The following is a 54,911-nucleotide window of genomic DNA, read 5'->3' as shown; positions in this document are numbered from 1 at the left end:
GCCGTTCTGCCGCAGACTCTGCTGGTTCTGCGCCTGCCGCACGCAAGGCGTCAATTCCGACGACCCCGTTCTGGCCTATGTCGCCACCCTGAAACAGGAGATCGCCCAGGTCGGCGCGCTCCTGCCCGAGGGCGTCGAGGTCGCGCGCCTGCATTGGGGTGGCGGCACGCCCACCCTCCTCGGCCCCGAGGCCACCACCGACCTCGCCAATGCCGTCCGCCAGCATTTCACCATGAGCGATGACGCCGAGTTCTCGGTCGAGATCGACCCGAACGAGATCGACGAGGCACGGCTCGACGCGCTCGCCGCCGCCGGCATGACCCGTGCCTCGATCGGGGTGCAGGATTTCGACCCGATGATCCAGGAAGTGATCGGCCGCCCGCAGAGCTACGAGATCACCAAGGACGCGGTGGACGGGCTGCGCGAACGCGGCATCACCTCGCTGAACGCGGACATCCTTTACGGGTTGCCGCACCAGACCAGGGCGCGCATGTCCGATTCGGTGCAGAAGCTCCTGTCGCTGGGCCCGGACCGCGTGGCGCTGTTCGGCTATGCCCATGTGCCGTGGATGGCCAAGCGCCAGACCCTGATCCCGACCGAAGCGCTGCCCTCGCCCGAGGGTCGGCTGGAGCTGTTCAACACCGCCCGCGACCTGTTCCTCGCCGACGGGTTCGCCGAGATTGGCATCGACCATTTCGCCCTGCCCTCCGACGGGCTCGAAATCGCCCATCAGAACGGCACCATGCGCCGCAACTTTCAGGGCTATACCGAGGACAAGTCAGAAGTGCTGATCGGTGTCGGCGCCAGTTCGATCAGCCGCTACCCGCAAGGCTTTGCGCAGAACGAACCGGCCACCGGCAAGTACCAGGGCCGCGTGCGCGCGGGGGAACTGGCCTCGGCCCGGGGGCACGTGTTCGACCGCGACGACCACCTGCGCGGCCGTATCATCGAACTGATCCTCTGCGACTTCCGCGCCGACCTGAACCAGGTTGCCCGTGAGCTGGATGCCAGCCTCGACGAGCTTGTGGCGATGTGCGCGGGCCTCGAAGAGGCGCTGCCGGACACCACCACCCTGAAAGACGGCGTCCTGACCATCAAGGAGCATGCAAAGCCGCTGGCCCGCATCATCGCACGCCATTTCGACGCCTACGAGATGAACGCCTCGGGACATAGCCAGGCGGTCTGATCCCGCTCACAAGGATAATCGAGCAGAAACGGATACGCCCCCGCAGCCTGGCTTCGGGGGCGTTTCTTCGTGTCGCCCCTGTGCTGCCCGGCGTGCGGGGAATGACACCCGCCGGGCGGGGCGCACCGGGTTCAGCGATACCCGGCTTCGCGCGCGATCCGGTCCAGCACCGTGGCCAGGGTCAGCCCTTGTTCGAACTTGCCGTTTTCCAGAAAACCGATCACCTGGGCGATGACCAGCGGGTTCACCATCATGAACGTATGGGTGACAGGCAGCACGATATGGTCGGTCATTCCAGCGATCCGTGTGCTTTCCACGCTGACCTTGCCATCATCCTCGCCCTCGATCATCGCCGAATAGATCGGGTTCATCGACCGGTTCCCGGCGATCACGCCCAGCTCGAACGCAGGCAGACCGGTGGCCTTCGGTACGGAGTCATCCCCCGTTCCCAATTGCAATCCGGCAGGTCCATTCAGCCATTCGAACGGCTCCATGTCGCCGAACGCATCCACCAGCTCGCTGCCCTGGTTCGGCGGCGCCATCATCACCACGCGCCCCATCTTGGCCGGGCGATTGTCCTGCAACCAGACCCGGGCCAGGATGCCGCCCATCGAGTGGGTGACGAAATGCACCTTCTGGTCGCCGCACATCATCAGCGCGGGGGGGATCGCGGCCTGGACCAGCACCTCGATCGGCGCCTCGGTCGAGGGATAGCCAAGGTTCACCACATCATACCCCTCCTGGCGCAGAGCTTCCTCCATCACCAGCAGGGACGTCGGGCTGCGTGCCAGCCCGTGCAGCAGGATCACGCAATCGGCCAGCGCCGGGACAGGCAGGAGGCTCAGGATCAGGGCTCCCAGGATACGTTTCATGCCACCAAGATAGGGGCGCGGCCCGGATTTGGGGAGTGGCAGGGCGTCACAGGCTGGAAAAACCTTCCCGTTCCTGCGGGTGACGTCCGGTGAGCGACCATGCCCGCGAGGCCTCTGCCCCGGTGCATGACGCAGGGCGGCTGCCTCATCGCCCGGGTCGCAACGACAGGCCGACCCCGCCCAGAACCAGCACCGCCGCCACGACTAACCGCCCGCTCAGGGCCTCGCCCAGGGCCAGCCCGCCCGCTGCCGCGATCAGCGGTACGCTCAGCTGCGCAACCGCCGCCCGGGTGGCGCCGAGCCCGGGCAGGACCGTGTACCATAGCGCATAGCCCAGCCCCGAGGTCATCGCACCGGAGGTCACGGCCAGGGCCGCGCCCACCGGGGACATGCCGTCGGGCAGCAGCAGAAAGACCAGCAAACCGGCAGGCACCGCCAGAAGGAAACTCGCCGCCGTGGTGGCCAGCGGGTCCGCCCCGCCCCGCCCGCGCAGGGAATAAAGGCCCCAGCCCACCGCCGCGGCCAGCATCAGGGCCACGCCGGACAGGGGCAGCGAAACCCCGGTTCCCGGCCAGACCAGCACGCCCAGCCCCGCCAGGGCAACGCCCGCGCCCAGCCAGCGCGCGCGCGGCACAGGTTCACCGCCGATCAGCGCCCCCGCGAACATCGTCACCTGCACGCCACCGAACAGGATCAACGCCCCCACGCCCGCGTCCAGGCTCACATAGGCAAAGGAAAACCCCAGCACATAAAGGGCCAGCGCCCCCGCATTGCCCGCGTCAAGCGCCCGCCGCACCCGCCCGGGATCCCTGAGGGCCACCAACAGGCACAGCACCACCGCCCCCGACACCAGCCGCAGGGCCGCAAAGCTCGCAGGCCCCGCCTCGCCCCCGGCCAGGGCCGCGCGGTTCAGGATCGAGTTGGCTGCAAAGGCCAGCATGGTGAGGGCGGTCAGCAGGATCAGGCGCATGGGTGACGCTAGCCTGCCGGGCCGCCCGGGGGAAGTCATGATACCGCCCGGCCCGAACGCAACAAAGGCGCCCCGGGGGACGCCTTTGCGTTTTTGTCAGGCGATGACCCTTTCGGCAGATTGGGCCAAGAGGCCCAATCGCCTGTCGCCGGGCAGCTTTCGTGACAAAGGCGCCCGTAGGCGCCTTTGCACTATCGCATCACAAGTCCTGCGGACTTGGGATTACATCATGCCGCCCATGCCGCCCATGTCGGGCATGCCGCCACCAGCAGCCGCGCCGCCTTCGGAAGGCTTGTCGGCAACCATGGCTTCGGTGGTGATCAGCAGACCGGCCACGCTCGCCGCGTCTTCCAGAGCGGTCCGGGCCACTTTGGCCGGATCGATCACGCCGAACGAGAACATGTCGCCATATTCTTCGGTCTGAGCGTTGAAGCCGAACGCATCCTCATCGCTTTCGCGAACCTTGCCAGCCACCACGGCACCGTCAACACCGGCGTTCTCGGCGATCTGACGCAGCGGCGCTTCCAGAGCCTTGCGCACGATCGAAATGCCGGCGTCCTGATCCGAGTTGGCACCGGTCACGTCACGCAGAGCCTTGGCGGCCTGAACCAGAGCGACACCGCCACCGACGATCACACCTTCCTGAACGGCAGCGCGGGTGGCGTTCAGAGCATCGTCCACACGGTCCTTGCGCTCTTTCACTTCCACTTCGGTCATGCCGCCGACGCGGATGACAGCCACGCCGCCGGCCAGCTTGGCCACGCGTTCCTGCAGCTTCTCGCGGTCGTAATCCGACGAGGTCTCTTCGGCCTGGGTGCGGATCTGGGCCACGCGGGCTTCGATCTCGGCCTTTTCACCGGCGCCGTCCACGATGGTGGTTTCGTCCTTGGTGATTTCGATCTTCTTGGCGGTGCCCAGCATGTCCATGGTGACATTCTCGAGCTTCATGCCCAGATCTTCCGAGATCACCTGGCCGCCGGTCAGGATCGCGATGTCCTGCAGCATGGCCTTGCGGCGATCGCCGAAGCCCGGTGCCTTGACAGCGGCGATCTTCAGACCACCGCGCAGCTTGTTCACCACCAGGGTGGCCAGGGCTTCGCCCTCGACGTCCTCGGCGATGATCAGCAGCGGCTTCTGCGACTGAATCACCTGCTCCAGCAGCGGAACCATCGCCTGCAGCGACGAGAGCTTCTTCTCGTGCAGCAGGATCATGCAGTCTTCCAGGTCCGCGATCATCTTGTCGGCGTTGGTCACGAAGTAGGGCGACAGGTAGCCGCGGTCGAACTGCATGCCTTCGACGACAGTGGTCTCGGTTTCCAGACCCTTGTTCTCTTCGACGGTGATGACACCTTCGTTGCCGACTTTCTGCATCGCGTCAGCGATCTGCTGGCCGATTTCGGTTTCGCCGTTGGCCGAGATGGTGCCGACCTGGGCGACTTCCGCCGAGTCCTTCACTTCACGGGCCATCTCTTTGATGCTGGCGACAACCTTGGCGGTGGCCAGGTCGATGCCGCGCTTCAGGTCCATCGGGTTCATGCCGGCAGCAACGCGCTTCAGGCCTTCGGAAACGATCGACTGGGCCAGCACGGTGGCGGTGGTGGTGCCGTCGCCGGCTTCATCATTGGTGCGCGAGGCGACTTCTTTCACCATCTGCGCGCCCATGTTCTCGAACTTGTCTTCCAGCTCGATTTCCTTGGCAACGGAAACGCCGTCCTTGGTGATGCGCGGGGCACCGAACGACTTGTCCAGAACCACGTTGCGGCCTTTCGGGCCCAGAGTCACCTTGACCGCATCGGCCAGAATGTTGACGCCACGCAGCATCGCGTTGCGGGCATCGGTATCGAACTTCACGTCCTTGGCAGCCATTATGCTGTCTCCTACGAATTCTTTGGATATTCAGGTTTGAAGGGGCAGGCGATCAGGACAGAACGCCCATGATGTCGCTTTCCTTCATGATCAGCAGCTCTTCGCCGTCGATCGTGATCTCGGTCCCCGACCATTTGCCGAACAGGATCTTGTCGCCTTCCTTGACGTCCAGGGCGATGCGGTCGCCATCGTCGTCACGGGCACCGGCGCCCACGGCCACAACCAGGCCCTCGGCCGGCTTTTCCTTGGCGCTGTCGGGGATGATCAGCCCACCAGCGGTTTTTTCGTCGCTTTCCACACGGCGGACCAGCACGCGGTCATGCAGCGGAGTGAATGCCATTGTCTGAGACTCCCTAAGCTCAGTTACGTTAATTCGGTGTTAGCACTCATTCAGCGCGAGTGCTAACGGCGCATAGTTAGGGGGGCGATTTGGGCCTGTCAACAAATCGGCCAAAACTTTTTCCGCCGCAGTGCAGCAACCGATCCCGACGGTCAGGTCACAGAAGAAACGACACGGCGACGCAACGAAGGTCTCTGCTCCCCGAACGCCCGGATCAACCGCGCGCGCCTCCACCTGAACCTCGTGGCGCGCGACCGTCAGCCCCCGAATATCGCGCGCATATCTGGCGCAACCCGGTTCATGAGCGCACCCTTGCGAATCCCGCCCGTCCACACCGGGGAAAGGACCGGATACCGGTCCCGATCAATTCTCCCGGAGCCTCACTCCGAGACATCGAACAGGCGATAGACGCCCGTCTCCACCTTTTCGAACCAGCCGTAATGATTGTCCCGCATGATCGTCGTGGCCTTCTCGACCCCGGTCGCCCTGGCCACGTCCCGCCCGCGGGCGGCCCCATGTTCGGCCAGATAGTCCCGGCAGCGCTCTGCATCCTGCCGATAGGCCGTCACCACCCTGCCCCGCGTGCCGCCTTGGTTCGGGTCGCCGGCGCGTTTGGCAAATTCGCCCAGCAAACGGGACTTTCGCAGCGCCGACTTGCGCGGCTGGTACGGGCCGGGATCCGCGTGGACTTGCACAAATCCATCCTTCAGCCGCACGGAGAGTACGCCCAGCCCCAATCTCTTGCACAATCCCGTGTTTCCCTTGAAGGCGCGCCATCCCGCCTTGCCCGTCCAGCGCGGCACCGCGACATAGACCGCATCCGTCACCGCCTGGCGCGCGCAGGCCTGTTGCAGCAGGGTCAGCGAGAAGCCGGTCTTCAACTCCACCACCAGCGGCTCCGCACCCTCGCGCAGGGCGACGACATCCGCCGCGCCGACCTCGCCCTTGACCTCATAGCCCATCCCCTCCAGCCAGGCTTTCACGGGGGCGTAAAGCTCGGTTTCCTTGATCCCTGCCATGGGCGGACATTAGCCCGTTTCTGCGAGCGCGAACACCCGTGACAAGCCCCCTCCCCGCGCCTATAAGACGCGCAAAATCGACCAGATACGGATGGACCCCATGACCACGCTTGTTTTCGGCCACAAATCTCCCGACACCGACTCGACCGGCTCGCCGCTGATCTGGTCCTGGTACCTGAACGAGGTGAAAGGCATCCCCGCCAAGCCCGTCCTGCTGGGCCAGCCCAACACCGAAGCCGCCTTCATGCTCGAACGCTGGGGCTTCGACATGCTGGAGATCATCGCCGACGTGGCCGACGACCAGCCCTGCGTCGTCGTCGACACCAACAACCCGGCCGAGTTGCCCGCCAATATCAACGGCGCCGACGTGAGCCAGATCATCGACCACCACAAGCTGGTCGGCGGGTTGGAGACCAAGGGCCCGATCGACATCACCATCCGTCCGGTGGCCTGCACCGCGACCATCATGTTCGACCTGATGGGCGACGATGCCGCGAAGATGCCTGAGAACATCAAATGCGCGATGCTGACCTGCATCCTGTCCGACACGCTGGAGTTCCGCTCGCCCACCACCACCGACCGTGACCGCGAAGTGGCCACCCACCTGGCCACCGAGCTGGGCATCTCGATCCCGGACTATGCCGCCGAGATGTTCGCGGCCAAGTCGGACGTGTCCTCCTTCTCGGATGCCGAGCTTCTGCGCATGGACTCGAAGGAATACGAAGTCGACGGCACCAAGTTCCGCGTCTCGGTCCTGGAAACCACCTCGCCCGCGACCGTGCTGGATCGCAAGGCCAGCCTGATGGAGAGCATGGTGTCCGTGGCCGCCGAGGATGGCGTCGACCAGGTGCTGCTCTTCGTCGTCGACATCCTGAACGAGGAATCCACCCTGCTGGTCCCGAACGACCTGGTGAAAACCGTGGCCTCGAAAAGCTTCGCCATCGAGGCCACAGGCGACGCCGTGATCCTGCCGGGCGTGGTGAGCCGCAAAAAGCAGATCATCCCCAACCTGAAGGTCTGATCGGGATACCCTCGATACGAAGGCCCCGTCGGAGCGATCCGGCGGGGTCTTTTTCTGTGAGTGGCCTGACGGAAGCGGGCTGCGCAAGGCCCGTCTTCGCATTCGCCCGATGGGTGCGGCGCGCCTAGCTCACCGCCACCGGCCTGTACCCTTCCAGCATCAGCCGCTTCATGCCGCCCGCGACCGAGATCACCTTGTTCGGGATCCGTCCGGCCAGCGCCCCCGCTGCGGTCTGGCTCCGGTTGCCGGACCGGCAGATCAGCACCACATCACGCCCGTCCGCGATCTTGTCGCCCAGCGCCGCCATGAATGAGCCGGCAAAGCTGCTCGCCCCTTGGAACGTCACCAGTTCCGCCCCTTCGATCACCCCGGTCAGCGCCCATTCGGACGGGGTGCGGATATCGACGATCAGGGCACCGCGTGCACGCATCTCGTCCACCGACAGGGGCACATGGGAAAACCCCACCTCGGCAAACCCCTGCGCGGTCTTCAGCAACACCGCCCCGAAGCCGGCCACCCCTGCGGCCCCGCCCAGTATCAGAAATCCACGTCTGTACATCACAGCCTCCATTCTTCCCCCCAACAGATAGGGGCGCGCCCGCGCCGGTGCACTGGTCAATTCTGTCGCAGCCCCTATAGATGGGGCACCGACCCAACCCCGCCGCAGTTCCCGAGGCCCCCAATGACCCGCATCATCCAGTCCCTTGCCGAGATTTCCGAACCCTATGACGCGCTGTTCTGCGATCTCTGGGGCTGCGTGCACAACGGGCTCGAACCCTTTGCCGAGGCGGTCGCCGCCCTGCGTGCCTTCCGCGCCGGAGGCGGCGTTGTCGTTCTGGTAACAAATGCCCCGCGCCACCGCGCCTCGGTCGAGCAGCAGCTCGCCCAGATTGGCCTGCCCGAAGATTGCTGGGACACGGTCGCCACCTCCGGCGATTCGGCCCGCGCCGCCATGTTCACCGGTGCCATCGGCTCGAAAGTCTGGTTCATGGGCGAGTCGCATGACCGCAGCTTCTTCGACCCGCTGGCCCTTATCGAAGATCCCGTGGACATCCGCGAAACCCCACTGGACGAGGCCGAGGGCATCGTCTGTTGCGGCCCGTTCGACCCCCATGCCGACCCCGCCGAACTGCGCCCGCAACTGCTCTATGCCAAGCAGAAGGGCCTGCCCCTGCTCTGCGCCAACCCGGACATCGTGGTGGACCGGGGCGAAAGCCGCGAATGGTGCGCCGGCGCCATTGCCGCGCTCTATACAGAGATGGGCGGGCAGAGCCTTTATTTCGGCAAGCCCCATCCGCCGATCTACGACCTGTCGCACCGCCGGCTGGCTGCGCTTGGCCGCGATCTGAACAATGCCCGCATCCTGGCTGTCGGCGACGGGATACACACCGATATCCGCGGTGCGCTGGGGGAGGATATTGATTCTCTTCTTATTACCGGTGGCCTGGCCGCCGCCGAGACGAAAACCGTGACCCAACCGGAGCCCGAAGCGCTAAACGCCTATATCGAAAAGGAAATGGTCACGCCCACTTATGCGATCGGCTTCCTGAGGTAGGGAAAATCAGGGCTTGATTTTCTGCAACTGCAAAGTAATAATGTTGCCAATTCACGCACCTCAGGGTGCTTTTGTTACCCGGAGGATCAGATGTTGGACAATCACGCCCGTGGCACGATCTGTATCGAGGATCTCGAGATCGGCATGATGCGCTCGCTTACCAAACAGGTGACTGACCGTGATATCGAACTGTTTGCGGAGGTGTCGACCGACCACAATCCGGTGCACCTGGATGACGACTACGCCCGCGATACGATTTTCCAGGGCCGCATTGCGCACGGCATGCTGACCGCCGGTCTGATCTCGGCTGTCATCGGCGAGCAACTGCCCGGCCACGGCACGATCTACATGGGACAGCAGCTGACCTTCATGGCCCCGGTGCGCCCGGGCGATATTGTCACCGCCGAAGTCACAGTGATGGAGATCGACCACCCGAAACGCCGCGTGACGCTGAAAACCGAATGCAAGATCGACGGCAAGCCGGTGCTGAAAGGCGAGGCCAAGGTGCTCGCACCCTCGCGCAAGTTCGACTGATCCGCGCTGATTTCGACCCTTAACACCCTTAAACCCCGCCCCGAGCGGGGTTTAACAGTTTGCCAATTCCCCCCCGCGACCCTTTAAAGACTTGCAAGTTTCGGCTCGGCGGGGCAAAGCCCTGACCATGCAGATCGTTCGAGACTTCCAGTTCGTTCAAGCCCGGGACCGTGGCGCCTCCGCCGCGATCGGAAATTTCGATGGCCTTCACCTCGGCCATCAATACGTGATCGACCTCGCCCGCAAAAAAGCCAATGAAATCAACACGCAACTTGGGGTAATGTGTTTCGAACCCCACCCGCGCCAGTATTTCGCCCCCAAGGCCCCGGCCTTTCGCCTGATGAATGCGGAAACCCGCGCGCACCGGATGGAGAAACTGGGCATCGACACGCTCTACGAACTCAGCTTCAACGACACACTTTCCGCCCTCTCCCCGCGCGAATTCGCCCAGCAGGTGATCGTCGAAGGGCTGGGTCTGAAACATGTGGTCGTCGGGGCGGACTTTCATTTCGGCAAGGGCCGCGCCGGCACGCCTGAAGACCTGCAAGTGCTTGGAAACGAACTAGGATTCGGCGTGACGGTTGCTCCGTTGATGAAGCTTGACGTGGGCGAAGTCAGCTCTACCGCGATCCGCGGGGCGCTCACCGAAGGTCGCCCCCGCGACGCCGCACGCATGCTGGGCCACCTGCACCGGATTGACGGCAAGGTGATCCGCGGCGACCAGCGCGGCCGCGATCTGGGCTTTCCGACGGCCAACATGTCTCTGATGGGACTGCACCTGCCCAAGTTCGGCGTCTACGCGGTCAAGGTCGAGGTTCTGACCGGGCCTCATGCGGGCGAATATGGCGGCGCGGCCAGTCTTGGCACACGTCCGATGTTTGGCGAAAACCAGCCGAATATCGAAAGCTATATCTTTGATTTCATAGGTGATATCTACGGAGAGCACCTGTCAGTCGCGCTGGTGGATTACCTGCGGCCCGAACAGGTTTTCGACAGTCTGGACGGGCTGATCGCCCAGATGGATGCCGACTGTACCAAGGCACGCGAAATCCTCGCCGCGCTGTAACCCCTTCCCTTTCCAGCCGCCAGGCGTAATCTGCCCCGATGAAAAAGCCGCACCGCCCCAAGTTCTGGGAACTTCCCCTGGACCAGCTCACCCGCCCCGAATGGGAGGCGCTCTGTGACGGCTGCGGCAAGTGCTGCCTGAACAAGCTCGAGGATGAGGAGACCGGCCAGGTCATCTTTACCCGCCTGTCCTGCCGCCTGCTGGATGGGGAAACCTGCCAATGTTCTCAATATGATATCCGGCTCTCCCTGGTGCCGGACTGTGTCGTTTTCACCCCTGAGAACATCGAGACCAGCTCCTATTTCATGCCCGCCTCCTGCGCCTACCGGCTGCGTTACGAAGGCAAGCCCCTGTCCGATTGGCACCCGCTGGTCTGCGGCGATCCTGATCGGATTCACCGTGAGGGACGCTCGGCCCAGGGCTGGACCATCCCCGAATACGAAGTCCCGGAAGAGGACTGGGAAGACCATTTGATCGAGGAAGACCACTGATGTATTTCGCCTCCGACAACGCCGGCCCCGTGCATCCGAAGATCCTGCAGGCGCTGGTCGATGCCAATGACGGCTATGCCATGCCCTATGGCGACGATGACCTAATGACACGGGTGCGCGACCAGATCCGCGAGACCTTCGAGGCGCCCGAGGCGGTAGTCTATCTGGTTGCGACCGGCACCGCGGCCAACGTGCTGTCGCTGGCCACCCTGACCCAGCCCTGGCAGACCGTTTTCTGCACCCCCCAGGCACACATTAACGAAGATGAATGCAACGGGCCGGAGTTCTACATGGGCGGGGCGAAATTGACCCTCGTCGAGGCGCCGGATGCCAAGATGACGCCGGATGCGCTGTGCGCACGGATCGAAGGCGAAGAGACGCGCGGCGTGCATGGGCCGCAGCGCGGACCGGTATCGATCACCAATGTGACGGAACGGGGAACGGTCTATTCCATCAGTGAAATCAAAGCATTGTCCGACATCGCGAAGATCTTTGACCTGCCCGTGCATCTGGACGGCGCACGCTTTGCCAACGCTCTGGCCGCAGCCAATGCCAGCCCGGCGGAAATGACCTGGAAGGCCGGTGTCGACGTGCTGAGTTTCGGCGGCACCAAGAACGGCTGCATGGGGGTCGAGGCGGTGGTGCTGTTCGACCCGAAACACGCCTGGGAGTTCGAACTGCGCCGCAAGCGCGGAGCCCATCTGTTTTCGAAACACCGGTTCCTGTCGGCGCAGATGGCGGCCTATCTCGAGGGTGGCCTGTGGCTGGATCTGGCCAGCCGGGCGAATGCGGCCAATGCGCGGCTGTGTGACGGGTTGCGCGGAACGGGCGGGGCGCGCTTCCTGCATGCGCCCGAGGCGAACATGAGCTTCGCCGGCTGGACCCGGGCGGGCCATCAGCGGCTGCACGACGCGGGCGCGAAATATCACATCTGGGACGGCCAGCTTGAGGGCGACAACCCGCAGGAGGAGCTGACCGCGCGTATGGTCTGCGACTGGTCAGCGACGAATGAGAATATCGACCGGTTCGTGGAACTGGTGCACGGCTGAACACCGGCGGGCGGCGGCGTTATGCCTGAGCCCGCGTCAGCCCCATGAAATCGGAAATGGCCTCCGCCACCTGTCGCGGATGGGTGATCGGCACCATGTGGGTGGCCCCCTGGACCACCACACGGCGCACATCCGGCAGCCGGGCCGCCAGCACGTCGTGAATGGCCGCAATGATTGGCGGCGATTTCGCCCCCTCGATCAGAAGCACCGGACAGGAGACCGCCTCAAGCGCCCCCGGCGCGGCCTGACCGTTCACGTCCCCTTCAGTCACCGGATTATTCGCTGCAATCAGGTGCATGCGGTCGGCCATGGCCTGCCGATGCGCCGCCGGCACCTCGTCCCATGGCGCCCCTGCCCCCCATACGCGGTTGAACCGGCGCGCCGCCAGCAGGGTGTCGCCGTCACGCAAGGCCTTGAAACAGGGCGCGATTTCCGTGCGATAGGCGTCATGGACCGGCTGCCCCCCGGTGACATGGAACATCACCGGTTCGATCAGGGTCAGGCTGCGCACCCTTTCGGGGTGCATCTGCGCCACGCGCAGGGCGATGGTGGCGCCGTAGCTGTGTCCGATCAGGTCGGCCTTGCCATCGTTGGGGCCGCCGATCAGGCTCTCGGCAACCTCGGCGCCCACATCCTGGTATTCCGTCACACCATCCCAGGGGCCGCTTTCACCATGTCCGGGCAGGTCGAAGGCCCGCATGGACAGGTGGTCCTGCAATTGCCGCTGCACACCGCGCCAGGCACCGCGATGGGCCAGGGCGCAATGGATCATCACCGCAGGGCGCGCGCCTTGTGTGCCCTCGTGGGTCCAGCAGATCCGATGCCCGGCCCGCGCCTCGGTCCCCGCCATCAGGCGCCGGCCAGAAAGCTGTCGAGCATGTCCAGCCGGTCCTGGCCCCAGAACACTTCGGCGCCGTCCACCACATAGGTTGGCGAGCCAAAGACCCCGGCCTCCACCGCGTCTTCGAGGTTGCGCGGATAGGTCTCGGCACCGGCAAGAAGGCTGGTGTCGGCGATCGCGGGATCGAAACCGGCGCTTTCGAGGCAGGACTTGATCACCGCATCCTCGGCAATGTCCCTGTCCTCGGCCCAGGAGGCCCGCAGGATGGCCCGCACCAGTGCACCCACGTCGCCCCCGCCCGCAGATTGCGCTCCGATGATCGCATAGGACGCGGGCGCGGCATTGGTCGGCCAATGGGCGGGCTTGGCGTTCAGCGGCAGACCGGTGGCCTTCTGCCAGCGGGCCAGTTCCTGCAGCCGGTAGTTCTGGCGCGCGGGCGGACGTTCGCCCAGCGGCTGCCCCCCGGTACGCGGAAACAGCGCCATGATGTCGAGCGGCTTGTAGGTCACGGTCGCACCGTGTTTCGCCGCGATCTTCTCCATCCGGTCCCCGGCCAGATAGGCCCAGGGCGATAGCACCGTGAAATAATAGTCGATATGGGCCAATTTTGCCTCCCCGTTTGCGCGTGAGCGGTTCCCCGAAACCTATCCCGATGGTATGGGGTGTCAACGTCACGATTCTGTCATGTGGACCAGCCCGGGGACTCTGCTGCCATGCCTTCCATCACTGAACCGAAACTCATTTCCGGCAACGCCAACCAGCCGCTGGCGCGCAGTGTCGCCAAACGCATGTCGATGCATCGCGGCACGGCAATGGGTCTTGTCGACGCGCGGGTCGAACGTTTCAACGACGGCGAGATTTTCGTCGAGGTCTATGAAAACGTTCGCGGCGAGGACATGTTCATCATCCAGCCGACCTCGAACCCGGCCAATGACAACCTGATGGAGCTGCTGATCATTTCGGACACGCTGCGCCGGTCGTCGGCGGCCCGTGTTACCGCGGTGATCCCCTACTTCGGCTATGCCCGTCAGGACCGCCGCACCAAGGCCCGCACGCCGATCAGCGCCAAGCTGGTGGCGAACATGATCTCGGGCTCCGGGATCGAGCGGGTCCTGACCATGGATCTGCACGCCGCCCAGATCCAGGGTTTCTTCGATATTCCCGTCGACAACCTTTATGCCAGCCCGATCTTCGCTCTGGACGTGAAACACCACTTCAAGGACTGCCTGTCGGACGTCATGGTGATCAGCCCGGACGTGGGCGGCGTGGCCCGGGCCCGCGAGCTGGCCAAGCGCATCGGCGCCCCGCTGGCGATTGTCGACAAGCGTCGCGAGAAGCCCGGCGAAGTTGCCGAGATGACCGTGATCGGCAATGTCGAGGGCAAGAAATGCATCATCGTCGATGACATCTGCGACACCGCCGGCACCCTGTGCAAGGCCGCCGAGGTGCTGATGGAGCATGGCGCCACCGAGGTGCATTCCTATATCACCCACGGCGTCATGTCCGGACCCGCTGTCGAACGCGTGTCCAAGTCGGTCATGAAGAGCCTGGTGATCACCGACTCGATCGAGGCCACCGATGAGGTCAGGAATGCGCCGAACATCCGCATCGTGCCCACCGCGCCGATGTTCGCCCAGGCAATCCTGAACATCTGGGGCGGCACTTCGGTCTCGTCGCTGTTTGATCACGGCACGCTGGAACCGCTTTACGAAGGCATGTACTCGTAAGCGCCTGCGGACAGACGAAAACCCAAACGCCCGTGCTGACCCGCGCGGGCGTTTTTCTTGAGAGGTGACGGGTAGGCTGCTCAGTCCAGCGACCAGTCATCCTCGTCCTCGACCTCGCCCATGGCTATCCAGTCGGCCCGCACACGGGCCACGCGGGTATCGCCCCAGGTGCGAAAGACGATTTCGAACCCTTTCACCGTGATGTTTTCCGCGGCGATATCCACACGCTGATTGGTCTTTTGGTCAAGATCCCACATCGACATGCCGACCTGCACCATGGGTGCATCGGTAAACCCTTCGTCGGAAAACTGCACCGCCATACGAAACTCGCGCGGGCCTTCGCCAGTCCACATTTCACCGTCATGTTCGAAATCTGAAAAAAGGACCTGGCTTCCCTGGTCCACACCCAGCCTGTGTGTTCGAATCCTGCGCATGGTGCGGTCTCTCCAATTCCGGTCCGGCCCAGAATGGCCCGAACCCCATCCGGCTTCAACCCTGGGGCCTCACGTACTGGCCGGGCGCAATCGCCAGAAGAACGGCAGCGTGGCCAGCACGATCAGCCCGGCCATCAGGAACGGGGCTCCGGGCAGGTAGACCGCTGTGTCCGGGGCCGCGAAGCGCTGGAACACACCGGTGACGATCATCGGGGCGATGACGGCTGCGACCGAGCCAAGCGAGGCGATCACCCCCTGCAAGAGGCCCTGACGGTCCTCTGCGACCATGTTGGACATCATCGCAGTCACCGTCGGAGGCGCCATGTCAGCCAATGCTGCCACCAGGATGAAGGTGAACATGACCCAGGCCGAGGCGGTCAGCCCGAAAACAACGAAGGCCAGGACCGCACAGACGAGCGCAAACATCAGGGTGCGCCATTCACCCAGGCGGGCAATGAGATGGCGCAGCACCACGCCCTGGGTAAAGGCGACGCTGGCGCCATAGGCGGCGAGGGTGAGGCCGATGAAGGCCGCGCTCCAACCGAACAGCTCGCGGGTCCAGAAGGACCAGAGCACCGGGTAGACCATGTTGGCGAATTCGACCAGGAACAGCAGCACGAGAGGCAGCGCCAGCCCGGGCAGTTTCAGCGCGTCCAGAATTGAGCCGAACGGATTCAGATCGCGACGGCGAAAGGCACGGCGTTTCCCGGGTGCGAGGCTTTCGGGAAGCACGAACAGTCCGAAGGCCACGTTGATCCCAGCAAGCGCTGCGGCAAGCCAGAAAGGCGCGGTAATATGCCAGCCTGCGGCCAGGCCACCGATTGCCGGGCCAAGGACAAACCCCACCCCGAAGGCGGCGCCGACAAGGCCGAAATTCGCGGCACGGTCCTGTTTCGAGGAGATATCCGCGATATAGGCGGTCGCGGTGATATAGGTCGCTCCGGCGATCCCTGCCAGAACCCGGCCGATGAGCAGCCACCAGAAGGTGGTCGCCAGAGCCATGATCACATAGTCCACGGTCAGCGCGACCAGCGCCAGAAGCAGCACCGGCCGCCGCCCGACGCTGTCCGAGATGCCACCGATAATCGGCGAGAACAGGAACTGCATCGCCGCATAGGCGGCCATCAGGATACCACCCCAGATCGCCCCGTCCGCAGTGCTGTCGGCGCCAACACGCTCCATCAGATCGGGCATGATCGGAAAGACGATGCCGATGCCGACCGCATCCAGGAACAGGGTCGCCAGGATGAACCGCGTGGCCAGTTTGTTGTGCATCAGTCCCTCCGGCGCTCAGCCACCCATCGCCCCTATGTGAGGGTTCCAGACAGGTCCGGCAAGGGCAAGTCCAGGAGATCGCCCGCGCCCCGAGGGGAGGCATCATGTTCGGGCAAAGAAAAAGCCCCACCGGGTGGCGGGGCTTTCCAAAGTCTTCGGCGCTATGCTCAGGCGTTGGCGTTGAGGCCAAGCTCGGCCGCAACACCGGCCAGTTCGGTCGCCCGCTTGGCCAGGTCGTCCAGCATCTCCGGCGTGGCATTGTCGCGGGCGTTGACGGCGTCGGTCATGAACTCGTCCAGGATGTCCTGGGTGAATTCCGACACCGGCACGGCGCGTTCGGCCAGAACCGATGTGCCCACCGCGTTGATCTCGGCAAACCCGCCAGTAACCACGTATTCCGCATCGCCTTCCGGCGACTGGACGCGCACGACGCCCGGCCGCAGGGTGGTGATGGTCGGCGCGTGAGCGGGCATTGCCGTCATGTCGCCTTCGGCCCCGGGCAGCTGCACCGCGCTCGCCTGGACGGAAGACAGCTTCCGCTCGGGCGAGACCAGGTCGAATTGCATCGTGTCAGCCATGATGGGCCTCCTTCAACTTAGGCGGCGTCAGCGGCCATCTTCTCGGCTTTGGCGATCACTTCGTCGATACCGCCGACCATGTAGAAGGCAGCTTCGGGCAGGTGGTCGTATTCGCCGGCCACAACCGCCTTGAACGAGGCGATGGTCACGTCGAGCGGAACCTGCACACCGTCCGAGCCGGTGAACACTTTCGCCACGTCGAAGGGCTGCGACAGGAAGCGCTGGATCTTACGCGCACGGGCCACGGTCAGTTTGTCTTCTTCCGACAGTTCGTCCATGCCCAGAATGGCGATGATGTCCTGCAGCGACTTGTAGCGCTGGAGGATCTCCTGCACTTCCGAAGCCACGGCGTAGTGCTCTTCACCGACGATGGCCGGGTCCAGCAGACGCGAGGTGGAGTCGAGCGGGTCAACAGCCGGGTAGATGCCCAGCTCCGAGATCGCACGCGACAGAACGGTGGTGGCGTCCAGGTGGGCGAACGAGGTGGCCGGCGCGGGGTCGGTAAGGTCGTCCGCAGGCACGTAGATCGCCTGCACCGAGGTGATCGAGCCGGCTTTGGTCGAGGTGATGCGTTCCTGCAGGGCGCCCATGTCGGTGGCCAGGGTGGGCTGATAGCCCACGGCCGAGGGGATACGGCCCAGCAGCGCCGAAACTTCCGAACCCGCCTGGGTAAAGCGGAAGATGTTGTCGACGAAGAACAGAACGTCGGTCCCGGACTGGTCGCGGAACTGCTCGGCCAGGGTCAGGCCGGTCAGAGCAACACGCGCACGGGCCCCCGGAGGCTCGTTCATCTGTCCGTAAACCATGGCCACCTGCGAGTTTTCCAGGTTTTCGGGGTCAATAACGTTGGATTCGATCATCTCGTGGTAGAGGTCGTTGCCCTCACGGGTCCGTTCACCCACACCAGCGAAGACCGAGAAGCCCGAGTGCACCTTGGCGATGTTGTTGATCAGTTCCATGATCAGAACCGTCTTGCCCACGCCGGCGCCGCCGAACAGGCCGATCTTGCCGCCCTTGGCGTAGGGGGCCAGCAGGTCGACGACCTTGATGCCAGTAACCAGAACTTCCGATTCCGTCGACTGTTCGGCGAATTCCGGGGCTTCCTGGTGGATGGCGCGGGTTTCTTTCGCGACAACCGGGCCCTTTTCGTCGATCGGGTCGCCGGTGACGTTCAGGATGCGGCCCAGGGTGGCGTTGCCGACGGGAACCGAGATCGGTTCGCCGGTGTCGACCACTTCCTGACCACGAACGAGACCTTCGGTCGCGTCCATGGCGATGGTGCGAACGGTGTTTTCGCCCAGGTGCTGAGCAACTTCCAGCACCAGGTTGTTGCCGTTGTTGTCGGTGGTCAGGGCGTTCAGGATTTCGGGCAGCGCGTCTTCGAACTGCACGTCCACAACGGCGCCAATGACCTGGGTCACCTTGCCTTTTGCGTTTGCCATGTTGTTACTCCGGTTCGGTTAGAGCGCCTCGGCGCCCGAAATGATTTCGATAAGCTCGTTGGTGATGACGGCCTGACGCGAGCGGTTGAACTCGATGGTCAGCTTGTCGATCATGTCGCCCGCGTTGCGCGTCGCGTTGTCCATGGCGGACATGCGCGCGCCCTGCTCGGACGCAGCGTTCTCCAGCAGCGCCGAGAAGATGGCCGTGGCAACACCGCTGGGCAGCAGCGTTTCCAGGATGCCTTCTTCCGAGGGCTCGTAGTCATAGACGGTCGAGCCTTCGTCAGCGCCTTCTTCCGCCTCGAAGCTGGCCGGGATGACCTGCTTTTCGGTCGGGATCTGGCTCACGACATTTTCGAACGTGTTGTAGAAGATCGTCGCCACGTCGAACTCGCCACCGTTGAAACGGAGGATGAGGTCCGTCGCGATGCCTTGAGCGTTGTTGTAGCCGATGCGCTTCACTTCGGTCAGATCGACATGCTCGATCATGATGTCTTCGTATTCACGCTTCAGCTGCTCGCGGCCCTTCTTGCCAACGGTCAGCATTTTCACTGTCTTGCCCTGGGCGAGCAGCTGTTCAGCTTTCGCACGGGCCATCTTGACGATCGAGCTGTTGAAGCCACCGCAGAGGCCGCGTTCAGCGGTCATGACCACCAGGAGGTGGACCTGATCGCTGCCGGTGCCGGCCAGAAGCTTGGGGGCGTCTTCGCCACCTGCCGATGCCGCCAGCCCCGCCATCACGGCATTGAACCGTTCGGCATAGGGGCGCGAGGCCTCGGCCGCTTCCTGTGCCCGCCGCAGTTTCGCGGCGGCCACCATCTGCATGGCCTTGGTGATCTTCCGCGTCGACTTGACGCTTTCGATCCTGTTTTTAAGGTCCTTGAGACTCGGCATTGCGCTCAGTCCCCCTTAAGCGAAGTCAGCGGCGAAGGCGTCCAGTGCGGCCTTGATCTTGTCTTCCAGCTCACCTTTGACCTTGCGGTCGTTGTTGGTGATGTCCGCCAGAAGGTCGGCGCAGTTCGAACGCAGGTGGTTCAGCAGGCCCTGCTCGAAGCGGCCAACTTCCTTGACGCCGATGCCGTCCAGGTAGCCCTTGGTACCGGCGTAGATAACGCAGACGATTTCGGCGTTGGTCAGCGGCGAGTACTGCGGCTGCTTCATCAGTTCGGTCAGGCGGGCACCACGGTTCAGCAGCGCTTGGGTGGCGGCATCCAGGTCCGAGCCGAACTGCGCAAAGGCAGCCATCTCGCGGTACTGGGCCAGTTCCAGTTTCACCGGACCGGCAACCGCCTTCATGGCGTCGGTCTGGGCCGACGAGCCAACACGCGACACCGACAGACCGGTGTTCACGGCGGGGCGGATGCCCTGGTAGAACAGTTCGGTTTCAAGGAAGATCTGGCCGTCGGTAATCGAGATCACGTTGGTCGGAATAAAGGCCGAGACGTCGCCGCCCTGGGTTTCGATGATCGGCAGAGCGGTCAGCGAACCTGCGCCGAAGTCTTCGTTCAGCTTGGCCGAACGCTCCAGCAGGCGCGAGTGGAGGTAGAAAACGTCACCCGGGTAGGCCTCGCGCCCCGGCGGGCGGCGCAGCAGCAGCGACATCTGACGGTACGAAACGGCCTGTTTCGACAGGTCATCGTAGATGATCAGCGCGTGGCGGCCGTTGTCACGGAAGTGCTCGGCCATGGCGGTGGCGGCGTAGGGGGCCAGGAACTGCATCGGAGCCGGGTCCGAAGCGGTGGCGGCCACGACGATCGAGTATTCGATCGCGCCGGTTTCTTCCAGTTTCTTCACCAGCTGGGCAACGGTCGAACGCTTCTGGCCGACGGCGACGTAGACGCAGTACAGCTTTTTCGATTCATCGTCGCCGGCGGCATCGTTGTAGGATTTCTGGTTCAGGATCGTGTCCAGCGCCACGGCGGTCTTGCCGGTCTGACGGTCCCCAATAATCAGCTCGCGCTGGCCACGGCCGATCGGGATCATCGCGTCGACCGATTTCAGGCCGGTCGCCATCGGTTCATGCACCGATTTGCGCGGGATGATGCCCGGCGCTTTCTGGTCGGCAATGGCGCGGTCCTTGGTTTCGATCGGACCCTTGCCGTCGATCGGGTTGCCCAGACCGTCGACAACGCGACCCAGCAGGGCGTCGCCGGCGGGCACGTCCACGATCGCGTTGGTACGCTTGACGGTGTCGCCTTCCTTGATGTCACGGTCCGACCCGAAGATAACCACACCGACGTTGTCGGCTTCCAGGTTCAGGGCCATCCCGCGGATACCACCGGGGAATTCGACCATCTCACCGGCCTGCACGTTGTCCAGGCCATGGACACGGGCAATACCGTCGCCCACGCTCAACACGCGGCCAACTTCGGCCACTTCGGCCTCTTGGCCAAAGTTCTTGATCTGCTCCTTAAGGATCGCAGAGATTTCGGCTGCTTGGATACCCATTATCCGACCTCTTTCATGGAATTCTGCAGTGCGTTGAGTTTCGAGGCGATCGAGCTGTCGATCATCTTCGAACCCACCTTGACGACAAGACCGCCGATGAGAGCTTCATCGACGGCCACATTAACTTTCACATCCTTGCCGACGGCGGCCTTCAGCGCCTTGGCGAGTTTGTCCTGTTGTGCCTTGGTCATCGCCTTTGCGGCGCTCACTTCGGCTGTCACCTCGCCCTTGTCCTCGGCGATCGCGGCGCGCAGCGCGGCGGTCAGCTGAGGCAGCACGAACAGACGACGCTTTTCGGCCATCAGGCCCAGCGTATTCGTCATGGTCGACGAGAGGTTCATCTTCTTGGAGATCGCGGCGATGGCGGCGGCCTGTTCTTCGCGGGTCACGACCGGCGAGTTGATCAGGTCAACGAATTCGCTGCTTTCGGCAAGAGCGGCATCCAGGGCGTCAACGTCGCCCTCCACCGCTTTGAGGTCTTTGCCTTCTTTCGCCAGGTCGAAAATCGCCGTGGCGTAACGTTGGGCAATACCCTGTGAAATCGAGACTGGTTCGGACACGTCCACCCTTCCATGTCTTTGAGCCCCATCGTGACCTACCGGGCGGGCAGGTCGGGGCGGCCTACGATGCCGCGCGGCTGCACGGTTTCATCAAAATCGCGTGGGGTGTAACAGAGCAATGCTATTGAGGCAACGGGCTTGGCGCAGTTTAACGCCAACATTCTCGCCCTGTTTTCAAGGCAATCCGCACCGCCCGGTCGCGAAGCCCTTTACCCATGGGAATTAATTGTTCTGAACAGGTGCAGAATCGATTGTGATCTTTTTGCATGCAATCGCATACCGCACATGAAATGTTCCCCTTTCGACCCTCCCCGACCAGGGAAATCGTCGCCCCGAACCTCGCTGTGCACAGGCTTGGCGCGCGAAAATCACAGTTGATTCTGACTATCGGCGCCGAGGCGGACGTCACCCGAGCCGCCCGGCAGGCTTCGGAACCGGCCGTCCCAGCCCCTCCAGGGCTTTCAGAGGTTGGCGGACCCGTTGCGCAAGCCCCGGACGACGCGGTGCAGGTATCTGTTTCGAGGCCTCGACCATCAGCACCCCGCCCGCCATCAAAACCGGAGCGCGGGTGCCCAGACGCTCCCACATCGGGCCGGTTTTCAGCCAGAACCGTTTCGCCGAGGGCGGCTGGTACAGCGCGGTCATGTGCCATTCCGGGATCAGCCCGTGATAGCGCAACTGGCTTTCCAGCTGCGAACTCGAATAGGGACGGCCATAGCCGAAGGGCGTCTTGTCGGACCGCGACCAGAGCCCGCTGCGGTTCGGCACGATGAACAGCGCCCGCCCGCCGGGACCCAACACGCGATAGGATTCCTCGAGCAGCAGCGCGGGGTCGGTCGCGGTCTCCAGCCCATGCATCAGCACCAGCTTGTCCGCCACCCCGGTGTCGACTGGCCAGAGACTTTCCTCGACCAGCAAAGAGACGTTTGCCATGCCCGCGGGCCAGGGCATCACGCCCTGCGGTGCGGGCATCAGCCCCATGACCCGCCGCGCGTGTTGCAGATAGGGGCGCAGAAGCGGCACGGCAAAGCCGTAGCCCACCACCGTTTCACCACGCGCCCGCGCGGGATCCCACAGCGCCTTGACCTGGTCGCGCACGGCCTTCTGCGCCGCCCGCCCCAGAGTGCTGCGGTAATAGAAGTTGCGCAGATCCTGTACGTCCAGATGCATGGGGCCTCTTGCCGGTTTCTCCCGCGAGATTAGCGGATTGATGCAAAAGGTCCATGGCCCTCTGGACCCTGTCCTGCATCCGCCGGGATCAGCTGCGTTCGGTGATCAGCATGAGGTTGTTGGCAGGCATCTCGACCAGTTCGCGGCGGACCAACCCCGCGTCGCGGGCCAGCTCCTCGACCCATTCCAGGTCCTTGTAGCCGATCGCCGGGTCATGGGCGGTGAGGGTCTCGTGGAAACTCAAATCGCCCTCGCTGCGAAAGCCGCCGCCGGTACAGAACGGGCCGTAGAGCGCCCAGCGCCCGCCCGGGGCCAGGCTGCGTGCGACGCCGAGAATGAGGTTCCGCACCGCGTCCTCGGGGATCAGGTGCAGCAGGTTCACGGTCAGGAAGAGATCGAATCCCGGCGCGCACCAGTCCGGCACCGAGGCATCCAGATACTGCGCAAGCCGCATGTTGCGATGCCCTTTCACCGCGCGCCAGCAGTCGATCGACACCAGACGCTCGGGTTCGATATCGGTGGGCTGCCAGACCACAGCCGGGAAAGCCCCGGCACAGGCCACCGCATGTTCCCCGGTACCCGAGGCGATCTCGATTGCATAGCCGGCCCGGGGCACGTGACGGGTCAAGACCTCCAGGATCGGCGCCGCGTTGCGGGCTGCCGACGGGGCCGAAAGCCGACCATCCTCGCAGGCATTGGCCGTCGAATGTGGACGCTCGCCAGCCTGGGATCGCACCTGAGTCTCGGATCCTATCATACCCTCAGTATTGTCCCTGCCGCGCAAATGAGCAACAGTTGGCGCTAACGAATGGAGATCACAATGACCCTCAACCTCGTCACCATCCCCTGCCGCGAGGACAATTACGCCTTCCTGCTGCATGACACCGAGACCGGGATGACCGCGTTGGCAGATGCGCCCGAGGCCGCCCCGATCCGCGCCGAACTGGACATGCGGGGCTGGAACCTGACCCATATCCTGATCACCCATCACCATTATGATCACGTGGACGGGATCGAGGAATTGCGCGATGCCTATGCGCCGCAGGTGATCGGGGCCGAAGCCGATGCCCATCGGCTGCCGCAGCTGGATCTGGCGGTCTCGGATGGCGACACGTTCACGCTCGGGCGCCACGCGGCCCGGGTCATGGATGTCTCCGGTCACACGGTGGGGCATATCGCCTTCTACATCCCCGAAGCACGGGTGGTGTTCACCGGGGACAGCCTGATGGCCCTGGGCTGCGGCCGCCTGTTCGAGGGCTCCGCGCCGCAGATGTGGGACAGCCTGTCGAAACTGGCCGCCCTGCCCCCGGAAACGCAGGTCTGCTCCGGTCATGAGTATTCCGCCGCCAACGCCGCATTCGCGGTGACGATCGAGCCGGACAACACGGCCCTGGCCGACCGCGCCGCCGATATCGGCGAGGCGCGCGAGATGGGCATTCCCACCGTGCCGTCCGCCCTGTCGCTGGAGCTTGCCACCAACCCCTTCCTGCGCGCGCACCTGCCCGAGGTCAAAGCAGGCCTGGGCATGGAGGGGGCCACGGATGCCGAGGTATTCGCCGAAATCCGCGCCCGCAAGGATCGTTTCTGATCCGCACGGATAGCGCCCCCCGGCCAAGGCAAACCAAGCCGACTTGCCCGGTTGCGCGAAATGCGCGACGATTGGGGGGAACAGCTGCGTGGGACCATGCGCCCGACCTCTTCGGCGTCGGGGCAATGAAGGATTTCCCCGCGCCCGCCCAATTTCCCAGGGAAAATTACCACATCAGCCGGATGTGAGCGGTTTTTGGGGGAATAGGGGTTGAAGTACCGGTCGGAAAACCGAACCTTAACCATATGAGGCCACGGTTGATCCCGAGGGACACGGGCAACCAAACGGACGAGGAGCAAAAACAAGTGCCATCCTTTTCGACCACGCTGGAAACGGCAATCCACCAGGCGCTGGCCCTGGCGAACGATCGCAAGCACGAACTTGCGACGCTCGAACACCTTCTGCTGGCGCTGATCGACGAGCCCGATGCGGCCCGGGTCATGCAGGCCTGCTCGGTCGATTTGGAGGATCTGCGCAAGACACTTGTCACCTTCGTCGACGAGGAACTGACGACGCTCATCACCGATATAGACGGATCCGAAGCGGTGCCCACCGCCGCCTTCCAACGGGTGATCCAACGCGCGGCGATTCACGTGCAAAGCTCCGGTCGCACCGAAGTCACCGGCGCCAATGTGCTGGTTGCGATCTTTGCCGAACGCGAAAGCAATGCCGCCTTCTTCCTGCAGGAACAGGACATGACCCGCTATGACGCGGTGAACTACATTGCCCATGGCGTGGCCAAGGACACCGCATTCGGCGAGGCGCGGCCGGTCTCCGGCACGCCCGAATTCGGCGAGACGGTTGATGAACCGGAGGCCGAGGAAAAGGACAGCGCGCTGGGGAAATACTGTATCGACCTGAACGCAAAGGCGCGCGAGGGCGACATCGACCCGCTGATCGGCCGCGAGCACGAGGTCGAACGCTGTATCCAGGTTCTCTGCCGCCGCCGCAAGAACAACCCGCTTCTGGTGGGGGATCCCGGCGTGGGCAAGACAGCCATCGCCGAAGGGCTGGCCAACAAGATCGTGCAGGCCGAAACGCCCGAGGTCCTGGCGAATACCACCATCTTCTCGCTTGACATGGGCGCGCTTCTGGCGGGCACCCGTTACCGCGGCGACTTCGAAGAGCGGTTGAAGGCGGTGATGAAAGAACTGGAAGATCACCCCGACGCGGTGCTGTTCATTGACGAGATACATACGGTGATCGGCGCCGGCGCCACCTCCGGCGGGGCGATGGATGCCTCGAACCTGCTGAAACCGGCGCTGCAGGGTGGCAAGCTGCGCTGCATGGGCTCGACCACCTACAAGGAGTTCCGCCAGCATTTCGAAAAGGACCGCGCGCTGTCCCGCCGGTTCCAGAAGATCGACGTGAACGAACCCACGGTGGAAGACACGGTAAAGATCCTGAAGGGGCTGAAACCCTATTTCGAGGAGCATCACGGCGTGAAATACACCCAGGATGCGATCAAGTCCGCCGTCGAACTGTCGGACCGCTACATCAACGACCGAAAACTGCCCGACAAGGCGATCGACGTGATCGACGAAGCCGGCGCGGCACAACACCTGATCATCCCGTCCAAGCGTCGCAAGAACATCGGCGCCAAGGAGATCGAGGCGGTCGTCGCCAAGATCGCCCGCATCCCGCCGAAGTCCGTGTCGAAGGACGATGCCGAAACCCTGCGCGACCTGGAAAAGTCGCTCAAACGGGTGGTGTTCGGTCAGGACAGCGCGATCGAAGCCCTGTCCTCGGCGATCAAACTGGCCCGCGCGGGCCTGCGCGAACCGGAAAAGCCGATCGGCAACTACCTGTTCGCGGGCCCCACCGGGGTCGGCAAGACCGAAGTTGCCCGCCAGCTGGCCGACAATCTGGGCGTGGAGCTTCTGCGCTTCGATATGTCGGAATACATGGAGAAACACGCGGTCTCGCGCCTGATCGGTGCGCCGCCGGGCTACGTCGGATTCGACCAGGGCGGGCTTCTGACCGACGGGGTCGACCAGCATCCGCATTGTGTGCTGCTCCTGGATGAGATCGAGAAGGCCCACCCGGATGTCTACAACATCCTGCTTCAGGTAATGGACCACGGCCGCCTGACCGACCACAACGGCCGCACCGTCAGCTTCCGCAACGTGGTGCTAATCATGACCTCCAACGCGGGCGCGGCCGAACAGGCCAAGGCCGCTGTTGGCTTCGGCCGTGATCGCCGCGAGGGCGAGGATACCGCGGCGATCGAACGCACGTTCAGCCCGGAATTCCGCAACCGCCTGGACGCGGTGATCTCCTTCGCGCCGCTCGGCAAGGAGGTGATCCTGCAGGTGGTCGAGAAATTCGTGCTTCAGCTCGAAGTGCAGCTCCTGGACCGTGGCGTGCACATCGAACTGACACGCGCGGCGGCCGAATGGATTGCCGAACGCGGCTATGACGACCGCATGGGCGCCCGCCCGCTGGGCCGGGTAATTCAGGAGCATATCAAGAAGCCCCTGGCCGAGGAGCTGCTGTTCGGCAAGCTCGCCAAGGGCGGGCTGGTCAAGGTCGGCGTGAAGGCTGGCCAGCTCGACCTGCGCATCGAGGAGCCGGAAAACGCCCGGATCGAATCGAAGAAGAAGCCACCACTGCTGACCGCCGACTGATGTGGCTCTTGCGGGGCCCTCTCCGGGCCCTTGTCCCTGCCGCCGCGTCGCTCGCGGCGGCGTGAGAGCCCATGTCGGCTCTGCCGATTGACTGCGCCCCGGACGGGGGCTGGTTTCATCCAGACCCTCACTAACGAACTTGCGGGTCGGGCGCGGCTGTATTACGCGCCCGGACGCAATTTGCCTGGCGGCAATCATGCGCCAGGCCCCTATCGGGCACCGTGACCCTGTTGCGCGACGGGGGCGTGACCGACTGGATGGATACCCATATCATCCCGGGCGGCCGAGCATCGCTCCGGCACCCGGGCCTCAGCGTTCGGTCAGCTTCAGTTCGATACGCCGGTTCTGCGCCCGTGCCTCGGGCGTATCGTCCGTGTTCACCGGTTGGAATTCCCCGAACCCCGTGGCCGCAAGACGTTCGGGCGGGAATCCCAGCTCGTCAATCATGTAGCTGACCACCGACAGGGCGCGGCCCTGCGACAGTTCCCAGTTGTTGGCATATTCGCCGGTACCCGCCAACGGCACGTTGTCGGTGTGCCCGTCCACGCGAATGATCCAGTCGATCTCCGGCGGGATCTGGTCGGCCACTTCGGACAGCAGGGTGGCAACCCGCGCGATCTGGGCACGACCGGCATGCGCAAGATGCACCTCGCCGGGTTCGAACAGCACTTCGGAGGAGAAGACGAAGCGGTCGCCGACGATCCGCACCCCCTCGCGATCGCCGAGGATCTGGCGGAGTTTGCCGAAAAATTCCGACCGGTAGCTTTCCAGCTCCCTGGATTCCGCTTCAAGCCGGCGGCGTTCGGCCTCTTCCAGTTCGGCGCGGCGACGCTGCTCGCTTGCCGCCTGGGCCAGCGCGGCGTTCAAACGGTCGCCCAGTGACTGGATCTGGGTCTGGCTTTCCACGTCGCGGGCCTCGGAGGCATCCAGGACGGCCTGCAGCGAACCCAGCTGGACCCGCAACTCGGCAATCTGAGCGTTGAGCAGGGCCAGGGTGCGCTGATCCTCGGCGCTTGCCGCTTCCTGTTCGGCGAGGACCGCGTTTGCCGTGGCCAACAGGACGGCCTGAGTTTCGGAGCGGTCCAGCGCGTCCTTCGCCGTCTGTTCGGCGGCCAGGCGCGCGGCCAGAGCCTCGGCGAGCGCGTCGCGCAGCGAGTCATCGGCAGCCGCCGCGCCCTGCAGCCCTTCGAGCTCCAGCAGCGCCGCGGCGAGCTTTGCATCCAGATCGCCCTGCGCCGCTTCGGCGGCGGCCAGCAGGGTCAACGTGTCCTCTGCCCGTCTGCGCTGCTCCTCCAGGGCCAGGGTCATGGCGGTCAGCTCGTCCTGCGAATTGGCCAGTTGTTCACGCAGCGCCTCGGCGGCAGCAAGATCGGCAAGCCGCTCGGCTTCCGCCTCGGTCAGGGCGCCTTCCGCCTCGGCCAGGCGGGCCCGCAGTTCCTCGGCAGCGGCCAGTTCGGCCAACCGCGTGGCTTCAGCCGTGCTCAGATCCTGTTCGACCCCGGCCAGGCGCGCGCGCAGGGCTTCGGCGGCGGCAAGGTCGGCAAGGCGGGCGGCCTCGGCTTCCGACAGGGCCTGTTCGGTGCTTTCGCGGGTCGTGCGTTCGGCAAGCGTGGCGGCTTCGGCGGCATCCAGCGCGGTAAGGGCGGCGACCAGATCACTGCGCAGCCCTTCAGCCTCGGCACTGCTGCTTTCAATGCGGGCCAGGGCTGCGGCCAGAGATGTATCGCGTTCGCTGACATCCGTTTCCAGCTTGGTGATCAGCGCCTCCAGGGCCTCGCGGCGCGCGGCGGCCAGGCGGGCGGCCTCGGTCTGGGCATCGATCTCGTCGCGGGCCCTGGCCAGAGCCAGGTTCAGCGCCTCCTGTTCAGTGATCAGCCGGGCCTGGGCCGCTTCGAGATCGGCCAGGGAAGCTGCCAGGGCGGCCCCTTCGGCGCGCGCCTCGTCGCGTTCGCCCAACAACGTCACGCCCTCGGCCAGCGCAGTGTCGCGTTCGGCGATCAGCGAGGCGACCTGCGCTTCGAAAGAGGCAATCGCGGCGGCCCGTGCGGCGAGTTCATCCTGCTGCCCCGAAATGGTGGTATTGAGGGTTGCGATCAGCGCCTGCTGCGCAGCGGAGGTATCTCGTGCCTCGGTCAGGGTGGCGGAGAGGCTGACGACACGGTTTTCCAACGCATCCGCCCGGCCCTTCTCAAGCCCCAGCGCATCCGCCAGCGAAGCCACCTGCGCCGACAGTTCGTCCAGTTCATCCGCCTGTCCTGAAATCGTCTCGCGCAGGACGAATTGCACCACCATGAAGATGGTCAGCACGAACATCAGCACCAACAGCAACCCGGTCATCGCGTCCACGAATCCCGGCCAGATCGAACCCGCCATGCGGTTGACCGATCTGCGTGTCAGGGCCATGGATCAGGCCCGCCCGCTTTGGCGAATTGCCTTGGTCAGCTGCGCAAGGTCCATGCGCAGTTCGGCCAGGCTTTCCTGCCGGCCCGCCGCCATTTCCTCGAGGATGCGCAGAAGCTGCACGTCGATCGAACGCAGGCGCATGCGGCTTTCCGCATCGGTGCCGGCGCCGCCGCTTTCTTCCACCTGGGCTTCCATCAGGGCCAGCATGCGTTCCTGCCCCTCTGCCATGCGGACGAGGATCGGGGTGGAGACACCTTCGGCCTCGATCCGATGGCTCAGGCGATCCACGGCCACAGCCAGGGTGCCCAGCCGTTCGTCAACCAGAGAGCGCGACACGTCCGACTGGGTGAACAGGTTCTGAAGGGCCTCCATCTGGTCGGACATATGCGCGGCCATCGCCGCCACAAGGCCAGCATCGCCAGCAGCATCCTCTCCCTCGCCCGAGGTGAAACCGACAGTGGTGATGGTGGACAGCCATTCCTCGAGTTCGCGGTAGAACCGGTTCTGCCCGTGGCCCGCGAACAGCTCCAGCAGGCCAACGACCAACGATCCGGCCAGACCAAGCAGCGATGACGAAAAGGCCGTGCCCATGCCGCCCAGCTGCTCTTCGAGCCCGGTCATCAGGCGGTTGAAGATCTCGACCCCTGCCTCGCCTTCGCCGGGCGCAAGCGAACGGATGGTATCCACAACCGCGGGAACGGTGGTCGCAAGTCCGAAGAACGTGCCCAGAAGTCCCAGGAAAATCAGCAGGTTGGTAATGTAACGGGTAATGTCACGCGCTTCGTCGATCCGGGTGGCCGCCGAATCGAGGATCGACCGCGACGAGGCCGCACCGATCTGCATGCGCGCCCCGCGCGAGCCCAGAAGAGCCGCCAGGGGCGCCAGGATGCGCGGCGCACGTGCCGCGTCGAATCCCTCGCGTTCGCCGGTAAATCCCTTGATCCATCTGACCGAGGTCAGGATTTGCCAGACCTGCCAGAAACAGGCGAGCAGACCGATGAAAAAGACGAACAGGATGAACCCGTTCAGATACAGGTTCGCCTCGATGACCGGCCGGACCCTCGGCAGCGCAAAGAACACGCCGAACCCGACCAGCCCCAGCACGGACAGCATCAGGACGATCTGCGTCACCGGGCGTGTGAAAGTCAATTCAGCCCTCATGTGAGGAGCCTGATCCGGCTGCTCCATCCCGGACCCCCTGTCGATGTTATCCTTGCGCGAAGGATAGGCCGGGCAGAGGCCGCTGCCAAGCGGCGATTACGCGGTCAGTTCGCGTACCCGGCCGGCCAGCCAGGTCAGGTCGGCATCTTCGATGCCCAGCTCTTCCAGGTGGTCGGCGGTGTTGTAGAGATATTCCGTATTCGGCCCACGCCCGCCCACGGCGGTCGAGATGATCTGCGCCTGTTCTTCGAGCCCCAGCGAGCAATACTGCACATGGTCGGGGTCGATTACGTAAGTCACGGCGTCCACCCGGCGCCCGTCGTGTAACAGGATCTCGAGTTCCCGTTCCAGGTAGGCCGAGGAGATCAGCTCGCGTTCACGCAGGGCGGCCAGGGTTTCATCATGGCTTTCCGGGCAGACACGGAAGGCCAGCCCGTCGCATTCCGCGCCACCATGTTCGTCCAGCGCCAGCACCAGACCGGGATGGTCCGAGGTGCCGCGATGGTGGATCGAGCGCATGCAGAAGCTGCGCCAGTAGCCCGGCAGGGTGGCGGTCAGTTTTTCCACATAGACAAAACCCGGGTGCCACATCAGCGATCCGTAGCCAAACACCCACAGTTCCGTATTGCTCATCGGTCTGGTCCTCGTTGCCCGGGGCCTATAAACACGGGATCAGATCGAAGGGGAAGAGGCGAAATGCGCAAACTTCTGGTGATAGCAGCCCTGTTGGGTGCCCTGTGGGGCGGGTACTGGTTCATTGGCTCCTCGGCAATGGAACGGGGGCTGGTGGCCTGGATCGGCGACCGGCAGACGGATGGCTGGGTCGCGGAATATGCCACGTTGGACACGCGCGGCTTTCCCAGCCGCTTCGATACAACGATAACCGATCTGGAGCTGGCAGACCCCCGCACCGGCATCGCCTGGTCGGCACCCTGGTTCCAGATCCTGTCCCTGTCCTACCGCCCGTATCATGTGATCGCGGTCTGGCCGGACAAGCAGGTGCTGGCCACGCCCCATGAACGGATCGAGATCTCGGCGGCGGGCATGCGTGGCTCCATCGTGCTGGAGCCCCAGACCTCGCTTCCGCTGGATCGCTCGTCGATCGTGGCAGAGCGGGTGGAACTCGGGTCGAGCGCGGGCTGGGCCGCGTCGATGGAACAGGCGCAACTGGCCACGCGGCGCACGCCGGCCGTGCTGAACTCCTACGATTTCAGCCTGGACGCACGTGGCGTGAGACCGGCGTCGGGCTTCGTGGAGCTGATATCACGCGGGGTGCTGTTGCCCGAGGTCTTCGGCGGGCTGGAAATCCGGGCAACGGTTGAATTCGACGCGCCCTGGGATCGCTTCGCCATAGAACGGGCGCGACCGCAGCCCCGGCGCATTCAGCTGGATATCCTCAAGGCGCAATGGGGTGAGCTGGACCTGTGGATGGCGGGCGAACTCACGGTGGATCGCGCGGGTCTTGCGACTGGCGAGATCACCGTCAAGGCGAAGAACTGGCGCGACATGGTGACGATTGCCGTGGGCGCGGGCGTGCTGTCCGCGGAATTCGAGGGTACGGTGACGTCTGTACTGGAGTTCCTGTCGGGCCTGTCCGGCGACAAGGAGACGCTGGACACGCCACTGAAATTCGACCGGGGCCGGGTTTGGTTCGGCCCGGTGCCGCTGGGTCAGGCGCCGCGTTTCGTGATCCGCTGAGCGTTACCGGCAGTAGGATCCGTTGCGATACCGCGCGGTATCCACATGCAGGTGATCCTGGTGGTAGCGGTCGGCATCCGGGCCCAGCACCGTGCCGAAGGGTCCGCAGGCAGCGGCATGGGACGCTTTCAGAACCTTGCCCTGAACCGGGTCACGCCAACCGTTCAGCACGTTGATGGACACCCCGTTCTTCAGCACGAGGCCGGAAATGTCGATCGCACGGCCCTTGCCATGTTCGCTGATCTCGGCCCCCGGCTGGTTGTTGCGGGTCCGGCAGGAATAATGCGCGGCAACCTGCAAGCTGGAAAGCCCGCCGCCCAGGCGCCCGACCGCCGGTTTCACCCCGGTCTTGACCCAGTCGTTCAGCACCTCGGCCGTATTGCAATCCATGACCGACGGCTGGCTGAGCGCCACACCCGCAACCTCGGTCACGCGCACGGCATCCGGGATGCCGCAGCCGGGCAGACGGCCCGGAATCGAATCAATCTTCTGGCCCCGGATTTCCCGCACGCCACAGACCGAGCCGCGCCGGCTCTGCCGGGTGCTGCGGGCCGCGCTGACGGGAGCGGGCGCTGACGTCGCCATATAGGCGGAGCGCGTGGCCGGGCGCCGCTTCGGGCGTGGCGAGCGCGTGACGGCTGAACCGGTCATGGGGGCGGACAGGCTGGCCACCGCGGCATCTATGGCAGCGGAAACCACCTCGTGGCTCCCCGGTCTGCGCTGCGGAGTCGGCGAGCGGCGCGGCGCCTGTTCGGTGGCCGTCGCGACCGACCCCACGACAGGCGGCACAACGGTGCCCGATTCCGGCCGCTTGATCGGTCGCGGCGAAGTCGCGGGCGCATAGGCGATAGCCTGCCCCGCCACCGCCAAGCCCAGGATCAGCGTCAAAACCAGTGCCGTCGGCGATTTCACGTATGCTGCCCTCCGCGCCCGAAATCCGGGGCATCCGTATCCTGCCCCGCCTCGATGATACCACGACGGATCGCGCGCGTGTGGGTGAAATAATCATGCAGCAGCTCGCCATTGCCGGTGCGGATGGCGCGTTGCAGGGCGAAAAGCTCCTCGGTGAAACGGCCGAGGATCTCCAGCGTCGCTTCCTTGTTGGTCAGGAATACATCGCGCCACATGGTCGGGTCAGAGGCCGCGATACGGGTGAAGTCGCGGAACCCGGCGGCGGAATACTTGATGACCTCGCTGTCAGTCACCCGGCGCAGGTCGTCGGCCACACCCACCATCGTATAGGCGATCAGGTGCGGCGTGTGGCTGGTCACGGCCAGCACCAGATCGTGGTGATCCGCATCCATCACATCGACATTCGAGCCCATGCCCTTCCACAGGTCCACCAACCGGTCGGTCGCGGCTTTCTCGGTCCCTTCGACCGGCACGATCAGGCACCAGCGGTTATCGAAGAGTTCGGCAAAGCCGGAGGTCGGCCCGCTGTGCTCGGTCCCCGCCAGCGGGTGGCCGGGGATGAAATGCACGCCTCCCGGGATATGCGGCTGCACCGCGTCGATCACGGCGCGTTTCACCGAGCCCACATCGGTTACGGTCGCGCCCGGCTTCAGATGCGGTGCAATCTCGGTGGCAACCCCCCCCATGGCACCCACGGGCACGGCCAGCACGATCAGATCGGCGTCTTTCACGGCTTCGGCTGCGGTTTCGGTCACACGGTCGACCAGGTTGATCCCGGCGGCGACCTTGCGAGTTTCGGCGGACCGCGCAGTGCCGACGATCTCGCCCGCCAGCCCGCCTCGGCGCATGGCATGGGCCATCGACCCGGCGATCAGCCCCAGCCCGATCAGGGCAACACGTTGATAGATCACGCTCATTCCACCGCTCCCCTGAACCGTCCGATCACATGGGCCACGCGGCGGCAGGCGGATTCGTCGCCCACGGTGATGCGCAGCGCCTCGGGAAAGCCGTAGCCGCCGACCCGGCGCACGATCAGCCCCTCGGCCTTCAGCGCCTCGTCGCAGGCCACGGCCTCGGTCTCGTCGGCAAATCGCACCAGCAGGAAGTTGGCGTGACTTTCGTCCACGTCCAGCCCGTGGCCGGTCAGCGATTCACGCAGCCAGACACGCAGGCGGTCGTTTTCGCGAATGCAGCGTTCGACATGATCGCGATCGCGCAGGGCGGCCTCGGCGGTGGCGAGTTGCGGTTCGGACAGGTTGAAAGGCCCGCGAATGCGGTTCAGCACATCGATCACTTTTGCCGGGCCATAGCCCCAGCCGACCCGCAAGCCCCCCAGCCCATAGGCCTTGGAGAAGGTGCGCGTCATGACCACGTTGTCATGGCTGTCCACCAGCGAGGCGCCGCCGTCATACCCGTCCTCGAACTCGGCATAGGCACCGTCCAGAACCAGGAGCACCTTCCCGGGCAGGCTGTCGGCCAGGCGTTTCAACTCGGATGCATTGACCATCGTTCCGGTCGGATTGCCCGGGTTGGCTATGAACACCAACCGCGTACGCCGGGTGCAGCCCGCCAGGATCTTGTCCACATCCACAACGCGATCTGTCTCGCCAACCATGACCGGCGTCGCCCCGGCGGCCAACGCCGAGATCCTGTACATGGAAAACCCGTGTTCGGTATAGATCACCTCGTCCCCCACGCCCGCATAGGCCTGACAGAGGAAGGCGATGATCTCGTCCGAGCCGACGCCGCAGATGATGCGATCGACATCCAGCCCGTGCTGATCCGCGATGGCCGTGCGCAGCGATGTGTGATGGGTGTTGGGATAGCGATGCAGGTCGTGGCTGGCGCGGCGAAAGGCGTCCATCGCCTTGTCGCTGGGCCCGAACGGGTTTTCGTTCGAGCTGAGTTTGACCACGTCACTCACACCCTCGATCTTCGAGGCCCCGCCCTGGTAAGGCGCGATCTCCAGAATTCCTGGCTGCGGCTTGATATCGCTCATGTCCCGGCTCCTTGATTGCGCTTCTCTTAACGTCGGGCCGGGGTGGCGAAAAGGGGCAATGGGGCGCGCATGCAGATTGCGCGCCCCTGTGGCGCTTAGGCCGCTTTGGCCCGGCGCGTCCATTGGCCAGTGGCCGGGTCGAAGGCATATCTGGACCGGTGCCGGTCGATATTGGCGGCAAGCTCCGTGACCGCGTCCAGAATACGCGCCACTTTCTCCGTGTCGTCCAGATAGGTGAAATTGAGCCGCGTCCAGCCCGGCTTTTCGACCATGTCTCCTGCGGCAAGAGCATCATGAATGGCCTGGGATTGCGCCTGTTCGATACCCAGCAGCCGGTGGCCATACGGCCCCGCACAGGCACACCCGCCCCGCGCCTGGATACCGTAAAGGTCCGACAGCATCCGGGCAAACAGCTGGGGCGAGACCGGTTCCCCTGCCCCGTCCCGGATGATCAGCGAAAAGATCGGCAGGCGATGCGGCTTGTCCGCGCCCAGGATTGTGATCTGCGGGTTGGCGCCCCAGGCGGCCTCGGCCATGGCGCGAAAACGGGCCTCGCGGGCGGCAATGATGCCTTCGCCCACCGCCTCCTTGACCAGAAAGGCAAGCCCCGCGCGGATATCGCCGACGATGTTGGGCGTGCCTGCCTCTTCGCGGGCCGCAAGGTCGTCGACATAGTCATGCCGCCAGGGCGAAACGAAACTGACCGTGCCGCCGCCGGGCCACGAGGGGCACCGCGCCCGCACTGCGTCCTTGCGCAGGATCAGCACGCCCGACGCCCCCGGTCCGCCCGGGAACTTGTGCGGGGAAACGGCGATGCCGTCCATACGCGTCGCGTCGATCCGCAGATAGGGGCCGGCGCCGGCATAGTCCCAGACCGAAAGCGCGTCATGCGCCCGCAGGAGGTCGATCACCGGATCCGGGTCGGTGACAATGCCGGTCACGTTGGAGGCCGCGGAAAAGGCGCCGATCTTCAGGTCCGCCTGGCTGTGTTCATGTAGCGCCCGGGCCAGTGCCTCCAGATCCGGGCCACCCTCAGGCGCCTCGGGAATTTCCACCACCTCGGCCCGGCTTTCGCGCCAGGGCAGGATGTTGGAGTGGTGTTCATAGGGCCCGATGAAGACCACCGGCCGTTCGGCGCGATTGACCCCCAACAGATGCACCAGCCGATTGAGCCCGGCGGTGGCGCCGGAGCCGGTAAAGATCACCTCATGCGCCTCACCCGACCCGGTGATGCGGGCAATCTCGGCCCGCGCGGCCTCCCGCAGTGCGGTGGTGTGGGCGCCGCAGAAGGAGGCGTCCGTATGGGTGTTGGCATAGAAGGGCAGCACCTCGTCGCGGATGAAATCCTCGACCTGGGTCAGCGCGCGACCCGAGGCAACATTGTCGGCATAGACCAGCGGCACGTCGCCCTCGCCCCCCGGGATCAGGCGCCCCTCGCCAATGAGCCCGGCCGACAGATCGCGCACGGCGTGAGTGGTGGTGATGTGGCGGCGAAATTCAGCAAGGTTCATGGCGGGGACTCCTGTGTTTCAGACAGGATGATCCGAATTGCCCGTGGAATTGCTACCTTTTTCTGCGTTGAAAGATCAAAACTTGGGTCATATGATCTGTTTATGAGCGATAATATAGATCATATTGACCGCGCCCTTCTGGCGGAACTGCAAAGGGACGCCTCCTTGTCGCAGCGGGAGCTGGCGGAACGGGTGGGCATGTCGCAGAATGCCTGCTGGCGGCGCTTGCAGGCGCTGACGTCAAAGGGGGTTCTGGACGGATCGCGCGCGCGGATCAGCCGCGAGGCGCTGGGACTGGACCTGGTGGTTTTCGTCATGCTGCGCACCCGGCACCATTCGGCCGACTGGCTGGCCACGTTCCGCCGCCATGTGCTGACCATACCGGAGGTGGTGGATTTTCACCGTATCGGAGGGGATTACGACTATCAACTCAAGGTCGTGACCCAGGACATGGCAAGCTATGACCGGGTCTATCAGCGGCTGATCGAAGGGGTCGAACTGGATTCAGTCACCAGCTATTTCGCAATGGAGGCGATTGCCGAAAACCGCCCCCTGCCGTTGTAATCCGGATCACCCGGCGAATTCATAGGCGGTTTTGACCACCGTGTAGAACTCGGCGGCATAGCGCCCCTGCTCGCGCGACCCGTGCGAGGACCCTTTGCGCCCGCCAAACGGCACGTGGTAATCCACGCCCGCCGTGGGCAGGTTCACCATCACCATGCCGGCCTTGGACCGACGCCTGAAATCGCGCGCATGTTTCAGGGACGAGGTGCAGATGCCGGAGGAGAGGCCGAACTCGGTGTCGTTCGCCACCGCCAGCGCCTCGTCGTAATCCGCGACCTTGATGATCGAGGCACAGGGGCCGAAGATCTCTTCGCGCGACGACCGCATGCTGTTGGTTGCGTTCACGAACATGGCCGGGGCCTGGAAATAGCCTTCGGTGTCGCGGTTCAGCCGTTCGCCGCCGATCACCTCGGCGCCCTCTTTGCCGGCGATCTCGACATAGGACAGGTTGTTCGCCAACTGTTTTTCCGACACCACCGGGCCCACCTGCGTGGCGGCGTCCAGCGGGTTGCCGACGGTCAGCGCCTGCATCTCGGAGGACAGCCGCTCAACGAAAATGTCGTGAATCCCCGCTTCGACCACGATGCGCGACGAGGCCGTGCAGCGCTGCCCGGTCGAGAAGAAGGCTCCATTCAGGATCGCAGGAACAGCCACGTCCAGATCGGCGTCATCCAGCACGACCATCGGGTTCTTGCCCCCCATCTCCAGCTGAATCTTCTTCATGCCCCGGGCGGCCTCGGCGGCCAGGTTCCGGCCAACCGGCACCGAGCCGGTAAAGGAAATCGCATCGACCTTCGGGTGGTTCACGATCGCGTCGCCCACGACCGAGCCACGCCCCATCACCAGGTTGAACACGCCCGCCGGGCAGCCCGCCGCGTCTATGATTTCGGCCAGCGCATGGGCCGAAGCCAGGGTCAGGTCCGCAGGTTTGAACACCACGGTGTTGCCATAGGCCAGCGCAGGGGCAATCTTCCAGGCCGGGATGGCGATCGGAAAATTCCACGGCGTGATCAGGCCGACCACGCCGACCGGTTCGCGGGTGACTTCCACAGCCACATCCGGGCGAACCGAGGCGACGGCATCGCCGGTGACGCGGATCGCCTCGCCGGCGAAGAAGCGGAAAATCTGGGCGGCACGAAAGGTCTCGCCCTTGGCCTCGGCCAGGGTCTTGCCCTCTTCGCGTGCCAGCAGCGTGCCGATCTCATCGGCGCGGGCGAAGAGTTGCAGCGCCACGCGCTCCAGCAGGTCGGACCGCACCTGAGGCGAGGCCATGGCCCAGCCGTCCAGCGCCGCATTGGCGGCGTCGACGGCCGCGTTCACCTGGTCCACATCGGCGCGGGCATAGGTACCGACCAGGTCGGACAGGTCCGCCGGGTTGCGGTTTTCCGATGCGTCGGACGCACCGATCCATTCCCCGGCAACGAGGTTCTTTTTCATCGTCATGTCTCCGAAAGGAAAGCGGGCGGCCCGCAAAATTACCTTGGGGCCGCCCGGTGTAGATCAGGCAAACGCCTGCAGCCCGGTCTGGGCGCGGCCGAGGATCAGGGCGTGCACGTCATGGGTGCCTTCGTAGGTGTTGACCGTTTCCAGATTCACCATGTGGCGCATCACGTGGAAGTCCTGGGAAATGCCGTTGCCGCCGTGCATGTCCCGGGCGTGGCGGGCGATCTCCAGCGCCTTGCCGCAATTGTTGCGCTTGATCAGGCTGACCATCTCGGGCGCGGCCTTGGCCTCGTCCATCAGCCGGCCGACACGCAGCGCGGCCTGCAGGCCAAGAGCGATCTCGGTCTGCATGTTGGCCAGTTTCAGCTGGAACAGCTGCGTCTGCGCCAGCGGCTTGCCGAACTGCTTGCGGTCCAGCCCGTATTGCCGCGCGCCGTGCCAGCAGGCCTCCGCCGCGCCCATCGCGCCCCAGGCAATGCCGTAACGCGCCCGGTTCAGGCAGCCGAACGGGCCTTTCAGACCTTCCACGTCGGGCAGCAGAGCCTCCTCACCGACTTCGACATTGTTCATCACGATCTCGCCCGTAATGGATGCGCGCAGGCTGAGTTTTCCTTCGATTTTCGGAGCCGAGAGCCCCTTCATGCCCTTTTCAAGCACGAAACCCTTGATTTTCCCTTCATGGGCGTCGGATTTCGCCCAGACCACGAAAACATCGGCGATTGGCGCGTTGGAAATCCACATCTTGGACCCGTTCAGCACATAGCCGCCTTCGGTCTTCTTGGCGGTGGTTTTCATCCCGCCCGGATCCGAGCCCGCGTCAGGTTCGGTCAGGCCGAAACAGCCAATATACTCACCGGAGGCCAGCTTGGGCAGGTATTTTTCCCTTTGTTCTTCCGTGCCATAGGCATAGATCGGGTACATCACCAGCGACGACTGCACGGACATCATCGAGCGGTAGCCACTGTCCACGCGCTCCACCTCGCGGGCGACCAGACCATAGGTCACATAACCCGCGCCAATGCCGCCGAACTTCTCGGGGATAGTGGTGCCGAGCAGGCCCATCTCGCCCATCTCGCGGAAGATCTCGGGGTCGGTGGTCTCGGTCGCGAAGGCATCCGTGACGCGGCTCATCAGCTTGTCCTGCGCATAGGCGGCGGCGGCATCGCGCACCATGCGCTCGTCCTCCGCCAGTTGGTCCTCCAGCAGGAACGGGTCGTCCCAGGTAAACCCGGACAGCGCCGGCTGCGACTGCGGGGATAGGTCTTTGGCCATGGGTCAGCTCCTTATTCAGCCGCTTGCGCGGTGGTGTTGATGGCAGCCTCGATCGAGGCTTCGATGATGTCCAGCGCCTCGTCGATCTGGGTCATCGGAGTGGTCAGCGGCGGCAGCAGGCGCACGGCGTTGGCGCGGGTGCCACAGGGCAGAATGATCAGCCCGCGGGCCTCGGCCTCGGCCACGATGGCCTGGGTCAGCGCCGCATCGGGGTTGTTGGTGGTGCGGTCAGCAACCAGTTCGAAGGCCACCATGGCGCCCAGGCCGCGCACGTCACCGATGGCTTCCATGCCCTGACGGTCGGCGATGGCATTCAGGCGCGCCTTGATGACCTCACCGATTTCGGTGGCCCGGGCGCAGAGGTCTTCCTCTTCGATCACGTCCAGCACCGCGTTTGCGGCAGCCACGGCCAGCGGGTTGCCCGCATAGGTGCCGCCGATGCCGCCAACGGGGGCGGCATCGACGATCTCGGCCCGGCCGGTCACGGCTGAGAGCGGGAAGCCACCCGCCAGGCCCTTGGCCATGGCCACCAGATCAGCGGCCACGTTCGCATGTTCGAAGGCGAAGAGTTTGCCGGTCCGGGCGATGCCGGCCTGCACCTCATCCGCAATCAGAACGATGCCATGATCGTCACAAATCTTGCGCAGCGCGCGCAGGAATTCGGGTTGTGCGATATTGAAACCGCCTTCGCCCTGCACCGGCTCGATGATCATCGCGGCAACCCGCTCGGGGTCGATCGAGCTCTTGAACATATTGTCCAGCACGGCCAGCGATTGTTCCACGCTCACGCCGTGGAACTCGTTCGGGAAGGGGGCGTGCAGCACTTCGGGCGGCATGGCGCCGAAGCTCTTCTTGTACGGCGTGACCTTGCCACAAAGCGCCATGCCCATCAGCGTGCGGCCGTGGAAGGCACCCGAGAAGGCAATGACACCGGAGCGGCCGGTATAGGCGCGGGCCATCTTGACGGCGTTTTCGACGGCTTCGGCGCCAGTTGTCACCATCATGGTTTTCTTGGCGAATTCGCCGGGAGTCGCGGCGTTCAGACGCTCGGCCAGGGCCACATAGCTTTCATAGGGCGCAACGTGGAAACAGGTGTGGGTGAACTGTTCAGCCTGTTTGGCGACGGCTTCCATCACCCTGGGGTGACGGTGCCCGGTGTTGTTCACCGCGATCCCGGCGGCGAAATCGATGAAACGCTTGCCATCGGCGTCCCACAGTTCCGAGTTTTCGGCGCGCACGGCATAGATGCCGCGGGTGGCCACGCCCTTGGCGACAGCAGCGTCGCGGCGGGTTTTCAGATCCTGACTGTTGCTCACAGCGTCCTCCTCAGCGAAAGTCGATACGATTCCCAGAGTGTATTGCTCAAAAATCTGAGCATTGCTAGTAAAAAAACGAGCAGTATCCTGCGATTCGCCGCTCGGCACCGCTCGGCAGAAACCAAAGGAGCGCCAAAGGTGGCCAATGATTTCGATGTAGGCTCAAGACTTAAAGAGCTTCGCACACAGTTCAATCTCTCGCAACGGCAGCTTGCAGAAGCCGCCGGAGTACCGCATGGGCAGATCTCAATGATCGAAACAAACCGGTCTTCTCCGTCCGTGGCAAGTTTGCGCAAAATTCTGGGCGGCTTTGGAATCACCATGTCCGAGTTTTTCGAGCCGGACGAGGCGCCGATGCAGCAACCTTTCTTCACACCCAGCGAATTGCGCGACCTGACCTCGCAGCTCTACGCGGACGGGGACGGCATGATCCGCCTGAAACAGGTGGGCGATGCGAAGGTGCATGGGTTGCAGCTGCTGCATGAACGTTACGAACCCGGCGCGGATACCGGCGAGAGCATGATCGAACACGAAGCCAACGAGGGCGGGATCGTCATCGCGGGCGAGCTGGAGGTCACGGTGGGCGACGACGTCCGCATCCTGAAAGCAGGCGATGCCTATCTGTTCGACAGCCGCAATCCGCACCGGTTCCGCAATATCTCGGACCGTGCGGCCGAGGTCATATCGGCCTGCACACCCCCCTATCTGTAAAGGACGCACATGCACCCTCTTGAAGGCCTGAAGGTCGTTGAACTTGCCCGCATTTTGGCCGGGCCGTGGATTGGTCAGGCGCTGGCGGATCTGGGCGCCGAAGTCACCAAGGTCGAAAGCGCGGCCGGGGATGATACCCGCAGCTGGGGCCCGCCCTTCATCGAGCGCGAGGGCGACAGGACCGCCGCCTATTTCTACGCGGCGAACCGCGGCAAGCACTCGGTCGTGGCGGATTTCCGCACGCCGGAGGGGCAGGAACTGGTGCGGGATCTGATCAGGGACGCCGACATCCTGATCGAGAATTTCAAGGTCGGCGGGCTGGCCAAGTACGGTTTGGATTACGACAGCGTGAAAGAGCTGAACCCGCGGCTGATCTACTGTTCGATCACCGGGTTCGGACAGGACGGACCCTATGCGGCGCGCGCGGGCTATGACTTCCTGCTGCAGGGCATGTCGGGGCTGATGTCGATCACCGGCGAGCCGGAGCGTCAGCCGCTCAAGGTCGGCGTGGCGGTCACGGATGTGGTCACGGGGCTTTACGGCACGATCGGTGTGCTGGCGGCCGTGGAGCAACGCCACCGCACCGGCAAGGGGCAGCATGTGGATATGAGCCTGCTGGACTGCGCCACGGCGATGCTCGCCAACCAGGCGATGAATTACCTGGCGACCGGCGACAGCCCGGAACGCCGCGGCAACGATCATCCGAACATCGCGCCCTACCAGGCGCTGCCGGTGAAGGATGGACATTTCATCCTGGCGGTGGGCAACGACAAACAGTTCCTGCGCTTCTGCGGCGTGATCGACCGGCCGGACCTGGCTGGCAATCCGAATTACGCAACCAACCAGCTGCGGGTGCAGAACCGGGTCGCACTGACGGCCGAGATCGAAACTTCGCTGTCGGGCTGGACCGCGGCGGGCATTCTGGCCGCCTGCGAGAAGGCCACGGTGCCGGCGGGGCCGATCAACTCCATCGGACAGGCGTTCGATGATCCACAGGTCCGGCACCGCGGCATGGAGATCGCCCCGGAGGGCGTGAAGGGTGTGCGGGGACCGTGGACCTTCTCGGACGCCGAACTGAAGCTCGACAAGTCCGCGCCGGTGTTGCCGAAGACTTGAGAAAAAGCGGGCCGCCTTGGGGAAAGGCGGCCCGAAGTCGGGGAGAAAACCCGGACGTGACGGCGCCCAATGCGGGCGCCGTTCCTTGTTTCAGAAGATCAGGTTCGGCAGCCACAGCGCGATCTGGGGGAAGGCCACGACCAGGCCCAGACCGATGATCTGTAGCGCCACGAAGGGCAATGCCGCCTTGTAGATGTCACCAATGGTGATCTCGGGGGGGGCAACCGAGCGCATGTAGAACAGGTTGTAGCCGAACGGCGGCGTCAGGTAGGCCGACTGCATCGACAGGATGAACAGCACGGCAAACCATGTGGTGTCGAAGCCCATTTCGCGCACGATCGGCACGAACAGGGGCACGGTGATGAAAACGATGGCGAAATCGTCCAGGAACATGCCCAGTATGAAATAGGTCGCCAGCATCGCCACGATCACCATCATCGGCGGCAGGTCGAAATCCTCGATGACCTCGCCGACGATCATGCCCGCGCCGAGGCCCACGTAGATCTTGGAAAAGAACACCGCAGCGATGGTGATCCACATCAGCATGCCCATCAGCTTGGTCGTGGTCAGCATGACATAGCGCATCATGTCCCAGTTCACCCGCCCATGCAGGGCGGCGATGACCAGAGCGCCGAAAGCGCCGATGGCCGAAGCTTCGGAGGGTGAGGTCACGCCGCCGATGATGCAGCCCAGCACGGTGGCGATCAGCAGCCCCGGTGCGATCAGGTGGCGCAGGGATTTCAGCTTCTCGATGCCGGAAAACCGCTCTTCCGGCGGGGCGGGCGGGCCGAGCTCCGGGTTGATGCGGCAGCGGGTCAGCACATAAAGCATGTAGATCCCCGCCAGCATCAGCCCCGGCACAAGCCCGGCGGCAAAAAGCTTGCCGACGCTGTCACGGCTCAGGAAGGCGTAGATGATCATCAAGACCGAGGGCGGGATCAGGAACCCCAACGCGCCGCCAGCCATGATCGTGCCCGTCACCAGCTTCTTGTCATAGCCCCGGTTCAGCATCGCCGGCAGCGCGATGATGCCCAACGACACCGTGGCCGCGCCCGACACGCCGGCCATGGCAGCGATCAGCGCACAGATGATGACGGTGCCGATGCCCAGCCCTCCGGGTACGCCGCCCATCAGCTTGTGGATCATCTCGAACAGGTCATCGGTGATGCCCGATCTTTGCAGCACCAGCCCCATGAAGATGAACAGGGGCAACGCGACCAGCAGGAAATTGTCCATCGCCGAATAGGTCGAGCTGACCAGCAGGTCCAACCCGCCCGGCCCCCAGAGCACATAGGCGCTGCCGACGCCAGAAATCGTCAATGCCCAGGCCAGCGGCGCCCCCAGCGCCATCAGCGCCAGCATCGACAGGAACATGATTGCCGTGATCGTCAGCGGATCGAGTTCGGCCATGAGTTTCCCTCCCCGGACGGCCCCGCGCCGCCCGCCAGTTGTTGTCAGCCCTGCGCCTTGTCCAGGAGCTCGGGGTCGATGTCGCCTTCGACCGCCGGTTCACGCGGATCGGTAAACTCGATCCCCAGCATGGTCAGAAGCGCACGCAGCCATTCGGCGATGTTCTGCAGGATCACCAGCGCCACCGCGATAGGGATCACCGTCTTGATCGGATAGACCACCGGCTGCCAGATCGACTTGTTGGAATATTCGCGCACCTCCCAGGAATGGGCGGCAAAATCGACGGCCAGTTTCAGGAACACGCCCAACACCACCAGACCCAGCGTATAGACCAGCAGGTCACAGCCCGCCTTAACGCGCGGATGCATCAGGCCGTAGATGACCTCGGAGCGCACATGACCGCGATGGCGCAGCGTGTAGCCGCCCGCGAGCATGCAGAAGGCGCCATAGAGCATGGTCGAGGTCTCATGCGCCCAGATCGTCGGCGCATTGAGGAAATAGCGCGCCACGATTTCCAGCACGAGCACGCCGATCATCGCCAGCGTCAACCACGAAATGGCCCGCCCGACGTGGTCGGACAGGCCATCCTGGAGGACAAGATATCTTGTCACCAGCTTCATTATTACAAGCGACCCTGCGCCTTCGCATTGTCGATCAGCAGCTGCACCATGGCCTTGTTACGCTCGGAGCGCGCGGCCTCTTCGGTCCAGACACCCTGGGCGGCGACGGTGATCGCGGCCGAGTCCGCCTCGGGCAGGGTGGCGTATTCGAAGGTGCCCTCGGCCACGCCTGCGTTGCCTTCGGCCAGCCAGTTGTGGATGTCATCGGCGAACATGGCGATCCCGTCTTTCAGGATCTGCTTGTGCTCGTCCGACAGGGCCTCCCACTTGGCCGGGTTGGCCAGGAAAGTCTCGGTCCAGCCGGGCATCAGCATGTTCATGAAGGTGTAGTTGGTGGCGGTCTCGTGCAGCTTCAGCTGCTCATATTCCACCGGGCCACCGTAGATGGCGCCGTCGATCACGCCGGTCGACATGCCGATGTAGAGCTCCTGCGCGGGCAGGTAGACGGTCGGGATGCCGAAGTAATCCAGCACCTTGGCCACGTTCGAGGTGGCACGGATCTTGCGGGTCTGCAGGTCGGCCAGCGAGGTCACGGGCTCCTTGGTCAGGAGATCGTAGTTGTGGCCGTAGCCCTTGCCCAGAAAGACGGTGCCGGCCTCGGCATAGGCCTCGGTCAGAATCGACTGCATCTCGTCCGAGCCGAACAGCGCCTTGGCTTCCTCGACCGAGGTCCAGGCGCCGGGCAGGCCGGCTTCGATATTGCCGATATCGACCTGGCCGGACCAGTAGCCGCCGTGGCCGTGCACGATGTCCAGCGTGCCCTTGGCAACCGCATCGGCAAACTGGTCGGAGGCGACAAGCTCACCGCCGCGGAAATACTGGATGCGCAGCGAGCCGCCCGAGGCTTCCTTGACATAGTCCTTGAACTTGTCAGCGATCGGGTCGATCTCGGTGCCGTAGAACGTGTGGAAGCGCAGGCGCACGGTCTCGGCGCTGGCAGCGGTGGCCATGGCACCCAGGGTCAGGGCACTGGTCATCGCACCCAGGACGGCGCGGCGGGTGAAAGTCGTGAAGTTCATGATGTCTCCTCCTCAAAGGGCGCAGGGCACGCGCCCGGTTCCTTGCGCTGTCGGAACGAAGGCGACCCGCCCCGGATGACAGCATGTTCGTCCCCTACACAGCGCCAGCACACTGCGCAAGATTTTAGGCATTATTTTGCGCAAAAAATAAACTGAACGCACGTTTTATTGAGCGACAGTCCGTTGAAATCTATCCAAACTCTATATTTTTCGCACATTTTGATCAAGCTTCGCCCAGAAAGGCGAAACACCATCGCTTCAATTTTCAAGCAACGAAATGCGGAGACTCATAGAAGATTCGCGGAGTTGATTCGCGCACCCTACGAAAGAAAAAACCGCCCCGAAGGGCGACTTTCCTCATCTCAGGTGGCAGGCAACCTGTTGGCCCTTGCCCAGATCCTTGAGCGGCGGCCTGGACTGCCCACAGCGCTCTTCGGCGATTGGACAGCGGGTGCGGAACACACAGCCCGAGGGCGGGTTCAGCGGCGAAGGCAGGTCGCGGTCCAGCAGCATGACTTCCTTTTCGCGTTCCGCCTGCGGATCCGGGATCGGCACCGCCGAGATCAGCGCCTCGGTATAGGGATGGCCGGGCGACCGGTAGAGCTGGCTGGCCTCGGAAATTTCCGCCACATTGCCCAGGTAGAGCACCATGACCCGGTCCGAGATGTGTTTTACCACGCTCAGGTCATGGGCAATGAAGATCAGGCTCAGACCCAGTTCTTCCTGCAACTCCATCAGAAGGTTGATCACCTGCGCCTGGATCGACACATCCAGCGCCGAGACCGGTTCGTCACAGATGATCAACCTGGGCTTCACGATCAGCGCCCGGGCGATGCCGATGCGCTGGCACTGGCCGCCGGAGAATTCGTGCGGGTAACGGTTTATCATGTTGGGCAGGATGCCGACCCGGTCCAGAACCTCACGCACGTGGTCCTTGACCTCGGGCGTCGAGAGGCCCGGGAAATGGGTCTTGAGCGGTTCGGCGACGATCTGGCCTATGGTCATGCGCGGGTCCAGGGACGCAAGGGGATCCTGGAAGATCATCTGCATTTCCTTGCGATGCGCGCGCATCTCGCGTTTCGACATCTCCAACAGGTCCTGGCCAAGCCAGAGCGCCTGCCCCGCCTCGGTCGGGACCATGCGCATGACGGCGCGCGCCAGCGTGGATTTGCCACAGCCGCTTTCGCCGACGATGCCCAGGGTCTCCCCGGGTTTCAGGTCAAAGCTCACGCCATCCACGGCCTTGAGCTTGTCCACCGGGGTCCAGGGCATGGCGCCGGGGCGTTTCACGTCGAACCAGACCTTCAGGTCACGAACGGTCAGAAGGGGGGATTGCTCAGTCATTGGTCAACTCCTCCAGCGTGCGGTGACAGGCCCGGCGGCGCACCGCGCGCCCGGGCACCCCGGTCAGCGCCGGGCGGTGATGCAGGCAGGTCTCGTCCGAAAAGCCGCAGCGCGGCTCGAACGGGCAGCCGTGGGGCATGTTCATCATGTTGGGCGGGCTGCCCGGGATAGTGGCCAGTTCGGCGCTTTCCACGTCCAGACGCGGCACGGCTTTCAGCAGCCCCATCGTGTAGGGATGGGTCGGAAGCTCGAACAGCCCCTCGGTGGTGCCGTATTCCATCTGCTGCCCGCCATACATGACCAGGGTTTCCTTGCAGGATCCCGCCACCACGCCCAGGTCGTGGGTAATCAACACGATGGCCATGCCAAGTTCCTTCTGCAGGTCGGCCATCAGCGTCATGATCTGCGCCTGCACGGTCACGTCCAGCGCCGTGGTCGGTTCATCCGCGATCAGGATATCGGGCTTGCACAGAAGCGACATGGCGATCATCACCCGCTGCCGCATACCGCCCGAGAACTCGTGCGGATACATGTTCACCCGTTTCTTGGCCTCGGGAATGCGCACCGCATCCAGCATGCACACGCTTTCCTTGACCGCGTCCCGCTTGGACATGCCCTTGTGCAGCTGCAACACCTCGGCCATCTGGTCGGACACGCGCAGATAGGGGTTCAGGCAGGTCATCGGATCCTGAAAGATCATCGCGATGCGTTCCGCGCGGATCGCGTTCAGGAGCGGCAGCGGCGCGTTCAGGATCTCTTGCCCATCCAGTTTGACCGACCCACCCGCGCGGCCATTTTGAGCGAGCAGGCCCATCATGGCAAACACCGTCTGGCTTTTGCCCGATCCGCTTTCACCAACGATGCCCAGGGTCTCGCCCCGGCGCAGGTCGAAGCTGATCCGGTCCACCGCGGTCACGGTGCCATCGGGAGTATCGAATGTGACGCTCAGGTCACGGACTTCAAGAAGTGCCATCGTCAAACCTCAGCGATCCTTGGGGTCGAGCGCATCGCGCAGACCGTCCCCGATGAAGAAGAAACAGAAGATCGTGATCACGAAGAAGCACAGCGGGAAGGCCAGCTGCCAGAGCGTGCCGTAGTTCATGCTCTTCACCCCTTCGGAAATCAGCGCGCCCCAGCTCGTGTCCGGTTCCTGAACGCCCAGGCCCAGGAAGGAAATGAAGCTTTCCGTCAGGATCATCTGCGGCACCAGCAGGGTGGCATAGACCACCACCACGCCCAGAAGGTTGGGCACGATATGGCGCAGGATGATACGGTGGGTGGGCACGCCGATGGCCACGGCGGCCTCGACGAATTCACGGTTTTTCAGGCTCAGCGTCTGGCCGCGCACGATCCGGCTCATGTCGAGCCAGGCCGTGAGGCCGATCCCCACGAAGAGCATCGAGATTGAACGCCCGAACACCACCAGCAGCAGGATCAGCACGAACATGTAGGGGATCGACATGAAGATATCGACCAGGCGCATCATGACGCCGTCCACACGCCCGCCGACGAAGCCCGCGACCGAGCCATAAAGCGTGCCGACCATCACCGCGATGAAGGCGCCGACCAGGCCAACGGACAGCGAAATCCGGCTGCCCTGAACCACGCGGGCATAGAGGTCGCGCCCGCTTTCGTCGAAGCCGAACCAGTGGCCATTTGTCAGCGAGGGCGCCCCCAGCTCCTTGACCGAGCCCATGACGTCCCAGTCGATGGTCTCGTTGTCGAACTGGGTCACGTGGTCGCCGAAAAGCGAGAAGGCGAAGATCAGCACCAGCACCACGACCGAGGCCATGGCGGCGCGGTTCGCAACGAACCGGCGGCGCGCATCGGCCCAGAGCGAGCGGCCCTTTACCTCGCCACCGGCCGAGAGGTTCTCGGCCAGTTCGGCGGTGCGCTTCTGCGAGAAGGGTTGAACGAGTTTGTCTGTCATGTCGCCCTCCTCACAGCCGGATCTTCGGATCGATCCAGGCGTAGAGGATGTCGATCACCATGTTGAACAGGATCGTCATCGAGCCCAGAAGGATCGTCAGCCCCATCATCACCGCGTAGTCGCGGTTGAAGGCCGAGTTGACATAGAAATAGCCGATGCCGCCAGTGCCGAAGATCGCGTCGATGATGAAGCTGCCCGTGACCATGCCCACGAAGGCCGGGCCGAGGTAGCTGATCACCGGCAAGAGCGAGGGTTTCAGCGCGTGGCGCAGGATGATGGTGCGATCCGGCAGGCCCTTGGCCCGCGCGGTGCGGATGAAGTTCGAGCGCAGCACTTCCAGCATGGACGAGCGTGTCAGGCGCGCGATCGAGGCCATGTAGGAGGTCGACAGTGCAATCACCGGCATGATGATGTGCTGCCACTGGCCACCGTTCCAGCCACCCCCGGGCAGCCAGCCCAGCCAGAGGGTAAAGACCAGGATCAGGATCGGGCCCATGACGAAATTCGGCAGCACCTGCGCACCGATGGTCACGCCCACGGCGAAATAGTCCAGCCAGCTGTTCTGGCGAATGGCAGCCGCCACGCCCAGCGCGCCGCCGACGATCACTGCCACAAGAAACGAGATGATCCCGTAGGTCAGCGTCACCGGGAAGCCCTGCGCGATTATGTCGTTCACCGTGCGGTCCTTGTATTTGTAGGACGGGCCGAAGTCGAATTCGGTCGCGATACCGACCAGGTAGTTCCACAGCTGTTTCCACAGCGGGTCGTCCAGGCCGTATTTCGCGTTGATGTTGTCCAGAACCTGCTGCGGCAGCGGGCGTTCCGAGGTGAAGGGACCACCTGGCGCTGTCTGCATGAGCCAGAAGGAGGCCACCAGCAGGATCAGCAGCGTCGGGATTGCCACGGCAACCCGGCGGAGAATGAAGTTGAACATAGGGTCTCGGGCCTTGTGTCTGGGGGCGGTCCGTCTGGGCCAGTCCGCGCTCCGGGAAGGCAAAGGGGCACCGCGCGGGGAACGCGCGACGCCCGGTTTCAGGTCAGATCATTCGGCAATCTTGTACAGGTTGCGCGAATACCAGTTCTGCTCGACGTTCTTGACCGGCCAGTTTTCCAGGTCGGTGGCGATCATGAAGTTGCCCGCATAGTGGTAGATCGGGATCAGCGGCATATCGACGGCGATGATTTCCTCGATCTTGGTGTAGTTGGCCTGCGGGTCGGCCATGGTCTTGGCTTCGGCCAGCAGGGCGTCGACCTCGGCAGAGGCATATTTGGCGTCGTTGTAGCCCGAGCCCGACTGGACCAGATCCAGGAAGGTCGAAGCTTCGTTATAGTCGCCACACCAGCCCGCACGCGCGATCTGGTAGTCCTGGTTGCCGCGGGTCTCCAGGAAGGTTTTCCATTCCTGGTTCGACATCGTGACCTTCACACCCAGGGTCTGTTTCCACATCTGGGCAATGGCGATCGCCACTTTCTTGTGGGCTTCCGAGGTGTTGTAGATCAGGTCGATTTCCAGCGGGTTGGACTTGTCATACCCAGCCTCAGACAGCAGTTCGGCGGCGCGGGCGTTACGCTCGGCCTGGGTCATGCCGGCATATTCGACGGCCGGAACCTGGAAGTTCGCCGTGGCGCCCGGGGTAAAGGTATAGGCTGCGGTCTGACCGCCCTGCAGCACCTTCTCGACGATTATGTCACGGTTCACCGCAAGCGACAGAGCCTGACGCACGCGCACGTCCTTCAGGAACTCCGGCGCGCTGTCCGACATGTTGATCGTGTAGTAGTAGGAGCACAGGCGCGGGAAGACGGTGGCCTCTTCCGGGTTCGACCCCTTCAGCGACGGGTACTGACCGGCCGGGATCTCGGTCCGGTCCAGCTCGCCGGCGAAATAACGGGTCAGCGCGACGTTCTCGTCATTGATGACCAGCGCGACGACCTTGTCGATGATGGTGGCGTCGTTGTTCCAGTACATCGGGTTACGCTCGCGCACGGAGCGCTCGTTCGGCACGTGCTCGGTCAGGGTATAGGCGCCGTTCACGACGATGTTGCCCGGTTTGATCCAGTCCGGCCCGTGCGCCTCGATCGCCCAGGCAGGCGCCGGGAAGGTCGAGGTGTGGGTCGTGGTCAGCGCGAAATAGGGCATCGGGTTTTCGAGGGTGACTTCCAGCGTGGTGTCGTCGATCGCACGCACGCCCAGCTCTTCCAGGCCCATTTCACCGGCCATGACGGGTCCGGCGTTCTTGAGGTTCATGACCTCGACATACCATTGGTAGGCCGACGCGGTGGCCGGGTCGGCCAGGCGGCGCCAGGCATAGACGAAGTCACCGGCAGTAACGGTCTTGCCATCCGACCACTTGGCATCGGGGCGCAGGGTAAAGGTATAGACGGTGTTGTCCTCGTTCACGGTATGCGACAGCGCCACGCCCGGCTCCAGGTTGCCCTCGGCGTCCTGGTTGTAGAGCCCTTCGAACAGGTCGCGCACAATCTCGGAACCGGTCACGTCCTCGACGATCTGCGGGTCGACCGAGGTGTGCTCGTCCAGCACGCGGTAGGTAAAGGTCTGATCGTCGGCCAGCGGCTCACCGGTTACGGGGTGGGTGCCGGCGGCGAAGGCCGGTGCGGCCAGCGAAACGGCCGAAGCCAGCAGAAGGGCTTTGGTAGAAAAGGTCATGAACGGGACTCCCTTGTCATGTGTCCAGTGCGCGGGGCTGGTCCTGATTTCAAAAACAAGACTCACCTCTCCCTGCGGATGGAGGAAAATAGGCGCGATGTTAGCGCGGAAACAACCGCTTTGGTCAAGGCGCGACATCGGGCCGGATTTCGTTGTCGATCTGTGGTGGGCGCCGCAAGTTTCCCGTCATTATTACGACGATGCCTGGCATATCGACGGCAACTGTGCGCGAAAACAACCGGCGCGCCCGGATTTCCGCCGGTGGGAACCGGCCAGATTGCTGCGACCTCGCGTCGCGATCTGCCTGTTTTTCTAAAGCGTTTCGAGAAAATCCTGATGCACGGGTTTTGCTCGAAACGCCCACAACATTAATTGGTTTCATGACGTTTCCACTCGAACCTGTCTTAGGTTCAAGTGGAACCGCTTTAAGGTTTCTGCGGGATCGGGGGCAGATGAAGACAGCCTTGGTGAAATCGGCAAAAGCCCGTCAATCCCGCCACCCAACAGATCAACAGGACCGACCGCATGGTCCCCGGGGGTCAGCGTCATGACCGAAACTTTCGCGTGGGAAACGGCGCTCTCCGGCCCGATGGCTCAACGTCTTACCCGACAGCGAACCGCTGTTTTTTGACTTGCGTAAACCTGTCCGGCCGGATGGGCATGGTGATGCGACGTCCGGAGCTGCGCACCAGCCCCTCGTCGGCCAGGCGTTTCAGCAGGCGCGACAGGGTTTCGGGCTGGATGCCCAGCATGTCGGAAATATCCTGACGCGAGATCGGCAGGCGCATCTGGTGCGCACCGTCCACTTCGGAACCATGGGCCTGCATCAGCTGTTCCAGCAGCGCCAGCAACCGGTCATGGTTGGACCGGGTCGCAGCCGCCTGCAAACGGTCCTGGTAGCTGTCAAGCTCGTCGGCGCAGCGCGTGGCAAGGCGCTCCATCACCGCAGGCGTGGCGCGGATCACCTGACCTGCGTCCCGGGCCGCCACGGTGCAGACGCGCGACGGCAGCAGCGCCTGGGCCTCGGTCCGGTGCTCGCGCCCGGTCAGGAAGGCACGATAACCGATCAATTCGCCGGGATAGGCCAGGCGCAGGAGATGCGAGCGGCCATCGGGTGCAAAGGCGCGCAGGGCAATCAGCCCGCGCGAGACGCAATAGACCCCGGTGCTGGGCGTGCCCTGGCTGAAAACCACCTCGCCCGCCGCCAGATCGCGCCGCACGAAGCCCCGTGTCAGGGTCGACAGAGAAGCACCTTCGACCGGTTGCCAAAGGCTGTCCTGTTTGAACCGGCACAGGCCGCAGGGGTGTTTCGGATCCGTCATTCAGCCTCGAAGCACTTTGAGGCGCGCCCGGAAGCGCGCGACATGGTGCAGCAGGTTTACCCGACGAAACCCCGCCGCGATTTGATCAGGATCAAACCCGCCCGGCGCGGCACCAGGCAGCCAGGGCACCCGGCTCGGCGGGCAGCGCCTCGGCCATACCGGCAGTGAACTCGTCGAAGGCCGCGCGGGTCTGCGCCCCCATGCCTAGGCCAACCAGCACCGGAACGCCCGCCTCCAGCGCCGTGGCGATGGCGGAGCGGAAACCGCGCCCCTCGGCCTCTTCGGGGCCGAACTTGTTGAGGATCAGCAGGTCGGCATGGGCCAGATCCCCGCCCTCGACCGCCGCGACAGAGGCCGCAATCCCCGCCGGGTCCAGACGGCAGGCGTCCGACCCCGCGCCCAGCGCCTGGGTGATCGGGATGACCGGCCCGTCGGGCAGAACCCGCACATGCATGTCGCAGCCATTGTCGAACTGGCTTTCATGCGCCATGTGCTTGACGATCCCGGCGGCCTTCACCCCCTCGGCGATCAGGGTCTCGGCCAGTTCGGCCAGAAGGCGGTCGGTCTCGCCGCGCCCTTCGGCGGTCAGGGTCGCAATTCTCATGCAGTCTTCCTTTCGTCACGCGCGGACCAGTCTGCCCCACGCGCGCCGGTAAGGAAACCGTCGGAAAGTCGCATGCCGCCGACCAGCGGTTCCAGCCGGTCCGCCAGGGCTTCGCCGTCGACCCGCCCGGCCACGCGATCGGCCCAGGCAGTGCAGACGCCCATGAAGTCTCCGGTCTGCGGCGACAGGCGCAGGGCGGTGACGCCCGCGTCGCGCAAAGCCTCGTATTGCAACGCCATCGAGGCGCAGCTGTCGGACAGGGTCTGCACGCCGTTCATGGCAAGGAACGGCTGATCCTCCATCGTTTTCACGGCCAACCCGTCCGGGTCATCCTCGCAGGCGAACTGGCAGTTGTCCTTGGTGCGTTTGTGCAGCCGCGCGTGGTAGCAACGGCCGGAGATCGCCAGCGGCAGGCGGCCATGGGCCCAGACCTCGATGGTGACACCGCGCGCGGCACCTTCGGCGGCAAGCGTCGCAACAGAGTCCAGCGGCAGTTCGGGCGGAATGCAGATCCGGGTGGCGCCCCGGTCCGCAAGCCAGGCCAGGGTGCCCTCGTTATAGACATTGACCAGTGGACCGACCGAGAAGGCCGCCCCTTCCGGCAGATAGGCCAGCGCGGTGAGGTCGTTTACCTCGACCTCCACGCCCGTTTCGGCCAGTTCGGCCATCGCCTTGCGTTCGCGTTTCAGCGTGATCAGCGCGAGCGAGGTCAGGCAGACCTGCTTGCCCGCCTCCTTCAGCGTTTCCACGGCGGCCGGGATACGGTCCTGGTAGAAGGGCATGCGTTTCGAGCACACAAGCTCGCCCAGCACGACGCGGTCAACCGGTGCCCCGGCCATCTGGTCATAGAAGGCGGTCCAGTTATCGGCTTTCCAGAAGAACTGGTTGGCTCCAAGGGTCAGTTCCATAGGCGTTACCTCCAGGTCTTCTTGTAGGCGCCGGTGGTGGCGGCCTGGCCTTCGGTCAGGCGGGCCAGCATGCCTTCGGGCAGAGGGCGGCCTTCGGCCTGGGCATCCACGGCGGCGCGGAAGTTCTTGACCACCTGGGCCACGTAGCTGCGCGAGCGCTGGCGGCCTTCGATCTTCAGCGCGGTGACACCCGCCTTGGCCAGCGCCGGGATCAGCTTTTCGGCGTTCAGGCTGACCGGATCCTCGAACAGGTGGCCGGTCTCCTTGCCTGCGCTGAAACAGCCCTTGCACAGGGTCGGATACGGCGCGGGTTCATCCTTGCCG

General features: G+C 64.1%; 53 protein-coding genes and 1 pseudogene. 15 read left to right on the top strand and 39 right to left on the bottom strand.

Annotated elements, in window-relative coordinates; genetic code table 11:
* On the top strand, nt 1-1,186 hold a 1,186-nt coding region (gene hemN, locus Q1V43_RS02585), incomplete at its 5' end, for an oxygen-independent coproporphyrinogen III oxidase (protein ID WP_300513628.1).
* Between the two features lie 131 nt (nt 1,187-1,317).
* Here hemN and Q1V43_RS02580 read toward each other — a convergent pair.
* The 5 genes from Q1V43_RS02580 to Q1V43_RS02560 all read right to left on the bottom strand — a co-directional run bounded on the left by Q1V43_RS02580 (nt 1,318) and on the right by Q1V43_RS02560 (nt 6,253).
* The gene (locus tag Q1V43_RS02580) at nt 1,318-2,058 is read right to left on the bottom strand and encodes an alpha/beta fold hydrolase (protein ID WP_300513626.1); all 741 of its coding nucleotides are present in this window, start codon (nt 2,056-2,058) and stop codon (nt 1,318-1,320) included.
* 145 nt (nt 2,059-2,203) lie between these two features.
* Entirely contained in the window at nt 2,204-3,028 is an 825-nt protein-coding gene (locus Q1V43_RS02575; protein ID WP_300513624.1) for a DMT family transporter, read from the bottom strand.
* A 222-nt stretch (nt 3,029-3,250) separates the two neighbouring features.
* On the bottom strand, nt 3,251-4,894 hold the full coding sequence (groL, locus tag Q1V43_RS02570) for a chaperonin GroEL (protein ID WP_300513622.1): 1,644 nt from the start codon (nt 4,892-4,894) through the stop codon (nt 3,251-3,253).
* A 52-nt stretch (nt 4,895-4,946) separates the two neighbouring features.
* Nucleotides 4,947-5,234 (bottom strand): co-chaperone GroES, encoded by a 288-nt coding sequence (locus Q1V43_RS02565; RefSeq protein WP_300513620.1) that lies wholly within the window; start codon nt 5,232-5,234, stop codon nt 4,947-4,949.
* Between the two features lie 380 nt (nt 5,235-5,614).
* The gene (locus Q1V43_RS02560) at nt 5,615-6,253 is read right to left on the bottom strand and encodes a DUF2161 family putative PD-(D/E)XK-type phosphodiesterase (RefSeq protein WP_300513618.1); all 639 of its coding nucleotides are present in this window, start codon (nt 6,251-6,253) and stop codon (nt 5,615-5,617) included.
* 100 nt (nt 6,254-6,353) lie between these two features.
* Here Q1V43_RS02560 and Q1V43_RS02555 point away from each other — a divergent pair, with 100 nt between their 5' ends.
* Entirely contained in the window at nt 6,354-7,274 is a 921-nt protein-coding gene (locus Q1V43_RS02555) for a manganese-dependent inorganic pyrophosphatase (RefSeq protein WP_300513616.1), read from the top strand.
* A 124-nt stretch (nt 7,275-7,398) separates the two neighbouring features.
* Here the strand turns inward: Q1V43_RS02555 and Q1V43_RS02550 are convergent, their stop codons facing one another.
* On the bottom strand, nt 7,399-7,833 hold the full coding sequence (locus Q1V43_RS02550) for a rhodanese-like domain-containing protein (protein ID WP_300513614.1): 435 nt from the start codon (nt 7,831-7,833) through the stop codon (nt 7,399-7,401).
* Between the two features lie 123 nt (nt 7,834-7,956).
* On the opposite strand from Q1V43_RS02550, the gene Q1V43_RS02545 reads away from it, so the two are divergent.
* The 5 genes from Q1V43_RS02545 to Q1V43_RS02525 all read left to right on the top strand — a co-directional run bounded on the left by Q1V43_RS02545 (nt 7,957) and on the right by Q1V43_RS02525 (nt 11,969).
* Nucleotides 7,957-8,829: a TIGR01459 family HAD-type hydrolase gene (locus Q1V43_RS02545; protein WP_300513612.1), complete on the top strand. Its 873-nt coding sequence runs from the start codon at nt 7,957-7,959 to the stop codon at nt 8,827-8,829.
* Between the two features lie 90 nt (nt 8,830-8,919).
* Entirely contained in the window at nt 8,920-9,363 is a 444-nt protein-coding gene (locus tag Q1V43_RS02540) for a MaoC family dehydratase (RefSeq protein WP_300513610.1), read from the top strand.
* A gap of 127 nt (nt 9,364-9,490) precedes the next feature.
* Nucleotides 9,491-10,429 (top strand): bifunctional riboflavin kinase/FAD synthetase, encoded by a 939-nt coding sequence (locus Q1V43_RS02535; RefSeq protein WP_300513608.1) that lies wholly within the window; start codon nt 9,491-9,493, stop codon nt 10,427-10,429.
* A gap of 38 nt (nt 10,430-10,467) precedes the next feature.
* Nucleotides 10,468-10,920 carry a YcgN family cysteine cluster protein gene (locus Q1V43_RS02530; protein ID WP_300513606.1) on the top strand — a complete coding sequence of 151 codons (453 nt, stop codon included), beginning with the start codon at nt 10,468-10,470 and terminating at the stop codon, nt 10,918-10,920.
* Entirely contained in the window at nt 10,920-11,969 is a 1,050-nt protein-coding gene (locus tag Q1V43_RS02525) for a beta-eliminating lyase-related protein (RefSeq protein ID WP_300513604.1), read from the top strand. Before Q1V43_RS02530 ends, Q1V43_RS02525 begins: the two co-directional genes overlap by 1 nt.
* Nucleotides 11,970-11,988: 19 nt before the next feature.
* On the opposite strand, the gene Q1V43_RS02520 is transcribed toward Q1V43_RS02525, so the two are convergent.
* Nucleotides 11,989-12,819 (bottom strand): alpha/beta fold hydrolase, encoded by an 831-nt coding sequence (locus Q1V43_RS02520; protein WP_300513602.1) that lies wholly within the window; start codon nt 12,817-12,819, stop codon nt 11,989-11,991.
* On the bottom strand, nt 12,819-13,415 hold the full coding sequence (locus tag Q1V43_RS02515; protein WP_300513600.1) for a 2-hydroxychromene-2-carboxylate isomerase: 597 nt from the start codon (nt 13,413-13,415) through the stop codon (nt 12,819-12,821). Before Q1V43_RS02515 ends, Q1V43_RS02520 begins: the two co-directional genes overlap by 1 nt.
* A 108-nt stretch (nt 13,416-13,523) precedes the next feature.
* On the opposite strand from Q1V43_RS02515, the gene Q1V43_RS02510 reads away from it, so the two are divergent.
* Nucleotides 13,524-14,537: a ribose-phosphate pyrophosphokinase gene (locus Q1V43_RS02510; protein ID WP_300513598.1), complete on the top strand. Its 1,014-nt coding sequence runs from the start codon at nt 13,524-13,526 to the stop codon at nt 14,535-14,537.
* Nucleotides 14,538-14,617: 80 nt separating this feature from the next.
* Here the strand turns inward: Q1V43_RS02510 and Q1V43_RS02505 are convergent, their stop codons facing one another.
* The 9 genes from Q1V43_RS02505 to Q1V43_RS02465 form a co-directional block, all read right to left on the bottom strand.
* Nucleotides 14,618-14,971 (bottom strand): H-type lectin domain-containing protein, encoded by a 354-nt coding sequence (locus Q1V43_RS02505; protein ID WP_300513596.1) that lies wholly within the window; start codon nt 14,969-14,971, stop codon nt 14,618-14,620.
* 69 nt (nt 14,972-15,040) lie between these two features.
* Nucleotides 15,041-16,246 carry an MFS transporter gene (locus Q1V43_RS02500; protein ID WP_300513594.1) on the bottom strand — a complete coding sequence of 402 codons (1,206 nt, stop codon included), beginning with the start codon at nt 16,244-16,246 and terminating at the stop codon, nt 15,041-15,043.
* Between the two features lie 167 nt (nt 16,247-16,413).
* Nucleotides 16,414-16,824: a F0F1 ATP synthase subunit epsilon gene (locus Q1V43_RS02495; protein WP_300513592.1), complete on the bottom strand. Its 411-nt coding sequence runs from the start codon at nt 16,822-16,824 to the stop codon at nt 16,414-16,416.
* Between the two features lie 17 nt (nt 16,825-16,841).
* On the bottom strand, nt 16,842-18,266 hold the full coding sequence (gene atpD, locus Q1V43_RS02490) for a F0F1 ATP synthase subunit beta (protein WP_300513590.1): 1,425 nt from the start codon (nt 18,264-18,266) through the stop codon (nt 16,842-16,844).
* 18 nt (nt 18,267-18,284) lie between these two features.
* The gene (locus Q1V43_RS02485; RefSeq protein ID WP_300513588.1) at nt 18,285-19,160 is read right to left on the bottom strand and encodes a F0F1 ATP synthase subunit gamma; all 876 of its coding nucleotides are present in this window, start codon (nt 19,158-19,160) and stop codon (nt 18,285-18,287) included.
* A 15-nt stretch (nt 19,161-19,175) separates the two neighbouring features.
* Entirely contained in the window at nt 19,176-20,714 is a 1,539-nt protein-coding gene (gene atpA, locus Q1V43_RS02480; RefSeq protein WP_300513586.1) for a F0F1 ATP synthase subunit alpha, read from the bottom strand.
* Nucleotides 20,714-21,274, bottom strand: a complete 561-nt coding sequence (locus Q1V43_RS02475) for a F0F1 ATP synthase subunit delta (protein ID WP_300513584.1) — start codon at nt 21,272-21,274, stop codon at nt 20,714-20,716. The genes atpA and Q1V43_RS02475 overlap by 1 nt, the downstream gene beginning before the upstream one ends.
* A 405-nt stretch (nt 21,275-21,679) precedes the next feature.
* Nucleotides 21,680-22,444 (bottom strand): hypothetical protein, encoded by a 765-nt coding sequence (locus tag Q1V43_RS02470; RefSeq protein WP_300513582.1) that lies wholly within the window; start codon nt 22,442-22,444, stop codon nt 21,680-21,682.
* Nucleotides 22,445-22,532: 88 nt separating this feature from the next.
* Nucleotides 22,533-23,201 carry a DUF938 domain-containing protein gene (locus tag Q1V43_RS02465; RefSeq protein WP_300513580.1) on the bottom strand — a complete coding sequence of 223 codons (669 nt, stop codon included), beginning with the start codon at nt 23,199-23,201 and terminating at the stop codon, nt 22,533-22,535.
* A 63-nt stretch (nt 23,202-23,264) separates the two neighbouring features.
* Here Q1V43_RS02465 and gloB point away from each other — a divergent pair, with 63 nt between their 5' ends.
* Nucleotides 23,265-24,032 carry a hydroxyacylglutathione hydrolase gene (gene gloB, locus Q1V43_RS02460; RefSeq protein ID WP_300513578.1) on the top strand — a complete coding sequence of 256 codons (768 nt, stop codon included), beginning with the start codon at nt 23,265-23,267 and terminating at the stop codon, nt 24,030-24,032.
* A gap of 305 nt (nt 24,033-24,337) precedes the next feature.
* Nucleotides 24,338-26,659, top strand: coding sequence for an ATP-dependent Clp protease ATP-binding subunit ClpA (gene clpA / locus Q1V43_RS02455; protein WP_300513576.1), 2,322 nt, complete (start codon nt 24,338-24,340; stop codon nt 26,657-26,659).
* A 309-nt stretch (nt 26,660-26,968) separates the two neighbouring features.
* Here clpA and Q1V43_RS02450 read toward each other — a convergent pair whose 3' ends face one another.
* The 3 genes from Q1V43_RS02450 to Q1V43_RS02440 all read right to left on the bottom strand — a co-directional run bounded on the left by Q1V43_RS02450 (nt 26,969) and on the right by Q1V43_RS02440 (nt 30,856).
* Nucleotides 26,969-29,062 carry a peptidoglycan -binding protein gene (locus tag Q1V43_RS02450; protein WP_300513574.1) on the bottom strand — a complete coding sequence of 698 codons (2,094 nt, stop codon included), beginning with the start codon at nt 29,060-29,062 and terminating at the stop codon, nt 26,969-26,971.
* A gap of 3 nt (nt 29,063-29,065) precedes the next feature.
* Nucleotides 29,066-30,250 (bottom strand): biopolymer transporter ExbB, encoded by a 1,185-nt coding sequence (locus Q1V43_RS02445; RefSeq protein WP_300513572.1) that lies wholly within the window; start codon nt 30,248-30,250, stop codon nt 29,066-29,068.
* Between the two features lie 69 nt (nt 30,251-30,319).
* Complete coding sequence (locus Q1V43_RS02440; protein WP_300513570.1) at nt 30,320-30,856, bottom strand: gamma-glutamylcyclotransferase; 537 nt, start codon at nt 30,854-30,856, stop codon at nt 30,320-30,322.
* Between the two features lie 63 nt (nt 30,857-30,919).
* On the opposite strand from Q1V43_RS02440, the gene Q1V43_RS02435 reads away from it, so the two are divergent.
* Nucleotides 30,920-31,921 carry a DUF2125 domain-containing protein gene (locus Q1V43_RS02435; RefSeq protein ID WP_300513568.1) on the top strand — a complete coding sequence of 334 codons (1,002 nt, stop codon included), beginning with the start codon at nt 30,920-30,922 and terminating at the stop codon, nt 31,919-31,921.
* Between the two features lie 3 nt (nt 31,922-31,924).
* Here the strand turns inward: Q1V43_RS02435 and Q1V43_RS02430 are convergent, their stop codons facing one another.
* From Q1V43_RS02430 to Q1V43_RS02415, 4 genes are all read right to left on the bottom strand, one after another.
* Nucleotides 31,925-32,833 (bottom strand): extensin family protein, encoded by a 909-nt coding sequence (locus tag Q1V43_RS02430; protein ID WP_300513565.1) that lies wholly within the window; start codon nt 32,831-32,833, stop codon nt 31,925-31,927.
* Entirely contained in the window at nt 32,830-33,750 is a 921-nt protein-coding gene (locus Q1V43_RS02425) for a prephenate/arogenate dehydrogenase family protein (RefSeq protein ID WP_300513563.1), read from the bottom strand. The genes Q1V43_RS02430 and Q1V43_RS02425 overlap by 4 nt, the downstream gene beginning before the upstream one ends.
* The gene (gene hisC, locus Q1V43_RS02420; RefSeq protein WP_300513561.1) at nt 33,747-34,832 is read right to left on the bottom strand and encodes a histidinol-phosphate transaminase; all 1,086 of its coding nucleotides are present in this window, start codon (nt 34,830-34,832) and stop codon (nt 33,747-33,749) included. Before hisC ends, Q1V43_RS02425 begins: the two co-directional genes overlap by 4 nt.
* Before the next feature lie 95 nt (nt 34,833-34,927).
* Nucleotides 34,928-36,343 carry an aminotransferase class V-fold PLP-dependent enzyme gene (locus Q1V43_RS02415; protein ID WP_300513559.1) on the bottom strand — a complete coding sequence of 472 codons (1,416 nt, stop codon included), beginning with the start codon at nt 36,341-36,343 and terminating at the stop codon, nt 34,928-34,930.
* Between the two features lie 102 nt (nt 36,344-36,445).
* On the opposite strand from Q1V43_RS02415, the gene Q1V43_RS02410 reads away from it, so the two are divergent.
* Nucleotides 36,446-36,907 carry an Lrp/AsnC family transcriptional regulator gene (locus Q1V43_RS02410; protein ID WP_300513557.1) on the top strand — a complete coding sequence of 154 codons (462 nt, stop codon included), beginning with the start codon at nt 36,446-36,448 and terminating at the stop codon, nt 36,905-36,907.
* Between the two features lie 6 nt (nt 36,908-36,913).
* On the opposite strand, the gene Q1V43_RS02405 is transcribed toward Q1V43_RS02410, so the two are convergent.
* From Q1V43_RS02405 to gabT, 3 genes are read right to left on the bottom strand one after another with little or no spacing between them, the layout of a single operon-like run.
* Nucleotides 36,914-38,350, bottom strand: coding sequence for an aldehyde dehydrogenase family protein (locus Q1V43_RS02405; protein WP_300513555.1), 1,437 nt, complete (start codon nt 38,348-38,350; stop codon nt 36,914-36,916).
* A gap of 57 nt (nt 38,351-38,407) precedes the next feature.
* The gene (locus Q1V43_RS02400; protein WP_300513553.1) at nt 38,408-39,622 is read right to left on the bottom strand and encodes an acyl-CoA dehydrogenase; all 1,215 of its coding nucleotides are present in this window, start codon (nt 39,620-39,622) and stop codon (nt 38,408-38,410) included.
* A gap of 11 nt (nt 39,623-39,633) precedes the next feature.
* Nucleotides 39,634-40,938, bottom strand: a complete 1,305-nt coding sequence (gene gabT, locus Q1V43_RS02395) for a 4-aminobutyrate--2-oxoglutarate transaminase (RefSeq protein WP_300513551.1) — start codon at nt 40,936-40,938, stop codon at nt 39,634-39,636.
* Nucleotides 40,939-41,076: 138 nt separating this feature from the next.
* On the opposite strand from gabT, the pseudogene Q1V43_RS02390 reads away from it, so the two are divergent.
* The 3 genes and pseudogenes from Q1V43_RS02390 to Q1V43_RS02380 all read left to right on the top strand — a co-directional run.
* Nucleotides 41,077-41,259 (top strand): annotated as a pseudogene (locus tag Q1V43_RS02390) (helix-turn-helix transcriptional regulator); the annotation flags it as partial.
* Complete coding sequence (locus tag Q1V43_RS02385) at nt 41,260-41,649, top strand: cupin domain-containing protein (RefSeq protein WP_300513630.1); 390 nt, start codon at nt 41,260-41,262, stop codon at nt 41,647-41,649. It abuts the pseudogene before it with no gap.
* Between the two features lie 9 nt (nt 41,650-41,658).
* Nucleotides 41,659-42,765, top strand: coding sequence for a CaiB/BaiF CoA-transferase family protein (locus tag Q1V43_RS02380; RefSeq protein WP_300513549.1), 1,107 nt, complete (start codon nt 41,659-41,661; stop codon nt 42,763-42,765).
* 90 nt (nt 42,766-42,855) lie between these two features.
* On the opposite strand, the gene Q1V43_RS02375 is transcribed toward Q1V43_RS02380, so the two are convergent.
* The 12 genes from Q1V43_RS02375 to Q1V43_RS02320 all read right to left on the bottom strand — a co-directional run.
* Nucleotides 42,856-44,175 (bottom strand): TRAP transporter large permease subunit, encoded by a 1,320-nt coding sequence (locus tag Q1V43_RS02375; RefSeq protein WP_300513547.1) that lies wholly within the window; start codon nt 44,173-44,175, stop codon nt 42,856-42,858.
* A 44-nt stretch (nt 44,176-44,219) separates the two neighbouring features.
* Complete coding sequence (locus Q1V43_RS02370; RefSeq protein ID WP_300513545.1) at nt 44,220-44,795, bottom strand: TRAP transporter small permease subunit; 576 nt, start codon at nt 44,793-44,795, stop codon at nt 44,220-44,222.
* A gap of 2 nt (nt 44,796-44,797) precedes the next feature.
* Nucleotides 44,798-45,814: a TRAP transporter substrate-binding protein DctP gene (gene dctP, locus Q1V43_RS02365; RefSeq protein ID WP_300513543.1), complete on the bottom strand. Its 1,017-nt coding sequence runs from the start codon at nt 45,812-45,814 to the stop codon at nt 44,798-44,800.
* 357 nt (nt 45,815-46,171) lie between these two features.
* Nucleotides 46,172-47,158: an oligopeptide/dipeptide ABC transporter ATP-binding protein gene (locus Q1V43_RS02360; RefSeq protein ID WP_300513541.1), complete on the bottom strand. Its 987-nt coding sequence runs from the start codon at nt 47,156-47,158 to the stop codon at nt 46,172-46,174.
* The gene (locus tag Q1V43_RS02355) at nt 47,151-48,131 is read right to left on the bottom strand and encodes an oligopeptide/dipeptide ABC transporter ATP-binding protein (RefSeq protein ID WP_300513539.1); all 981 of its coding nucleotides are present in this window, start codon (nt 48,129-48,131) and stop codon (nt 47,151-47,153) included. The genes Q1V43_RS02360 and Q1V43_RS02355 overlap by 8 nt, the downstream gene beginning before the upstream one ends.
* 9 nt (nt 48,132-48,140) lie before the next feature.
* Nucleotides 48,141-49,088: an ABC transporter permease subunit gene (locus tag Q1V43_RS02350; protein WP_300513537.1), complete on the bottom strand. Its 948-nt coding sequence runs from the start codon at nt 49,086-49,088 to the stop codon at nt 48,141-48,143.
* Nucleotides 49,089-49,098: 10 nt separating this feature from the next.
* Nucleotides 49,099-50,022 (bottom strand): oligopeptide ABC transporter permease OppB, encoded by a 924-nt coding sequence (oppB, locus tag Q1V43_RS02345; protein WP_300513535.1) that lies wholly within the window; start codon nt 50,020-50,022, stop codon nt 49,099-49,101.
* A 108-nt stretch (nt 50,023-50,130) separates the two neighbouring features.
* On the bottom strand, nt 50,131-51,753 hold the full coding sequence (locus tag Q1V43_RS02340; protein WP_300513533.1) for a peptide ABC transporter substrate-binding protein: 1,623 nt from the start codon (nt 51,751-51,753) through the stop codon (nt 50,131-50,133).
* A 602-nt stretch (nt 51,754-52,355) separates the two neighbouring features.
* Nucleotides 52,356-53,075 (bottom strand): Crp/Fnr family transcriptional regulator, encoded by a 720-nt coding sequence (locus Q1V43_RS02335; RefSeq protein ID WP_300513531.1) that lies wholly within the window; start codon nt 53,073-53,075, stop codon nt 52,356-52,358.
* Nucleotides 53,076-53,166: 91 nt separating this feature from the next.
* A complete protein-coding gene (locus tag Q1V43_RS02330; RefSeq protein ID WP_300513529.1) occupies nt 53,167-53,679 on the bottom strand; it encodes a DUF2478 domain-containing protein in 513 nt (170 codons plus the stop codon).
* On the bottom strand, nt 53,676-54,587 hold the full coding sequence (locus tag Q1V43_RS02325) for a U32 family peptidase (protein WP_300513527.1): 912 nt from the start codon (nt 54,585-54,587) through the stop codon (nt 53,676-53,678). The genes Q1V43_RS02330 and Q1V43_RS02325 overlap by 4 nt, the downstream gene beginning before the upstream one ends.
* A gap of 5 nt (nt 54,588-54,592) precedes the next feature.
* On the bottom strand, nt 54,593-54,911 hold a 319-nt coding region (locus tag Q1V43_RS02320; protein WP_300513525.1), incomplete at its 5' end, for a U32 family peptidase.

Source organism: Aliiroseovarius sp. (genome assembly GCF_030148435.1).
Taxonomy (GTDB): Bacteria; Pseudomonadota; Alphaproteobacteria; order Rhodobacterales; family Rhodobacteraceae; genus JASBTN01.
The sequence above is the reverse complement of the archived record's forward strand: the minus strand, read 5'-3'. Positions and strand labels throughout refer to the sequence as shown.

Coding starts and splice junctions, on each gene's coding strand:
- Q1V43_RS02580 (WP_300513626.1), bottom strand. CDS start 2,058: ATGAAACGTATCCTGGGAGCCCTGATCCTGAGCCTCCTGCCTGTCCCG.
- Q1V43_RS02575 (WP_300513624.1), bottom strand. CDS start 3,028: ATGCGCCTGATCCTGCTGACCGCCCTCACCATGCTGGCCTTTGCAGCC.
- groL (WP_300513622.1), bottom strand. CDS start 4,894: ATGGCTGCCAAGGACGTGAAGTTCGATACCGATGCCCGCAACGCGATG.
- Q1V43_RS02565 (WP_300513620.1), bottom strand. CDS start 5,234: ATGGCATTCACTCCGCTGCATGACCGCGTGCTGGTCCGCCGTGTGGAA.
- Q1V43_RS02560 (WP_300513618.1), bottom strand. CDS start 6,253: ATGGCAGGGATCAAGGAAACCGAGCTTTACGCCCCCGTGAAAGCCTGG.
- Q1V43_RS02555 (WP_300513616.1), top strand. CDS start 6,354: ATGACCACGCTTGTTTTCGGCCACAAATCTCCCGACACCGACTCGACC.
- Q1V43_RS02550 (WP_300513614.1), bottom strand. CDS start 7,833: ATGTACAGACGTGGATTTCTGATACTGGGCGGGGCCGCAGGGGTGGCC.
- Q1V43_RS02545 (WP_300513612.1), top strand. CDS start 7,957: ATGACCCGCATCATCCAGTCCCTTGCCGAGATTTCCGAACCCTATGAC.
- Q1V43_RS02540 (WP_300513610.1), top strand. CDS start 8,920: ATGTTGGACAATCACGCCCGTGGCACGATCTGTATCGAGGATCTCGAG.
- Q1V43_RS02535 (WP_300513608.1), top strand. CDS start 9,491: ATGCAGATCGTTCGAGACTTCCAGTTCGTTCAAGCCCGGGACCGTGGC.
- Q1V43_RS02530 (WP_300513606.1), top strand. CDS start 10,468: ATGAAAAAGCCGCACCGCCCCAAGTTCTGGGAACTTCCCCTGGACCAG.
- Q1V43_RS02525 (WP_300513604.1), top strand. CDS start 10,920: ATGTATTTCGCCTCCGACAACGCCGGCCCCGTGCATCCGAAGATCCTG.
- Q1V43_RS02520 (WP_300513602.1), bottom strand. CDS start 12,819: ATGGCGGGGACCGAGGCGCGGGCCGGGCATCGGATCTGCTGGACCCAC.
- Q1V43_RS02510 (WP_300513598.1), top strand. CDS start 13,524: ATGCCTTCCATCACTGAACCGAAACTCATTTCCGGCAACGCCAACCAG.
- Q1V43_RS02505 (WP_300513596.1), bottom strand. CDS start 14,971: ATGCGCAGGATTCGAACACACAGGCTGGGTGTGGACCAGGGAAGCCAG.
- Q1V43_RS02500 (WP_300513594.1), bottom strand. CDS start 16,246: ATGCACAACAAACTGGCCACGCGGTTCATCCTGGCGACCCTGTTCCTG.
- Q1V43_RS02495 (WP_300513592.1), bottom strand. CDS start 16,824: ATGGCTGACACGATGCAATTCGACCTGGTCTCGCCCGAGCGGAAGCTG.
- atpD (WP_300513590.1), bottom strand. CDS start 18,266: ATGGCAAACGCAAAAGGCAAGGTGACCCAGGTCATTGGCGCCGTTGTG.
- Q1V43_RS02485 (WP_300513588.1), bottom strand. CDS start 19,160: ATGCCGAGTCTCAAGGACCTTAAAAACAGGATCGAAAGCGTCAAGTCG.
- atpA (WP_300513586.1), bottom strand. CDS start 20,714: ATGGGTATCCAAGCAGCCGAAATCTCTGCGATCCTTAAGGAGCAGATC.
- Q1V43_RS02470 (WP_300513582.1), bottom strand. CDS start 22,444: ATGCATCTGGACGTACAGGATCTGCGCAACTTCTATTACCGCAGCACT.
- Q1V43_RS02465 (WP_300513580.1), bottom strand. CDS start 23,201: ATGATAGGATCCGAGACTCAGGTGCGATCCCAGGCTGGCGAGCGTCCA.
- gloB (WP_300513578.1), top strand. CDS start 23,265: ATGACCCTCAACCTCGTCACCATCCCCTGCCGCGAGGACAATTACGCC.
- Q1V43_RS02450 (WP_300513574.1), bottom strand. CDS start 29,062: ATGGCCCTGACACGCAGATCGGTCAACCGCATGGCGGGTTCGATCTGG.
- Q1V43_RS02445 (WP_300513572.1), bottom strand. CDS start 30,250: ATGGAGCAGCCGGATCAGGCTCCTCACATGAGGGCTGAATTGACTTTC.
- Q1V43_RS02440 (WP_300513570.1), bottom strand. CDS start 30,856: ATGAGCAATACGGAACTGTGGGTGTTTGGCTACGGATCGCTGATGTGG.
- Q1V43_RS02435 (WP_300513568.1), top strand. CDS start 30,920: ATGCGCAAACTTCTGGTGATAGCAGCCCTGTTGGGTGCCCTGTGGGGC.
- Q1V43_RS02425 (WP_300513563.1), bottom strand. CDS start 33,750: ATGAGCGTGATCTATCAACGTGTTGCCCTGATCGGGCTGGGGCTGATC.
- hisC (WP_300513561.1), bottom strand. CDS start 34,832: ATGAGCGATATCAAGCCGCAGCCAGGAATTCTGGAGATCGCGCCTTAC.
- Q1V43_RS02415 (WP_300513559.1), bottom strand. CDS start 36,343: ATGAACCTTGCTGAATTTCGCCGCCACATCACCACCACTCACGCCGTG.
- Q1V43_RS02410 (WP_300513557.1), top strand. CDS start 36,446: ATGAGCGATAATATAGATCATATTGACCGCGCCCTTCTGGCGGAACTG.
- Q1V43_RS02405 (WP_300513555.1), bottom strand. CDS start 38,350: ATGACGATGAAAAAGAACCTCGTTGCCGGGGAATGGATCGGTGCGTCC.
- Q1V43_RS02400 (WP_300513553.1), bottom strand. CDS start 39,622: ATGGCCAAAGACCTATCCCCGCAGTCGCAGCCGGCGCTGTCCGGGTTT.
- Q1V43_RS02385 (WP_300513630.1), top strand. CDS start 41,260: ATGTCCGAGTTTTTCGAGCCGGACGAGGCGCCGATGCAGCAACCTTTC.
- Q1V43_RS02380 (WP_300513549.1), top strand. CDS start 41,659: ATGCACCCTCTTGAAGGCCTGAAGGTCGTTGAACTTGCCCGCATTTTG.
- Q1V43_RS02375 (WP_300513547.1), bottom strand. CDS start 44,175: ATGGCCGAACTCGATCCGCTGACGATCACGGCAATCATGTTCCTGTCG.
- Q1V43_RS02370 (WP_300513545.1), bottom strand. CDS start 44,795: ATGAAGCTGGTGACAAGATATCTTGTCCTCCAGGATGGCCTGTCCGAC.
- dctP (WP_300513543.1), bottom strand. CDS start 45,814: ATGAACTTCACGACTTTCACCCGCCGCGCCGTCCTGGGTGCGATGACC.
- Q1V43_RS02360 (WP_300513541.1), bottom strand. CDS start 47,158: ATGACTGAGCAATCCCCCCTTCTGACCGTTCGTGACCTGAAGGTCTGG.
- Q1V43_RS02355 (WP_300513539.1), bottom strand. CDS start 48,131: ATGGCACTTCTTGAAGTCCGTGACCTGAGCGTCACATTCGATACTCCC.
- Q1V43_RS02350 (WP_300513537.1), bottom strand. CDS start 49,088: ATGACAGACAAACTCGTTCAACCCTTCTCGCAGAAGCGCACCGCCGAA.
- oppB (WP_300513535.1), bottom strand. CDS start 50,022: ATGTTCAACTTCATTCTCCGCCGGGTTGCCGTGGCAATCCCGACGCTG.
- Q1V43_RS02340 (WP_300513533.1), bottom strand. CDS start 51,753: ATGACCTTTTCTACCAAAGCCCTTCTGCTGGCTTCGGCCGTTTCGCTG.
- Q1V43_RS02335 (WP_300513531.1), bottom strand. CDS start 53,075: ATGACGGATCCGAAACACCCCTGCGGCCTGTGCCGGTTCAAACAGGAC.
- Q1V43_RS02330 (WP_300513529.1), bottom strand. CDS start 53,679: ATGAGAATTGCGACCCTGACCGCCGAAGGGCGCGGCGAGACCGACCGC.
- Q1V43_RS02325 (WP_300513527.1), bottom strand. CDS start 54,587: ATGGAACTGACCCTTGGAGCCAACCAGTTCTTCTGGAAAGCCGATAAC.